This window comes from Azospirillum mesophilum (assembly GCF_053470405.2).
The window spans coordinates 1-55,369 of record NZ_JBPXMQ020000024.1; the positions used below are offsets into that span (position 1 = coordinate 1).

The following is a 55,369-nucleotide window of genomic DNA, read 5'->3' on the forward strand; positions in this document are numbered from 1 at the left end:
TTCCGGGCCATTGCCACACGCTACGACAAGCTTGCCAGCACCTTTCTGGCCGCCGTTTACCTCGTCTCGGCTGTCATCTGGCTCAACTGACGACACGCTCTAGTGATTTTGATCTTTCTGACCGTCGCCCAATATGCCCGTAAGGAGACGGTGCGCGGGTACCTGACGCCGACCGCCGGCACGGCAAAGATCTTCATTCCGCGGCAAGGGACCATCAGCGCCGTTCACGTCAAGGAGGGCGAGATCGTCCGGCAAGGACAATCCCTTCTCACGATTGCCACGGCACAGATCGCGGCTGATGGCGAGGATGTCGATGCCGTCATCCTGGACACGCTCACCCACCAGCGCGACCTGCTTCGGCAGCAGATCGCAGCTCAGGAGGAGCGGACCGCCTCAGAGCGCGAACGCCTTTCGGCCCTGATGCGTGGCATTGAGGACGAGCTTGCTCAACTGGAATCGCAGATCGCCCTGCAAGGCGAACGCATACAACTCTCCGAAGAGCTTGCCCGCTCCGCGGCAGCGCTCAGTGCCCGCGGTCATATGCCCGAGACCGAATACCGTCAGCGCCAGGAAGCCTTGATTCAGCAAAGGCAAAACTTGGCCTTCCTACGCCAGCGTGCGGCCGAACAGAAGAGCCGGCTGACGGAAACCCGCTACTCGCTGGAGCAACTCCCGGCCGTGATGGCGGAGCGCATCCAAGCGTTGCGCAACGATCTCGCCCAAGCCGAGCAGCGCATCGCCGAAATCAACGGTCGCCGCGCCTACGTCATCAAGGCGCCCAGCGCCGGCCGGGTGTCCACCTTGCAGGCCACGGTCGGACGCGCCGCCGATCCCCGATACCTCCAGCTTGAGATTGTCCCTGCGAACAATGTGCTGGAGGCGGAACTGTTCGTCCCGACCCGGGCGATTGGTTTTGTGCGACCCGGGCAGGATGTCCGCGTCCTCTACGACGCCTTCCCGTACCAGAGCTTCGGCGCCTACCACGGACAGATCGTCCGCGTCTCGCAGACCATTCTGAAGGAATCGGACATTTCAGCCCCGGTCACGCTCCAAGAGCCCGCCTACAAGGTAACCGTCGCGCTCGATCGACAAGACATCGACGCGGACGGACAGCGCGTTCCCCTGCAGGCGGACATGCTGCTGCGCGCCGACATCGTTCTGGGCAAGCGCACGCTGATGAGCTGGCTCATCGATCCGCTCATCAGCGCCCGGAGGTGATCGCGATGGCGAGCCCGCTCAACTTCAGCGGTCGCGGCCGCCTGCCGGTGATCCAGCAGACGGAGGCAGCCGAATGCGGGCTGGCCTGTCTGGCGATGATTGTCTCCTACCACGGGCACCGCATCGACCTGAACACGCTACGGCGGCGCTACCCCGTGTCGCTCAAGGGCGTGACGTTGCGCGGCCTGATCCAGGTAGCGAACCAGCTGAACCTTGCGGGCCGACCGCTGCGGTTCGAACTGGACCACCTGCGCCAGCTGCGCCTGCCGGCCATCGTGCACTGGGACCTGAACCACTTCGTCGTCCTGAAGGCGGTCACCGGCACGGGCATCGTGGTGCACGACCCCGCCTTGGGCGAGAAAGCCTACGCGCTCGCCGAGGCCTCGAAGCACCTGAGCGGCATCGCGCTCGAACTGTCGCCCACCCAGGCCTTTGCGCCCAAGGACGAACGCGCCCGGCTGCCGCTGGGAAGTTTCTGGAGCAACACCCGGGGCACCGGCCACACGCTTGCCCAGGTCTTCGCGCTGTCGGTGATCCTGGAAGTCCTGGTCATCGCCGGACCCTTCTACATGCAGCTCGTCATTGACGAGGTGATCACAAAAGGCGACGTGGACCTTCTGGTCGTACTCGCGCTCGGCTTCGGGCTGCTGACCGCGATCACGGTCGCCGCCACGGCGATCCGATCGCTGATCCTGCTGATCCTGCAAAACACGCTGCATTTCCAGTTGGCCGCGCGCCTGTTCCACCACCTGATCCGCCTGCCGCTGGCCTTTTTCGAAAAGCGCCACATCGGCGACATCCTCTCGCGCTTTTCCTCCATCGAGCCGATCCGCAACCTGTTGGCCGAGGGGCTGATCACCGCCGTCATCGATGGCCTGATGGCGGTCGCCACGCTGGTCATGATCTTCGTCTTCAGCCCGCTGCTCGGGGCCGTCGTGGTGGGCGCGGTTGTTCTGTACGCCGTTCTGCGGCTCGCGCTGTACCAGCAGTTCCGGCAACGCAGCGAAGCGGCCATCCAGGAAAAGGCGAAGGAGAACTCCACCTTCATCGAGACCATGCGGGCGATGCAGAGCGTGAAGCTCTTCAACCGGGAGGACGAGCGCGAGGGCCAGTGGCTGAACCGCTACGCCGACTACGTGAACGCCAACGTGCGCATGGGACGGAGCAGGATCACCTTCAAGACGCTGAACGACGCCATCATGGGCGTCGAGAACATCCTGACCATCTATCTCGCCGCCCGGCTAGCGCTCGATGGCGCGCTGACCGTCGGGATGATTTTCGCTTTCATGAGCTACAAGAAGAATTTCACCGACAAGGCGGTGCTGCTGATCGAGCGGGGCATCGAATTCCGCATCCTCGACCTGCATCTGGAGCGCCTCGGCGATATTGCGCTGAGCCCGCAGGAGCCGGGCCACGATCATCTGCCGGCCTACCCGCGCCCGGTCCAGGGCGGCATTGAGCTTCGCAATCTCTGCTTCCGGTACGCCGAGACCGAGCCCTTCATCCTGGAGAACGTCAGCCTGCGGATCGAGCCCGGCCAGTTCGTCACCATCATGGGCCCGTCGGGCGGCGGCAAGACCACGCTGATGAAGATCATGCTCGGGCTGCTGGAGCCGACCAGCGGTGAGGTCCTGATCGACGGCGTCCCGCTCGCCACCATCGGAGCGCGGGCTTATCGCGAGCACATCGGCGCCGTGATGCAGGAGGACCAGCTCCTGTCCGGCTCCATCGCCGACAACATCTGCTTCTTCGACACGACCTTCGACCAGGAGCGCATGATCCACTGCGCGCAGCTGGCCGGGGTTCACGACGAGATCATGGCCATGCCGATGACCTACAACAGCCTGATCGGCGACATGGGGAGTTCGTTGTCCGGCGGCCAGAAGCAACGCCTGTTGCTCGCCCGCGCGCTCTACCGGCAGCCGAAGATCCTGTTCATGGACGAGGGCACGGCCCATCTTGATGTTGAGAAGGAACGGCACATCAACCAGAGCCTGAAGCAGCTCAGCATGACCCGCATGAGCGTCGCGCACCGCCCCGAAATTATGAGCGGCGCCGACAAGGTGCTTCGGCTCGGTGCGGCCGCGTGACGCTGAACTCCGGCCAACTGGTCGACATTGCATCGCCGCGCCCACGCTGGTCCGAACAGGGCGCCCCCCTCGCTTTTCAGGTGGGGGTGGGGGTCAAAAACGGTGAGCCGCCGCCGGGAGGGGCGGGGGCTCACGCAAAAAACCGGCGAAAGGTTCGGTGTCCCGATTGAAGTTGTTGTGTTGATTGCGTGCAGAAACGCCGCTCAAGAATGCCTGTGCTTCGGGACGCGGCTCTTTGGGCGCAGGATGCGCTCGGCCCACGCTTTTGGGCCGCCGCACGCGTCGATCTGATCCACGATGCGGCGGTTGTTGATGATGGGCCACGCACAACCGCACTTCAGGCAGTCGAGGATGTAATTGGCCCACGCCCGTTCGTCGTCCTTAAGACCGGAGCTGTAAAGCGCGCCAGTGTCCTCCGAGCCAGCGCGGCCAAGTCCACCGTATCGGCTCGCGTGGACTATACTGTGCCCGCCGATGTAGGCCCCATTTGGTCGTTTCACGCAGATCATGGCTCCCTCCGCCTCAATGTGGGAGTGCGTTTATGGTATTCTCCGATCCGGGAATTGATGAAGGCGGCAAAGCATCACATTGAACGCAATGGCTAACTTGTTCGGATGGCGATTGCGTGGATGGATTGTGGTATAATCCTGGTTTTCGTCTGTGGTTGTCTGAATAAAGTCATTGGCCGAGATTGTGTGGGTAATGCCCATGGATTGGGGAAGCCTTTTGGGTGCGCCTTCGCTGAGAATGGACTCTTGATTTCCTGGAGGTGTTCGGTGGCTACGTCTTCACACGGGGCGGTGATGGACCAGACGGCGGCAGCGACGGCACGCCCCGGCCATTACCGGATTTCGCAGAAAGTGCACGCGGCCATCGATGCCTTGGTGCACGGCGCGCGTTCGATCACCGAGGCTGCCGAAACGGCGGGAATGCGCCGTGAAGCGCTTTCTCGGGCGCTCCAGAAAAATCACGTTCAAGAGGAACTCGATCGGCGCGTGCGTGACGCAATACGCCGCCGTGGGGTAAAGGCGCTGGCCACCATGGAGCACCTGAGCGACAACGCCCGCTCCGAGTATGTCCGCCTGGAGGCGAGCAAGGACCTCGCCAACCGTGCCGGTTACATCCCGCCTAAGGACCCGCCGGCAACCGACAACGTCCTGATCGTCAACATCCGGATCGACGACGACACCCCGCCCATGGTGATTCATGGAGAGCCGAACGACGGCGCGGGCCGCCGGGGGAGCATCGCGTGAGTGCGGGGGCGGCTCGCGCGTAACGCTGGACCGCCGTCACGAGTCGTCCGCCGCCCGTTCCGGGGCCGCCAGCCCAACCGCCGCCAGCGCCGCCGCCGCGCGGCGACGCCAGCGCCGGCCGTAGGCGTTCAGACAGCGCAACAACCGGCCGTCGTCGTGGACCAACGCCCCGTCCGGCAGCACGAACGCCTTCGCGCCGTCCAGATGTTCCCCGCATCCGGCGCAGCGGTGTGGGTCGGGCCGCGCGCCATGCAAACGGTGCCACAGGTCGAGGGCGATGCCCCAGACGCGCCGCTCGGCGGCGGCCCAGCCCATCACCGGGGCGCGGGCCATCACTTCCCGGTCGAACCACCGTCCCCAGTCCGCCGGTTCGGCCTGGAGCGGTGCCGGGTGACGGGCATCGACTTCCGCCTCGGCGCGCCACAACCCTGCGTCGAATTCGCCAAGCGCAGCCGGGTCCCGCCAGTCGGCGTCGCAGTCGGTTGCCGGGGAAGGATCGCCTTCGCTCTCCCCCGTGCCGAAATTGCCGTTATTGCCGAAATTCGCGGTCGGGCCATTTTCGGCAATTTCGGCAATATCGGCATAGGGGGAAGCCGTCGCGTGGTCGCGCCCGTGGAAGCGGTCCAGCCACCTACTCACCGCGCGCCTCCCACACGCGCGGGTTGACGGTGTAATCCGCCCTCAGGCGCCCTCGCTCGCCGTCGCGGGCCGGTGACGGACGGAGCCAGTCGGCGTCCACCAGCCGCTCCACGGCGGTTTTGACCGCGTCGGGCGTGGTGAGGCCGGGCAAGCGGACCTTGCGGTAGAGGGTCTTGACGTTCACCGACTCGGGTCGCGCGTGCGCGATCCACCGGGCCAGGGTGGCGGCCAGCCGGTCCGCCTCTGGCAGCATGGCGTCGCCGTAGGCCCGCTCCGCCATCGGCACGAAGTAGTCCGTGGCCAGGGCGGCGGCGGCGATGACGGCCCGCCGCGAGACGGCCCTTGGTGGCGGCGTGGTCGCGTCCCAGGACCACCACAGATGCTCCAGCACCAGGGCCAGCCGCAGGACCATCCCCGGCATCTTGCCCAGGTGCCGGGCCAGCCGGTTGCCGGCGGCCCGCGTGGCGGTGTGATTCTCCGCGCGCCACTCCGAAAACACCGGCACGGCATCCTTGGCCAGGGACACCACCAGGGGCACTGGGGCGCCGTTCTCCCCGAGCCCCATCTCCAACGTCTGGAGGCGGTGGAGCGCCGCCGCCGCCTCGCGGTCGTCGCTCGCCCGCTGCGGCTGGGCCGGCGGGATGGGTTCCGGCCACGTCAGCAGCAGCCGGGCGGCCAGCCCGTCGTCGTCGCCGCTGAACAGCAGCGAGGACAAGCGGTCGGGCTGGATGCCGCCGAGGACCGACACCGTCAGGTGCCCGATGACGAGCGGCTTGCCGGCGTACTTGGCGCGATCCACCGTGAAGGGACGCCCGCCCGTCGCCTCCAGCCACAGCGCGCGCTCGGCGCCGCCGCCGGTGTAGCGGTCGAGCCCGGCCAGCCAGCCGGCCAACTCGTCGCGGAGCATGAGCACGCCCTTGGGCTGCCCGGCGAGGATCGCGGCCAGCGCCTCCGGCGTCGTGTCGGACACGCTCAGGCGGGGGCGGACCGGCTCCACCGGCTCCATGGCCACCGTCGGCTTGACCGGCGGCGGGGTGCCGTTCCGGTGGGCCTGACGCACCTCCTCCCGCCACATGTCGCACGCCACCTTGGCGGCCTCCTGCTCGGTCTGGAACCGGCGGTAGGTCTCCTCAAAGCCGACGGCGAGCCGCGTCTCGAAGTCGCGGATCATCGTCACCAAGGGTGCCATGGCGGGGGACTTGCCGGAGGCGGGGTCGCCCACCAACCCGATCCACAGCGCGGGGGGCTCCGCCCAATCCTTCCAGGGCGAGACCCAGCGGGCGTTGCCGATCAACCCGGCGGCGACGGCCAGGAGGCCGCACGCCGTGTAGTCGGGGGGCGTCGAGGTGGCCTCCGCCTTGTCGGCAATCCAGGCGGCCCACGGCCCGAAGAGTTCCAGCGGCAGGTGGGGCGGCGGGCGGCGGCCGTCGGCCACGATCAGCATGTCGGGCTCGGGCCACACCTCCGGGCTGTCGTGGCGGGCGGGCTCGAAGGGGGAGGCGGCGGCCAGCATGGCCCTCAGGCCGTCCGCGCCCTTGGAGCGCAGCAGGTCGTTGCTGTCCTTCACGCCGGCCGGCGGACGGGTCAGCTTGACCCGGAAACCGCGCTCGATCAGCCGGCGGGCGGCCTTTTCCACCGCGAGATCGGCGGCCTTCGGCGCGGTGCACCGCGTGGCGGCATCGTCACCGACGACGTTGTCGGCCACGATGACGGCGCAGGCGCCATCGGGAAGCGGCGGCTCACTGAAGGCCGATCCGAACGGGCAGAGCACCGGCAGCCCGGTGGCCTGCCACAGGCTGAGGGCGTCTTCCGGCCCGTCGCACACCAGCACCTCCGGCCCCGTGCCGGGCAGCCCCATGGCGGCGCCGCGCAGCAGCCCGTTGGTGCGCTTGTCCTTCTTGCCGTCAGCCTTGAGCCTTGCGGTGCCATCCGCGTTGAGAAAGACGCGCTGCACCGCCGTGACCTGGGTTTCGTCGGCGCGCGCGACGTAGAGCACGGCCCCGCTGGGGGCGTGCCAGCCAACCACGCCGCGCGGCAGACGCCTCGGGTCGATGCCCCGCCCGGCGAGGTAAGCGGCGGCCGGCGTGCCGGTGATCGGTCGCGCCTCCTGGATCAGCTGGAGGGCGGCGGCGATGCGGCGGGCTTCGTCGTCGCCGTCACCGGCCTGGGGGGCGGCGCCGATTTCGGCATCCGACAAGGGCGTGAACATCGCCTTACCCACGGCCGACCTCCAGCATGGCGGCGAGCTCGCGCGCGGCCTCCGCTTGCGTGGTGTTGGCGAGGTAGGCGGCGAGCGCGATGGGATCGCCCCCGGCGTCGCCCGTGGCGAAGTCGGCCCAGCGGCCGGTGCGCAGGTTGACCTTGAAGGAGCCCGGCGAACGGTCGGTCCGGCGCGGGTTGCGCGCGACGTACTCGTGCCCGTCCCGCTGGCCGTCCGGCAGCCAGCGCCTCAGCAGCGCCGGCAGCACCGCCAACGCGGCGGCGTTGATGCGCTGGAAGTCGAGGCGGTCGTGGCGGCACCGGCGCGGCGGAAGCGCGCCGGTTTGGCGCCGCCGCCGGGGCTGGAGGGGGCTCGGGGCCGCCTTACGCATCGCTGAGCCCCCCACGCTGGATGATCCAGTCGCCCAACCACAGAGGGATCACACCTTGCATACCGAGCCACACCACCACCGCCTTCGCCCGGCTCCGGAGGGCGTCGATCCGGCGGCGCATCACTCGCCCTCTAGGCCGGCGGTCAGCGCCTGGATGCTTTCGATGGTGATGAGCGTCTTGGTGCCGATCTTGACGCGCTTCAGCTTGCCGCTGTTGATGAGCTTGTGCAGCGTGGTGTTGCCGATGTTGCCCAGCAGGCAGCGGGCGGTCCGGCGGTCCACGAGGAGAGGTTTGAAGTCGTTCATCACGCCTCCGCAGTCTTCCGAAATCACGGCGGTCTGGCGCGAATGTGGAGGAACGGTGCGCACGGCGGTATGCACGCCGGTCTCGCCCTGTTTAGAGCACGTCTAACCGATTGCGGGTGGCCGTGATGACGCTGACGCGGTTGGAGAGAGCCGGCCGTCGGAGCGGCGCCTTCCGACGCCGCACGGGGCGGCAGTGACAGGCGATGCCTTGCCCTCCGCCCGGCGCGCCCGAGCGTAAGCCCTTCAGGCCGTGGAACGAAGCCGGCGGCCCTGACCGCAGCCGGCGAACGACGCGTCGCTGCCGGAAGGACCGGGCGGCGCACCGCCCGGCTTGAAAAAGTGAAAGGGGGGCAATTGCAAAAGTGCAAACAGCCGGTGCGCCTTCCTCGGGACGGCCCCCATCAGGCGCGCCGGGAGCGGCGGGCCAGCGGGACCACTTGGCTGCCGGTGCCGGTGCAGAAGGTCGCCCACAGGTCCATCAGTTTGCGGCGCTTCTCCAGCAGGTCCGACCGCCGGTAAGCGGCCTCCACCTTGCTTTCGACGGCGTGGGCGAGCGCCGCCTCGGCCACTTCGCGCGGAAAGTTCGTCGCCTCGGCCGCCCAATCCCGGAACGAACTGCGGAAGCCGTGAACCGTCGCCGGCACCGCCATCCGGCGCAGGAGCATCGACAACGCCATGTCGGACAGCGGCTTGCCGGCTTTGGGGCCGGGAAAGACCAAGGCGTTGGGGTCGCTGCCGCTGCGCAGCTTGCCCAACGCTTCCAGCACCGTCAGCGCGCGGGGGGACAGGGGAACCACGTGGGCCTTCCCCGCCTTCATGCGGCCTTTCGGAATGGTCCACAGCTTGGCTTCGAGATCGAATTCGGACCAGCGCGCGCCGCGCGCCTCGCCCGAACGGACGCCCGTCAGGACAAGCAGCTCCAGCAACAGCTTCACGACCGGGCCGGCCTTGGTGGTGTTTCGGAGCTCGGCCAGGAACGCCGGAACGTCCCGCCAGGGCAGGGCCGCGAAATGCTCTTGCCCCTTGGGCTGCTTGGGCAAGCCCTTGGCGACGCTCCGCACGGGGTTCTCGCCGGTGCGGAAGCCCCGCGCCATTGCCCAGTCGAGGACGGTGCCGATGCGCTGGCGCACCCGGCGGGCCGTCTCCGGCTTGTCCAGCCAGATCGGCAGCAGCGCGTCGCGCACCTGGGGCGTGTCGATCTTGTCCACGGTCACCTTGCCGAAGGCGGGAAACGCGTATTCCTCCAGCGTCGCCAGCCATTGCGCCGCGTGCTTTTTGTTCTTCCACGCGTCCTTGTGCTCGGCGTGGCAGGCGCGGGCGGCGTCTGCGAAGGTCGGGACGACGCGCGTCGCCTTGCGCTTTTCGGCCACCGGATCGAGGCCCGCCCGGACCTGCCTGCGTATGCGGCCGGCCTCGTCGCGCGCGTCCGCCAGCGACACGTCGCGCTCCGAGCCCAGCCCGAAGTCGCGCCGGCGGCCGTCCTTCTGGATGCGCAGCACCCACTTGCGCGATCCGTCCGTGCCGATGACCAGCATGAGCCCGCGCCCGTCAACGTAGCGCCCAGGCTCCTTGAGGGTGCGCACGCGCGCGGCCGTCAGCTTTCCAGCCATGGGCATTCCTCCGCCGAACGAATACGCCCCACATCCCGTCCCACACTCTAACGCGGATGCGGGCGAATTGGAACGAACCGGAGAAAATTCCTATTGAGAAAAGCCGAGCTAAGACAATGGGGTTAGTGGCTGCGCGCGAACCGCTGGGAACCCATGTTAGGAAGACATCCCCTCCGCCACCCCCTCTGGCTTAGCTTCCCAAACTTAAATCTTAAAATCGTCAGGCACTGTCCAGCGATTGCAGTGAACCGTCGGGCGTCGGCTTTCGGCTCGTCAGTGGGTTGACGACAGGCGGCGGCGTGCAAGCGCGCGGTGAAGACGCATGCGGTCGGCGACCGTGCGAAGGCGGCCGTTGACCCCCGGGGCGAAGAGATGGTCCAGATTGCGGCCGAACAGCTCCCAGCTCCGCACCGGTCCCGTGTCGATGTGAAGGAAGAATGAGCGCGGGTACCAGCCCACGCCGCCGCGTTTCAGCTCCAAAGCCTTGCGGTGCGCGTCGGGCAGGCGCGACGGGAAGGTGACGTCGAGCGCCTTGCCGAGCAGGTGTTGGCTGTGTTCGGCCACGCCGAGGCGCTGGGCGGCCAGCTTGGCGTTCGTTTCGGGCGTTCGGAAGGCGGAAAGGATCGTTGCCTTGCTCTGTCCCACGGCCTCCATGATGTCGGCCAGGAGGTCGAGCGTCCCGACATCCACCGGACCCACCTTGTTGGCATGATGATCGCGCAGAACCTGCGCCAGATCGGCCATCGCGTCGGCCAGTGGGCCGTCGGCGTCGCGGTAAGGACCGTTGAAGGTCTCGCCCGTGTGCTGGTTGCGCAGGGAGAGGCGGCGCGCCGTCATCGGCTGCGCCAGGGCGACGGCGGGCATCAGCAGCAGCACGCCGCAGCCGGCCAATACGTTGCGGCGTTTGAGGGACATCAGGGGCATGACCCGGACAGTTCTTTCCGTGCGCGGGGATGAAGTCAAACGATTTGGCTGTGACGCTGGACGTCGTCCCGTCAATGCTTCGTCGAGGCGCCCTGCTCGGTCGGGAAAAGGGCGGAGGTGAGGTCGCCGATCAGGGCCTTGAAGGCCGGGTCGTCCGGTCCTTGCGGATGGTCGAGCCAACCCGTGGCCGACGTCATCGCGCCGCCTCCCAAAAGGCCCAGGATGCCCGTGCCGCCGATCAGCCCGAAGAGGCCCGTCCTTCGGCAGAAGGCCGCCTGAACCACGATGGGACCGCCCGGCGGCTTGGTCTCGATCGGCTGGCCGCTGCACAGGTAGGAACTCACCATCGTCTGCGCCGGGTTGAACGCCAGCACGACGTCGTAGTCGGGCCGGGCCGTCTGGTTCGGCACGGTGGTGAAATTGGTCTGCACGCCGGTGATCCGGTTCTGCATGCCGTCGGTCACGCGCTGGCCGAAGCCCTGCGGGCCGATGCCGAAGGGGTCGCCATAGACGATGACGCGAAGGTCGCGGTCGGCCGCCGCGTAGGCGACCTCTCCCGTCGTGTAGATCGAGGCGGGGACGTTCGCCGTAACGCGCTCGTTGGCGCAGGCCGCCACGGCGGCGCAGAGGATGAGGATCGCGGGACGAAGAATGCCGGCCATGGAACGCCGCAGGTTAGGGTGATCACCGAAGCATAGATCGTATGGAAGTGCTGGCAAGACAAGCACCCGCATCGGTCGTCCTTCGCCTCATTCGCTCCGGCACCGTTCGTGCGTGAGGCTTTCGTGCGCTTCGGGTTGTCGAGTCATGCGACCGCCGCACCGCCATAGTCTCTGGCGCACCCTTCGGACGACGCTGGCCGCCGGCCTGACGCTGATGCTGGCCGCCGGCTGCGAGACCTATGATCCGGGCAACCCGCTGATCGGGCGCTGGACGCTGACCGCGCCGATCGGCATGGGGATGGCGCTCGGCACCTACGAATTCCGCCGGTCCAGCATGAGGGCGCTGGGCATCGACATGCCGGTCAGCTACGCGGTGTCCGGCAACACCGTGACGGTCGTGCCGGAGAGCTTCGGGCCGACCCTGGAAATCGACCTGATCGACCAGGACACCGCGCGCCTGCGGGATCCCCTGACCGGGGGCCTGATGACGCTCCACCGCCTCCGTTCCTGACGGAGAGCACCGGCGGCCATTTTTGCTCCGCAACGCGAGTCCTGGCGGGCGAAATCGGGTTATCGTGCCTGGGCGTGCGGGGGCGTGCGTGGGGTGGGGGCGATTTCAGGCCAACCAAAGCAGAGGAGTCTCAATGGCCAGCCGTCTTTTCGAACCGATTCAGCTTGGACCGCTGCACCTGCAGAACCGAATCGCCATCGCCCCGATGTGCCAGTATTCGGCGCAGGACGGCAAGGCGGGAAGCTGGCACCTGATCCACCTCGGCCATCTCGCCCTGTCCGGCGCCGGGCTGATGTTCCTGGAGGCGACGGCGGTCGAGCCGCAGGGGCGAATCAGCCCGGGCGACCTCGGCCTCTGGTCGGACGAGACGGAGGCCGCGCTGGCCGCCGTGCTCGACGCGGTGCGCCGGGAATCGGCCATGCCCATCGGCATCCAGCTGGCGCACGCCGGTCGCAAGGCCTCGACCCAGGCGCCCTGGGAGGGTGGCCGGCAGCTGACCTACGAGGAGGGCGGTTGGGATTGCGTCGCGCCGTCGCCGATCCCGCACGACCCCAGCGAACGGGAACCGGTGCCGCTGGACGAGGCCGGGCTGAAGCGGGTGCGCGACGGCTTCGCCGCCGCCGCCGAGCGTGCGGGGCGGATCGGGCTGGACACGATCCAGGTGCACGCCGCCCACGGCTATCTGCTGCACCAGTTCCTGTCGCCGCTGTCCAACCGGCGCGAGGACGCCTATGGCGGGAGCTTGGAAAACCGCATGCGCTTCCCGCTGGAGGTGTTCGACGCGGTGCGCGCGGCCTTCCCGGCGGACCGGCCGGTTGGCGTGCGCGTGTCGGCCACCGACTGGGCCGAGGGCGGCTGGGACCTGGATCAGACGATCGCCTTCGCCCAGGCCCTGAAGCAGCGCGGCTGCGCCTACGTGGACGTGTCCACCGCCGGCCTGACGCTGGCGCAGAACATCCCCGTCAAGCCGGGCTTCCAGGTGCCCTTCGCGGAAGCCGTGAAGAAAGCGACCGGCCTGCCGACCATCGCCGTCGGGTTGATCACCGAGCCGTTGCAGGCCGAGGCCATCATCGCGAACGGGCAGGCCGATATGATCGCGCTGGCCCGCGGCATCCTGTACGACCCGCGCTGGCCGTGGCACGCGGCGGCGGCGCTGGGCGCGGAGGTGCGGGCGCCCAAGCAGTACTGGCGCTCCCAGCCACGGGAATACAAGCGGCTGTTCGGAACGACGTCGATCGAACAGCGCTGAGGGCGAACTCTGAGGGAGGACATGGAACGGCCCGCATCCGTCGCCGGTGGCGCGGCGAATGCGGGCCGGGGTGGTCAGCAGCAGCAGGGCTGGAGGCGCGCCGCGAACAGGATGGAAATCGCGGCGCTCACCGCCTCGGACAGGCTTGCGCCCAGATGGCGGGCGCGGAGCGCTTCGGCCGCAAGGTGCAGAGCGGCGTCTTCCGAGAAACGCTCGATGGCATAGCAGAAGACTTCCGAAACGATTCGGCAGTCACCGTCGTCGATAGTCATTTTTTGTCTCTAACCGTATAACCCTATTGCGCAAGCTAGCGCTGGGCTGCCTAATTTTCGGTTGACGGTTGGCTTCGGCGTTGCTTTCGCCGCAATGGTCTCATTCTTCTCATAATCTGTTGGCTTTCGCGACGATTGCATCAATGACGAAAGCCGCCGCGCACCGCACCATGGCATGCTCTTTTCCGTTTCGCGCTTAGTCCGCTGGCAAAACCTCGGGCAATCGCTATCATCGCGGGAAAAGCTCACCGGGAGGGCATGCCGCTGTGGCGATTCAGGACACCATCGACCCTCAATCCGCGAGTTTTCCGTCCGCGCCGCGCGCCGGCCGCCCCCGGATCGTCCCCCCGGTTCCCGAGACGCAGCCGGTGGACCTGCCGTCGCTGAAGCTCATAAGGGCCTTCCGCACGAACACGCTGGCCTCCTGGCCGCACCGGGCTTTCGAGGAAGGGGTGCTGGAGCGGCGCGTGCTCGGGCGGCCCAGCTACCTGCTGAATGATCCCGGCGCGATCCGGCGGATGCTGGTGGAGAACGACGCGAACTACACCAGCACGCCGGTGGTCAAGCGCATCCTGGGTCCCATCGTCGGCGACGGCCTGCTGCTGGCGCGCGGCGAGTCGTGGAAGCGGCAGCGGCGCACGCTCGCCCCTTCCTTCACCCCGCGCACCCTGCCGATCCTCGGCCGCCATGTGGTGCTGGCCGCCGAACCGGCGCTGGACAGGCTGGCCGCCATGGCGAAGGGCGGGGGTGGCTGCGACCTTCTGGAAGTGCTGCAGGCGCTGGCGCTCGACGTGGCGGGGCGGTCGATGTTCTCGCTGGAGACGGAGCGATTCGGGCCTCTCCTGCGCGGCATGATCCAGCACTACAACGAAGGGCTGGCCCGGCCGCGCCTCACCGACTTCCTGCCGCTGGGCGTGCCCACGCTGGCCGATCTGCAACGCCGGCGCTTCCGGCGGGAGTGGCGGGCGCTGATTGACGGCATCATCGCCGAGCGTCGGCAGGCCGGGCGTTCCGGCGAGGCGCGCGATCTGTTCGACCTGATGGACGAGGCGCGTGATCCGGAAACGGGGGAGGGCTTCACGCCCGAGCAACTGCGCGATCAGGTCGCCTCGATGATCACGGCCGGGCACGAGACGACGGCGCTCGCCATGTTCTGGGCCTGCTGGCTGTTGACCCTGGCGCCCGACGCGCAGGACCGCGTGGCGGAGGAGGCGCGGGACGTCGATTTGTCCCCCGACAAGGCGCACAGGGCGCTGGCGCAGCTTCCCTTCACACGGGCGGTGGTGGACGAGACGCTGCGGCTGTTCCCGCCGGTCTTCGCCATCGTGCGGATGTCGCTGGGGCCGGACCAGCTTGGCCCCTTCCGGGCGCCGGCCGGCTCGATCGTGATGGTGGCGCCCTGGGTGATCCACCGGCACCGCAAGCTGTGGTCCGATCCCGACGCCTTCGATCCGGACCGCTTCCTGCCGGGCGCGCCGCCCCCGCCGCCCTTCGCCTTCCTTCCCTTCGGCACGGGGCCGCACGTCTGCATCGGCGCGCAGTTCGCGACGATGGAGGCGGTGGTGGTGCTGGCCGCCCTGGTCCGCCGGTTCCGCCTGTCGATTCCGGATGGCGCGCGGCCGGTCCTGCCCGTCGGCATCGTGACGACCCAGCCGGACCACAGCCCCTCCTTCCGGGTGAGCCCGCGCTGACCCCTCCGGAAAGCCCGACTTGCCGCCGTGGAACTTGCCCACCATCCTAGCTGCAAAACGAGATTTGGCGGGAATGGAGAGGGCCGTGATGAAACGATGGACGGTGGGAGCCTTCGCTCTGGGCATGCTGCTGGCCGCCGGGGGCGCGCAGGCGGCCGACACGGTGCGGGTCGGGTCGAAGCTGGACGCGGAAAGCGGGCTTCTCGGCACCATGATCCTGCAGGTGCTGGAGGCCAACGGAATCCCGACCGAGAACAAGACCCGGCTCGGCCCGACCAAGATCGTGCGCAGCGCGCTGCTGGCGGGGGAGATCGACGTCTATCCCGAATACACCGGCAACGGCGCCTTCTTCTTCAACATCGACAGCGATCCGGCCTGGAAGAACGCCGGGGCCGGCTATGAGAAGGTGCGGCAGCTCGATCAGGAGAAGAACAACATCGTCTGGCTGAAGCCCGCGCCGGCCAACAACACCTGGGCCATCGCGCTGCGCCGCGACGTGGCGGCGCCGAACAAGCTTTCCACCATGGAGGATTTCGCCCGCTGGGTGGGCGCCGGCGGCAAGGCCAAGATCGCCGCCTCCGCCGAGTTCGTGGAGAGCCCGGCGGCGCTGCCCTCCTTCCAGGGCACCTACGGCTTCGCCCTGCGCCCGGAGCAGATCCTCGTGCTGGCCGGCGGCGACACGGCGGCGACCATCCGCGCGGCGGCGGAGGGCACGTCGGGCGTCAACACCGCCATGGTCTACGGCACCGATGGCGCCATCGCGGCGCTGGACCTCGTGGTCATGCAGGACACCAAGGGCGCCCAGATGGTCTACGAACCGGCGCCCACCGTCCGCGCCGCCGTGCTGGAGAAGAACCCGAAGATGCGGGAGGTGCTGGACCCCGTCTTCGCCAGCCTGGACACGGAGACGCTGCGCGGGCTGAACGCCAAGATCTCGGTGGAGGGGCAGGATCCCAAGCAGGTCGCCACCGCCTATCTGAAGTCCAAGGGCTTCCTGAAATAACGGGATGCCCACCGCGACGGGACGCCCCGCCATCCTGACCAACCGCGTCGCGCTGCTTCTGGCGGCCTCCCTGGCCTCGGCCGCGCTGATCCTGCCGTTCCTGAGCTTCGCGCCGAACCGGCTGCTGTCGGGGCGGGGGATCGCGCTGGCGGGGGCGGTCGATTCGGCCTGGGGCTGGGTGGCGCTGCTGCCGGGGCTGGTGCTGCTGGCGGTGCCGTTCCTGCGGCCCGCACGCTGGGTGGCCGGGGCCTATGTCGCGGCGGGGGTGCTGTTCGCGGCGGGGCTGGTCTGGCTGGCGGGGGAGCATGCGCGGCAACTCGCCGCCACGGCGTCCCCGGCGGCGCGGACCTCCTTCGGCGCGGGCTTCTGGGTGATGGAGGCGGCGGCGCTGCTGGCCGCCATGGACGGCGTGCGGCGGCTCGGGCTGGCGTCCATCGGACGCATCGCGGTGGGCGGCACGGCGGCGGCGCTGATCGGCCTCCAGATCGCCGGCGGGCATCTCGACCAACTGTCCATCATGAAGGAATACGCGAACCAGCGGGACGTCTTCGCCGCCGCCGTGCTGCGGCACGGGGTTCTGGTCGTGGCAGCGCTGGTGCCGACGCTGCTGATCGGCGTGCCGCTGGGCGTGCTGGCGCAGCGCGTCCGCCGCGTGCGGCAGGCGGTGTTCCCGGTGCTGAACGTCGTCCAGACGGTGCCGTCCATTGCGCTGTTCGGGCTGCTGCTGGCGCCCTTGTCGGCGCTGGCGGCGGCGCTGCCGGGGCTGGGAATCGCCGGGGTCGGGCCGGTGCCGGCGGTGATCGCGCTGACCTTCTATGGCCTGCTGCCCATGGTGCGCAACACCGTGGAGGGGCTGGACGGCGTGCCGCCCGCCGTGCGGGAGGCGGCGCGCGGCATGGGCATGACCCCGCGCCAGATCTTCCTGAAGGTCGAGGTGCCGCTGGCCCTGCCGGTCTTCCTGTCGGGGCTTCGGATCACGCTTGTCCAGGCGGTCGGGCTTGCGGCGGTGGCGGCGCTGATCGGGGCCGGCGGGCTGGGCGCGATCATGTTCCAGGGGCTGTTCGCGAACGCGCTGGACCTCGTGCTGCTGGGGGCGGTGCCGGTGATCCTGCTGGCGGTCGCGGTGGATGCGGCACTGACGCTGGCCATTTCCCTGGTGGCCGTGTCGCTGGTGGGGAGGCGTCCGGCATGATCGACTTCGACGGCGTGACCAAGCGGTACGAGCCCTGGGTGGCCGTGGACAACGTGTCCCTGACCGTGGAGGCGGGAGAGTTCTGCGTTCTCATCGGCCCGTCGGGGTCGGGCAAGTCCACGCTGATGAAGATGATCAACCGGCTGGTCGTGCCGGAGGAAGGCACCATCCGCGTGGAGGGGCAGGACATCGCCCGCCTGCGCCCGGAGGAGCTGCGCCGCCGCATGGGCTACGTGATCCAGAATGTCGGCCTGTTTCCGCACTGGACGGTGGAGCGCAACATCGCCACCGTGCCGGCGCTGCTCGGCTGGCCGAAGGCGCGGGTGCGCGACCGGGTGGCGGCGCTGCTGGACCTGCTGAAGCTCGACCCGCGCCGCTTCCTCGGCGCCTACCCGCACCAGCTCTCGGGCGGGCAGCAGCAGCGCGTCGGCGTTGCCCGCGCGCTGGCGGCGGAGCCGCACATCCTGTTGATGGACGAGCCCTTCAGCGCGCTCGACCCCATCACGCGCGCCGCCTTGCAGGCGGAGATGGCGACCATCCACAAGGCCACGGGGACGACCATCGTCTTCGTCACCCATGACATGGACGAGGCGCTGAAGCTCGCCAACCGGATCGCCGTGCTGGACCATGGCCGGCTGGTCCAGCATGGCACGCCGATGGAGATCCTGACCCGCCCGGCCAACGACACCGTGCGCGACCTGATCGGGCGCGAGGATTGGGGGCTGAAGCTGCTGGCCGTGGAGACGGTCGGCCAGCGCGCCCGCCCGGACAGCGCCGCTCCCGGCGTCCCGCTTCCCAGCAGCGCGCCGCTGCGCCAAGCCCTGGCGGAGATGGTCGCGCGCGGCACCGACCGGCTGCCGGTGGTGGACGAGCAGGGGCGGCCGGCCGGCGTCCTGCACCTGTCGGATCTCGTGCGGCCCGAGGGACTGCCATGAGGGGCGGGACCGCCACGGTGCGCTGGCGGATGCGCTTCCTGACCGACCGGCTGATGCTGGCGGCCGTGGTCCTGGTCGCGCTGGTGCTGGGCATGCCGGCGCTGAAGCCGCTGTTCGCGGCGCTGTTCCCCACGCTCGACCGGCCGCTTTACGAGGCGGACAGCTTCCTCGCCCTGACGCTCGACCATCTGGCGCTGGTCGGGCTGTCCAGCCTGACGGCGGTGCTTGTGGGGGTGGCTGCCGGAATCGTCGTGACGCGCCGCTGGGGGGCGGAGTTCCGCGGCATCCTGGAGGCCATCGCGACCATGGGCCAGACCTTCCCGCCCGTGGCGGTGCTGGCCGTGGCGGTGCCCGTGATGGGCTTCGGCCCGAAGCCGGCGCTGATCGCCCTGACGCTCTACGCCCTGCTGCCCATCGTGGAGAACACAGTGGCCGGGCTGGAGGCGGTGCCGGATTCGGTGCTGGAGACGGCGCGCGGCCTCGGCATGGCGCCGGCGGACATCCTGCTGCGCGTGGAACTGCCGCTCGCTGCCCCGGTGATTCTGGCCGGGGTGCGCACGGCGGTCATCATCAACGTCGGCACCGCCGCCATCGCCTCCACCGTCGGGGCGAAGACGCTGGGGCTCCCGATCATCGTCGGGCTGAACGGGTCGAACCAGGCCTACGTCATCCAGGGCGCGGTGATCGTCGCGGCCCTGGCGGTGGTGCTGGACTTCGGCTTCGACCGGTTGACGGCGCTCGCCTCGCGCTGGCGCAAGGCGTGAGCGTCAGCCCGGCTTGGCCACCAGCCACGCCTCCAGCACCAGCAGGTCGTTCACGGGATAGCTGCGGAAGCGCGAAGCGAGCGGGATGCGCGCCAGCTCATCCTCCTTCCCGCGAACGACGTCCGCCTTCACGATGGTGAAGCCCGCGTCCTGGAAGGCCCGGCGGTGGTCGGTGATGCGCAGCCGGCTGAGCGGGATGATCGGGTTGTTGATCAACCGCCACACCGGGTCCGAATAGCGCAGGAAGTTGAAGAAGGAGATCTTGCGGTCGAAATAGGCGTACTCGTCGCCATAGTCGACCCAATGGCTCATCACCGTGTTGGGACCGCTGATCCGCTTGAAGGTGGTGAGCAGGCCGACGAGCTGGTCGTAGGTGAAATACTCCAGCACCGCGTGGGAGAGGATGAAGTCCGGGGGCGCGCTGCGCGGCGCCGATTGCCCCAGATCCCCGATGTGGAAGGTGATGCCAAGCGTGCCGAGCTGGGCCATCAGGTCGGCCGGCGCGGTCTCGCGCAGGATGCCGGCCAGCCGTTCCAGACGCCCGGGGATCACCGGAAGGTGCTTCGCGAGCTGGCTCCGGTCCGCTTCCACGAACATCCGGATCGTCGCCTGAAGCCGTTCGGGTGTCGCGTGGGGGGCGAGGTCCCAGGTCTCCACCTCCCGCGCGCCGGCCAGCCAGAGGCCGACCGGGACGATGGGGTGCCAGCCGGTCCCGACCTCCAGCACGGAAAAGTCGCCGGGGTTCCCGCCGCGGCACTGGCGGAAATACTCGAAATGAACGCCGCAGGCCCGAAGCTGCCCGGCGAACCGCTCCGGTGACAGGCGGAGCGAATGGGCGACGTGGGTCTGCAGAAGCTCGTTCCAGCGGTGGGCGTTCGGCAAAGCCCCTACAATGCGCTGCGCTGCTGCCTTGATGAGCCAGGAGGGCATGGTCGTACCGCCGTTGCGTTGTATGCAAAGGCGATCCTACAGTCCCAACGCGCCGATTCCGGTCCGTTATCTTTGGCTAACGCAATCGCGTTCACGATTGCGTATTGGGCGTCCTTCGGACGGCTCCTCATGGACACCAGAGGATGCAGGCGTGGAACAGGCGGTGTACCGACCACTCCACCGCCAGCAGCACCAGAAGCGGCGGCACCGGGTACAGCGCGGCGCGCCCCGCCGGACGGCCGCGCCAGCGCACCGCGTTGACGGCGAGCAGCAGGCCGACCGCCGCCCCCCAGCAACCCAGGATGAAGGAGAAGGCGAGGGTGGTTCCCACCCCCCGCGCGCTCCACGGCGCGTCCAGGATCATGACGCTGGCGAAGGCCAGGGCGAAGGCCGGCACGCTGAGCAGCCCGTAGAGGATGCTGACCAGCGAGCCCGGCGCCGACAACGGAACGCCGGGACCGCCGGCCCCGCCCTGATTCGACATGACCGTCACCGGGGCGGGATGCGCAGGACCTGACCGGGGTAGATCTTGTTCGGGTCCTTCAGCATCGGCTTGTTCGCCTCGAAAATCTTCCCGTAAAGCTGGGCGTCGCCGTAGACCTTCTGCGCGATGGCCGACAGCGTGTCGCCCTTCTCCACGGTGTGGAATTGGCTCTGCATGTTCGGCTGTTCCGACGGGGCGACCGTCGGCTGGTCGGCGTTGGAGCGCACCACCGTGGTCTGGTCGTCCACGCGCGACACGCCCTTTACGTTGCCGAGCGCGACCGCAATCTTCTCCTTCTCCTCCTGCGAGGTGACGTTGCCGCGCACGGTCACCGTGTCGTCGGCCACCTGGATGTCCAGCCCGTTGGCCGGCAGGCCCAGCTGCGAGACGTGGCGCTTCAGCTCGTCCGGGGTCGGGGTGTCGGCGTCGCTCACCTTGTCGCCGGAGTCGCGGCGGAAGAAATCGAACAGGCCCATGGCGTCCTCCTCTCGTCGTGTCGAACCGAGAGAACACCGTGCGGCCTGGAGGGTTTCCGCCGATCCTTTCCGGCGGCACGCTGTTACACAGTGCATGACCCATAAGAGGGGCGGGTCCGTTCAGCCCTGGCGAAGGAGGCAGCGATGAATTCGTCCGACGACTGGCGGATCCCGCCGGAGTTCCAGCCCGATCCCGAGGCGCTGGCCTTCGATTTGGACCGCGCGCTGTCCGCCGTGGTGTCCCTGCGCGCGACCGTGCCCGAGGACGCCTACACGGCGGAGGTGCTGGGGACCGAGCGGGCCGGGCAGGGGGCCGTGATCCGCGAGGACGGCTTGGTCCTGACCATCGGCTATCTGATCGTGGAGGCGGAGGACATCTGGCTGACGACCAACGACGGCCGCGCCGTGCAGGGCCATGTGGTCGCCTACGACCACGGCAGCGGATTCGGGCTGGTGCAGGCACTGTCGCCGCTGGGCACGCCCGCGCTGGCGCTCGGCAGTTCCCGCCATGTGGAGGTCGGGGATTCGGTGGTGGTGGGTGGGGCCGGCGGGCGCGCCCGGTCGCTGACGGCGCGTGTGGTGGCCCGGCAGGAGTTCGCCGGCTATTGGGAATACATGATCGACGACGCGCTGTTCACCCTGCCGGCGCACCCGAACTGGGGCGGCACCGCGCTGCTGGGCGCCGGGGGCGAGCTGCTGGGCATCGGGTCGCTTCAGCTCCAGTACCGGGCGCAGGGCGAGCGGATGCTGCCGCTGAACATGAGCGTGCCGATCGACCTGCTGAAGCCGATCCTGGACGACCTGCTGACCCACGGCAAGGTCGGCGGGCCGTCGCGTCCGTGGCTCGGCCTCTACGCCACACAGGACGAGCAGGAGCGGGTGGTGCTGGTCGGGCTGGCCGGCGACGGTCCGGCGCAGCGGGCGGAGCTGCGCGCGGGGGACGTGGTGCGCGCCGTGGCGGGGAAGCCCGTGGGCTCGCTGGCGGACTTCTACCGGGCGCTGTGGGCGCTGGGACCGGCGGGCGTCGACGTGCCGATGACGCTGGAGCGCGAGGGCGACGTGTTCGACCTGCGCGTGGGCTCCAGCGACCGCGAGCGCTTCCTGAAGGGTCCGAAGCGTCACTGACACGCTGTTCGTTCCCCCTGGCGTCCGGCGCGGCGATGGCCGAAGATCGCGCTGAACGCGAACAAACGGGAGGAAGGAACACCATGACCGGGTTGGACGTGACGCGCCAGGGGCGGGTGATGCTGCTGACCATCGACGACCCGCCGACGCGCAACGCCCTGGGGCTGGCGCTGATGGCCGGATTGCGCGATGCGGTGGAAGGGGCCTCGACCGACGACGAGGTCGGCGCGCTGGTGCTGACCGGGGCGGCGGGGACCTTCTGCTCCGGCGGCGACCTGAAGTGGCTGGACGCCAGCCGCACCGTCCCGCGCGAACAGATGCGCGATGCGCTGGAGGGTTTCCACGGCCTGATCCGCGCCATGCGCGCCTGCCCGAAGCCGATCATCGCGGCGGTGGAAGGGGCTGCGGCCGGGGCGGGCTTCCCGGTGGCGCTCGCCTGCGACCTCGTCGTGGCGGCGGAGGATTCAATCTTTGCGCTGGCCTACATCAAGGTGGGGCTGACCTCCGACGGCGGCGGTTCCGCCTCGCTGGCGCGGTCCCTGCCGCCGCAGCTCGCCGCCGAGATCCTGTTCGAGGGTGGGCGGATCGGTGCGGAGCGTCTGGCGCAGCTTGGTCTGATCAACCGCGTGACCGCGCTGGGCGGCGCGCTGGCCGAGGCCACCGCCTGGGCGGCGCGCCTGGCCGACGGCCCGACGGCCGCGCTCGGCCGCGCCAAGTCGCTGCTGGAGGCGGCTTACGGCGGCATGGACGCGCAGCTCGACCGCGAAGCCGACGCCTTCGTGGAGTCGCTGTTCCATGCGGAGGCCGGGGAGGGCATCGCCGCCTTCTTCGACAAGCGCGCGCCGGCTTTCCCGAAGGGGTAGGCGCCCGATCCCCCCTTTCCCATCGACGATGGGAGAGGGGGTGAAAGGGTGCCTACACGGGCATCCATTGGGTGTGCACCATGCCCGGACGGTCGGTGCGTTCGTAGCCGTGGGCGCCGAAGAAGTCGCGCTGGGCCTGGATCATGTTCGCCCAGAGGCGGCCGCTGCGGTAGCCGTCCCAGTAGGACAGGGCCGAGGCCATGGCCGGAACCGGCACGGCGGCCAGCGCGGCCGTCGCCACGGTGCGGCGGAAGCCGGCGTCGCCCCGCGTCATCAGCGCGGCGATGTCCGGGTCCAGCATCAGGTTGGGCAGCTCCGGCGCGCGGGTCAGCGCGGTCAGGATGCGGTCCAGCAGGCGGGCGCGGATGATGCAGCCGCCCCGCCAGATGCGCGCCACCGCGGCGAGGTCGATGTTCCAGCCGAACTGCCGGCTGCCGGCGGCGATCACCGCGAAGCCCTGCGCGTAGACGGCGATGCGCCCGGCGAGCAGCGCGTCGCCGACCGCCGCGACGGGATCCTCGAAGGCCGGGACGTGCGGCGGGGGAAAGGCCTCGGCCGCGCGCAGGCGTTCGTCCTTCAGGGCGGACAGGCAGCGGGCGTGCACCGCCTCCGCGATGGTCGGGGCGGGCATGCCCAGCTCCAGCGCCGTGGTCGCGGCCCAGTGGCCGGTGCCCTTCTGCCCGGCGGCGTCGCGGATCACCTCCAGGATCGGGGACTGGGTCTCCGGGTCGCTGGTGCGCAGGATGGCAGTGGTGATCTCCATCAGGTAGGAGGCCTGCTCGCCCCGGTTCCACGCCGCGAAGGTCTCGGCCAGCGCCTCGTAGGAGAAGCCGGAGACGTTGCGGAGCAGGTGATACCCCTCCGCGATCAGCTGCATGTCGGCGTATTCGATGCCGTTGTGGATCATCTTCACGAAATGACCCGCACCCTCCGGCCCGACGCGGGCGAAGCAGGGCTCGCCGTCCGGCGCGCGCGCGGCAATGGCGGTCAGCAGGGGAGCGACCGGGGCCAGCGCCTCCGCATCGCCGCCGGCCATCAAGGCGGGGCCGTGGCGCGCCCCCTCCTCACCGCCCGACACGCCGAGCCCGACGAAGCGAACGCCGCTGCCGACGGCCAGCGCCGCGCGCCGGTTGGTGTCGCGGAAGTGGGAATTGCCGCCGTCGATCAGCACGTCGCCGGGCGACAGGCGCGGAAGAAGGGCGGCCGTCAGCTCGTCCACCGGCGCGCCGGCGGGCACCATCATCAGGATGACGCGCGGGGACCTCAGCGCGCCCAGCAACGCCTCCAGCGAGGTGCAGGGCACGGAGGCCGGAACCTGCGCGGCGAAGGAGGACCGGCGCCCCTCGTCGAGGTCGTAGCCGGCGACCGTCGCGCCGTGATCGGCCAGATTGGCTGCGAGGTTGCGCCCCATGACGCCCAAGCCGACGACCGCGATGTCGGCCTTATTCCCTTGCATCATCGCGAGGGTCTCCCGTGAGTTCCGTGTTCCGGCTTCAAATCATGAACACGCATCCGCCGGACATGGTTCGCCCGGCGGACGCGGTTGCTGTGAACGGTCAATCGACCGTCAGTTCGATCGTTCCCATCGTGCCGAAGGTGGCGACGGTGCGGCTGCCGGGCTTCACGAAGACCGTGCCGGTGGAGGAGCCGGTGGTCACCACATCGCCGGCCTTCAGCCCGCCCAGGCTGCGGGTGCCGACGTTCGCCATCCAGACCAGCAGGCGCACGGGCTCGCCCGCGCTGTTGCCGCCGACCGTCTCGACCTTGCGCGTGCCGTCCACGTCGAGCGCCACGCGCTCCCGGATCGGGTCGAGCGCCCGCCAGTCGGCGATGGCCGGGCCGACGATCAGGGCGCCGTGGTTGAACTGGTCGGCCATGTGGCTGAGCGGGTCCTGCGAGCCGAAGCCGGCGAAACGGGTGTCCACGATCTCGAAAACCGGATGGACGGACTCCACGGCGTCCAGCACCTCGTCCCGCGTGTAGGGCTCGGCGCGGGGCGGCAGGTCCTTGGCGAAGCGGTAGGCGATCTCCGCCTCCATGCCGATGACCTGGAACATGGAGGCCGGAAGGCGGCTGACCTCCCAGAACAGGGTGTCGGCGTGGATGGGGGCGCGGAACGGCTCCGACTCCGGGCTGCGGGCGCCGACCTTCCAGGCGGTGACGGGGCCAAGCCGGCGGGCCACCGCGTCCTGGATGGCGTAGGCCTCCGCCTCGCTGGCGGGCGGCTGGGGCAGGGCGGTCAGCCAGTCGCGGGAACGGCGCGCCTCGAGCAGCGCTTCGACGGAATGGTTCATCACGTTACCTCGGATTACCTTTGAGCCATGGCGCCGCAGGATTCGCGGACGACCAGACGGGCGGGCAGGATCACGCGCTCGGGCGCGCCCTGGGGATCGGCGATGCGGCGCAGCAGAAGCCGCGCCGCCTCCTGCCCGATCTGGCGGGCGGAGGTGGCGACGGTGGTCAGCGCCGGGCGGCTGAGCGCCGCTTCGGGCACGTCGTCGAAGCCGGTGACGGCGATGTCGCGCCCGGCCTTCAGCCCGCGCGCCTCCAGCCCCAGCATGACGCCGAAGGCGACCATGTCGTTGTAGCAGAGCGCCGCCGTGGGCGGGTCGGGCTGGTCGAGCAGCGGGCCGATGGCGTCGAACCCGGCGCGGCGGGTCGCCGGGCACCGAACGATCAGGTCCGGGGACAGGCCGTGCCGCTTCATGGCGGTGGTGAAGCCTGTGCGGCGCTCGCTGGACGCGGAGTGGGCGAGGTTGCCGCCGACGAAGGCGATGCGGCGGTGCCCCAGGCGCACCAGATGCTCCGTCATCATCTCCATGCCGAAGGCGTAGTCCACGCCGGCGTAGTCGCCCTCCCGCGCGGAGACGAAGCGCAGGGCCTGCACGCAGGGAAGCTGCCAGTGCCGCAGCCGGTCCAGCAGGTCGGGCGGCGTGCCGGCGGTCGGGCAGACGATCACGCCGTCGACGTTGTGCTCCCGCATGCGCTGAAGAAAGCGGTCCTGACGGTCCGGCGATTCGGCGGTGTTGCCCATGAAGGCGACGACGCCCTCCTCCCCCAGCACGTCGTCCACGCCGGCGGTCAGCTCGGCATAGAAGGGGTTGTTGATCTCGCAGACCAGCAGCCCGACCGTGTTGGTGCGGGCGGCGCGCAGGGTCGCGGCCCCCCGGTTGTAGACGTAGCCCAGCGCCTCGATGGCCGCCTGGACGCGGTCGCGCGTGTCCGCCGCGACCAGCGGGCTGCCGCGCAGAACGAGCGACACCGTGGACCGCGACACCCCGGCGTGGTTGGCGACCTCCGTCAGGGTGATGCGGGTCGGCGGCGTGCTGCGGTCGTCTAGGATCGTCATGAGGGCAGGATGGTCATCAGGGCTGGCCTTCGCGGTGGTCTAGACGACCGCCGTCGGCAGGGGCTGGCCGGCGAAGAAGGCCGTCAGGTTCGCCAGGACCAGGTCTCCCATCGCCTGGCGGGTCTCGACGGTCGCGCTGGCTTGATGGGGCTGGAGGACGACGTTGTCCAGCGCGAACAGCGCTTCCGGCGCGTGCGGCTCGTTGGCGAAGACGTCGAGGGCCGCACCGCCGAGGCGCCCGTCGGTCAGGGCGGCGACCAGTTCGGGCTCGTCCACCACGGCTCCGCGCGCGACGTTGACCAGGAGGCCGTCCGGGCCGAGCGCGTCGATCACCGCGCGGCCGACCATGTTGCGGGCGTCCGCCCCGGCCGAGGCGGCGACGACCAGGATGTCGCTCTCCCGCGCCAGTTCCACCGGCGAGGCGACGTAGCGGTAGGGCACGTCCGCGCGCGGCTTGCGGTTGGTGTAGGCGATGGTCATGCCGAAGGCGGCGGCGCGCTGGGCGATGGCCTGCCCGATGCGGCCGAGGCCCAGGATGCCAAGCCGCTTGCCGGTCACCTTGCGGGCCAGCGGCAGCTTGCCCTGCGGCCACTGGCCGGCGCGGACGAAGCGGTCGCCGACCATCATCCGGCGCGACGCCGCGATCATCAGGCCGATGGCGAGGTCGGCCACGTCGTCGGTCAGCACGTCCGGCGTGTTGGTGACGCGCACCCCCCGTTCGCGGGCGTGGTTCAGGTCCACCGCGTCGGTGCCGACGCCGTTGATGGCGACGATTCCCAGGTTCGGGCAGGCGTCCATGACCGCGTTGCTCACCCCGGTGCCGCCGCCGGTGACGACGGCGCGGACGCGCGGCCCCACCTCCGCCACCAGCCGGTCGCGCTCGGCGGGCGACCCGGTGAGCCGGTGGACGGTGTAGGCGGCGAACAGCGCCGCCTCGATGTCCGGCATCATGGATTCGACCAGGAAGATCTCAGGCTTCATCAGGAATGGGTCCTCAGTGGGAAAGGATCTGTCCCAGGAAATTGCGGGTCCGCTCGGACTTGGGGTTGGTGAAGAACTCGGCGGGGGAGGCCTGCTCGACGATCTCGCCGCGGTCCATGAAGATCACGCGGTCGGCCACGGACTTGGCGAAGCCCATCTCGTGCGTGACGCAGAGCATCGTCATGCCGTCCTCGGCCAGCCCGATCATGGTGTCCAGCACCTCCTTCACCATTTCGGGGTCGAGGGCGGAGGTCGGCTCGTCGAACAGCATCACCTTCGGGTTCATGCAGAGCGACCGGGCGATGGCGACGCGCTGCTGCTGGCCGCCGGACAGCTGGCCGGGGTATTTGTCCGCCTGCTCCGGGATGCGCACGCGCTCCAGGTATTTCAGCGCGATGGCCCGCGCCTCGTCCTTGGGCAGGCCGCGCACCTTCATCGGCGCCAGCATGCAGTTCTGGATCACCGTCAGGTGCGGGAACAGGTTGAACTGCTGGAACACCATGCCGACCTCCCGCCGCACCTGATCGAGGTGGCGGTGGTGGGAATCGAGCGAGATCCCGTTGACGGTGATCGTGCCCTTCTGGTGCTTTTCCAGCTGGTTGATGCAGCGGATCAGCGTCGATTTGCCGGAACCCGATGGCCCGCAGATGACGATGCGCTCGCCCTTGCGGACCTCCAGGTTGATGTCCTTCAGCACATGGAAGCTGTCGTACCATTTCTGGACGCCGTCCATGCGGATGACGACCTCGCCGCTCATGGACCGCGGCGCACCCTCGCCTGAGAGATCGTAAGCCAGCGCCATGGGGAACTCCTTGAAGCAATCTGCACCTTTTCACCGTCATCCCCGCGAAGGCGGGGATCCAGGGCCACTCGGACACGTATCGGAGTGCCCTGGATCCCCGCCTTCGCGGGAATGACGGAGTGAGGAGCGCGTGTGAGCGAGACAGGTGACTACGACTTGACCGCCGACGGCAGGTCGGTGCCCAGCCACTTCTGGTGGATGGCGTTCAGCTCGCCGTTGCCCTTCACCTGGGCGAGGAAGTCGTTCACCCACTTCAGCAGGGCGTCCTGGCCCTGGCGCATGGCGATGCCCTGGACCTGGCTCTTCAGCACGAACTTCATCTCGTAGTTCGCCTGCGGGGCCATGGTCTTGATCTGCTGGGCGACCACGTTGCTGATGCCCAGCGCGTCCACCTGCCCGGACAGCATGGCCTGCACGGCGCTGGCGTCGTCGTCGAAGCGCATGATGCGCGCGTCCTTCGGGGCGACGGCGGTCAGCGACTGGTCCTGGGTGCTGGCGCGGGCGACGCCGATGCGCTTGCCCGACAGGTCTTCCGGAGCCTTGATCGTCGCGGTCTTCGGGGCAAGCAGGCCGATCTCGATGGCGGCGTAGGGCTCGGAGAACTGGACCTGCTTGGCGCGCTCCGGCGTGATGCCAAGGGAGGCGACCAGCAGGTCGACCTTGTTGGTCAGCAGGTAGGGGATGCGGTTGGGGCCGGTCACCGGCACGATCTCCACCGGTACGCCCATGTGCTTGGCCAGCAGCTTCGCCACGTCGGCGTCGTAGCCGTCGGGCTTGCCGTCGGCGGTGGTGATGCCGAAGGGCGGGAAGTCCACCAGCATGCCGATGGTCACCTTGCCCTTGGACTTGATCTCGTCGACCGTCTGCGCGGCGGCGGGGGCGGCGGTGAAGCCGATGGCGGCGGCGAGCAGGGCGCCGGCAACGGCGAGGCGGCGGGTGATCGGGAATGTCATCGGGCGTTTCCTCACGGTTTTTGGTTTTTGAAAGGATTTAGCGGCCATAGTCAGCGGCTGGGCGCGGCGTAGCGCTGCTCCAGCCGCGCGCTCAGCAGCGACAGCGGCCAGCACAGCACGAAGTAGAGAGCCGCCACGATCCCGAACACCAGGAAGGGCTGGAAGGTCGCGTTGTTGACGATCTGCCCGGCGCGGGTCAGTTCGGTGAAGCCGATGATGGCGGCCAGCGACGTGCTCTTGATCAGCTGCACCAGGAAGCCGACGGTCGGCGGCACCGCGACCTTCACCGCCTGCGGCAGGATCACGTAGCGCATCAGCCCCGGATAGCGCAGGCCGAGCGCGGAGGCGGCCTCCCACTGGCCGCGCGGCACCGCCTGGATGCAGCCGCGCCAGATCTCGCCCAGGAAGGCGCTGGCGTTCAGCGTCAGGCCGAGCGCGGCGGCGGTCCAGGGGTTCAGCTCGATGCCGAGAACGGTGCCGCCGAAGAAGACCAGGAACAGCTGCATCAGCAGAGGCGTCCCCTGGAACAGCTGGATGTAGCCGGTGGCGAGCAGCCGCACGGGCTTGATCGCGGAGGTGCGGCCGAGCGCCACGAACAGCCCCACCGTCGCCCCGCCGACGAAGGCCAGCGCCGACAGCGCCAGCGTCCACTGCACGGCGGAGATGAGGAACAGGAACTCGTTGTACCCGAAGGAGCGGATCATGGCGTGCGGCTCCTCAACGGCGGTCGGTGTCGTAGGCGAAGGCCAGCCGGTAGATGCCGGCGAACAGCGCGGAGAACATCAGGGCCAGCACCAGATAGATGCCGGTCACGACGATGTAGATCTCGAAGCTGCGGAAGGTCTGCGACTGGATGTTGTTGGCGACCGAGGTCAGTTCGTCCGCCGAGATCGCCGACACCACGCTGGAGCTGAGCATCAGCAGGATGAACTGGCTGGTCAGCGCCGGGTACACCGTGCGCAGCGCCGGCTTGATCACCACATAGCGGAAGACCTGCAAGGGCTTGAGGCCCAGCGCGAGGCCGGCTTCGATCTGGCCCTTTTGGATCGATTCGATGCCGGCGCGGATGATCTCCGTCGCGTAGGCGCCGACGTTCACAACCATCGCGATTAGCGCGGCGAGGTCGGGGGACAGGCGGACGCCCATCGTCGGCAGGCCGAAGAAGATCAGGAAGATCTGCACCAGAAAGGGCGTGTTGCGGATGATCTCGATGTAGGTGTTGATCACCCAGCGCACCGGCTTCGGCCCGGACGTCTTGCCGAGTGCGCAGAGAATCGCGACCACGAGGCCGATGGCCATCGCCCCGAAGGAGAGCTGGATGGTCAGCCAGGCCCCCTCCAGCAGCGTGTCCCACGACGCGAGCACCGCGTCGAAGTCGAATTTGTAGTTCACGGGCTTTCCTCCACAACCATGCCGGGCGTTATGCTCGCCGGTCCCGGTGCTGTCCCGAAACTTATTTGGATCGGTCTAAAAGCGCAACGATGAAAAAGTGACGAGACGGAATAATTTGTGACGCGAACATCATCCGCCAAGCCAAACGGGCGCTTGCCCGCCAGCGCAACTTGATGATGATCAAGGTGTCGGGGCGGGCCGGAGCGGCATACCCGGACTGGACCCCTGTTGTGGCTGTGCCCCGTTGTGTTGCCCCGTCGTGTTCGCGTTAGCGCCCCGGAAAGGACCCCCATGGACTGCTGTTTCGCCCACGGCCCCGCCGCCCTGCCGCTCGACGAGGCGGTTGCCCGCGTCAACCAGACCTACGGCGCGGTGACGGAGCCGGAGAGCGTGCCCCTGCGCGCCGCACTCGGCCGGGTGCTGGCGGAGTCGGTGACGGCGCCGGTGAACGTGCCGCCGGTCGCGGTGTCGGCCATGGACGGCTGGGGCTTCCAGGCGCCCGAATCGGCCGGGCCCGAATCGGCTGGGGAAGAGTTTGCGCGCATGACGGTGGTGGGCCGCGTGCCGGCCGGGTCGGTCTTCGCGGGCACGGTCGGGCCGGGGCAGGCGGTGCGCATCTTCACCGGTGCGCCGGTCCCGGCCGGGGTGGACACCATCGCCATGCAGGAGGACTGCCGGGCGGAGGACGGCGCCGTGCTGGTCCCCGCCGCCCTGAAGCGCGGCTCCAACATCCGCGAGGCGGGGGAGGATATGAAGGCGGGAGCCATCGTGCTGACGCCCGGTCGCCGGCTGCGCCCGCAGGAGATCGGCCTCGCCGCCGCCGTGGGGCGCGCCAGCCTGTCGGTGCGCAAGCGGCTGCGGGTCGTGCTGTTCTCCACCGGTGACGAGCTGCGCGAGCCGGGGACCGAGAAGCCGGACGGCGCCATCTTCGACGCCAACCGCTACACGCTGGCCGCCCAGCTCGACGCGCTGGGGGCGGAGGTGCGCGACCTCGGCATCCTGCCGGACAAGCCCGACGCCACCCGCGCCGCCCTGGCCGAGGCCGCCGGAACGGCCGACCTGCTGATCACGTCCGGCGGCGTGTCGGTGGGGGAGGAGGACCATGTGAAGGCGGTGGTCAGCGCGCTCGGCTCCATCGATTTGTGGAAGCTCGCCATCAAGCCGGGCAAGCCGCTGGCGCTGGGGCGCATCGGCGACACGCCCTTCCTTGGCCTGCCAGGCAACCCGGTGTCGGCCATGGTCACCTTCATGCTGGTGGGCCGCCCGCTGGTGCTGCGCCTGTCGGGGGCGGAGGCGGCACCGGCGCCGCGCTGCCTCGTCGTCGCCGGGTTCGACTTCACGAAGAAGCCCGGCCGGCGGGAGTTCCTGCGTGCCCGTCTGGCCACCGGTCCGGACGGCCGCCCCGTCGCCCACAAGTTCCCCAGCGACAGCTCCGGCGTGCTGACCTCGATGGTGGAGGCGGACGGGCTGGTGGACATGCCCGCCGAATCCAGCGCCATCCGGCCCGGCGACATGGTGGAGTTCATGCCCTTCACCGGGCTGTTCGCGTGACCCCGTGCGCGGGGGACCTCGCCGGGCGGCTTGGGGCGCCGATCCGCAGCGCGGCCGACCTGACCGCCATAGCGTCCGTCTGTGAGGCCCTGCGCAAGGCGGGACCGGACCCGTCGCTGGAACCGGACCTGCGCCGCGCGGTCCCGGACGCGGACCCCGTGCTGGTGGACTCCGCGCTGGCGCTCGCCACGGGGGACCTCCGCCACTTCGTCCGCATCCTCAATCGGGCGGAGGCGGGCACGGACGCCCTGCCGCTGGAGGTGCTGAACCACTTGTTCTGGTCCATCAACCGCCAGCTTTTCATGCGGGCCATGGACCTGGGCACCGTTCCAGACTTCGTAACCGGCCACCTGCTGCCCTTCTACGAACGCTTGGTGAGCGTCCTGGTGCGGCGGCTGGACCTGCGCCCCACCCGGCGCGAAGCCGGCGCCCCGCCCACGGGTCGGGCGGTGCTGGTGACCAACCAGTTCCTGTCAGCCAACCACCAGCCCTCGCGCGACGTGCTGGACTATGCGGCGATGCTGGAGGACCGGATCGGCAAGGAGGTGGTGATCCTCAACACCAACATGATGCCGACCGAGCTTTACAGCCTGTTCGTGCCGCCCTTCGCCGCCAGCATCGAGCCGCAGTTCGACGGCAAGCAGATCATTGATGTCGACGGGCGCTCCTACCGCATGCTGTCCTCCACCGAGCGCGCGGTCAGCGCGGACAAGCTGGGCTGGTTCCTGGCGGCGGTGAACTGGTACGACCCGGACGTCGTGGTCTCCTTCGGGGGCGGGGTGGTCGTCGCGGATCTGCTGGCGGGCACCCGGCCGACCCTGTGCATCCCCTCCACGGCGGGGCCGACCCTGTCGCTGGCCGACATCGTGCTGGACTATGGCGGCTCCGCCCCGCCGACTGGCAGCGCGCGGCTTGCCAAGGCGTGGCGGCCGTTCCGGACCGGCTTTTCCCTGCGCGGCGAACCGGGCGGGATGACGCGCGATGACCTCGGGCTTTCGGAGGACGCCTTCGTCGGCGCCGTGGTCGGCAACCGCCTCGATGACGAGGTGGACGAGGCGTTCCTCGCCCTGCTGGAGGAGATCATCGACCGCGTGCCGCGAGCGGTGGTGCTGTTCGCGGGCGGAGTCGAGGCCCTGCCGGGGCGCGTCGCACGCTCCCGCCACGCCGGGGCGATACGCTGCCTGGGCTTCGTGGACGACATCCGGGGGCTGCTCGGCCTCAGCGACGTCTTCCTCAACCCGCCGCGCAGCGGAGGCGGTGGCAGCGCCGCCCACGCGCTGGCCGACGGCGTGCCGCCCGTTTCCCTGGGCGAGGGCGACGTGGCGAGCGTCGCCGGCCCGTCCTTCACCGTTCCCGACCGGGCGGCCTATGTGGAGCGGGCCGTGGCACTCGCCGAAAATCCCGCCCTGCTGGCCGAGGCCCGAGCCGAGGCGCGGGCCCGCCACGCGACGCTGACCGCCGAAGCCTCCGGCGCCGCGCAACTGGCCGCCTACATCGACGAGGCCATCGCGATGCATGGGGCGCTCCAAGCGACCGGGGCAATCCCGTGACCTTTGCCCCAGGGGTCATGGCGGTGGACCGGCGCGTCTGCCGTTCCGCACCGTCATCCCCGCGAAGGCGGGGATCCAGGAAACTCCGCATCCAAGTGCTTGAATCGGCTGGATCCCCGCCTTCGCGGGGATGACGACGGTATGGTGTCGCATTCTCGACGGCCGCAAAGAATGCCGCTACGGAAAATGCGCAAGCCCGCACTGGCGGACCCGGCCCGGCGGGGGTATAGCTACCATTGGTTAACCCATTTTGGGGTGTAGCTGGACGCGTGCGGAATCGGACGGCGGCGGGGATGGTCGGGCTTACGGGAAAGCGTGCGGGGCAGGGGGCGTGGCGCGGGATCGCGCTGGCCGTGCTGCTGCTTGCCCCCGCGGCCGGCACCGCTGCAGAGCCGAACCCCTTCCTTCCCCCGGCGGAGCGCGCCGACGACATGGAGGCGCGGCTGCAAAAGCGCGTGGACAAAGCCGTCGCGGACGCGGAGGAGCGGCTGGTCAAGGCCGTGGTGGACGCGCTGAACGGCAAGGACGGCGACGCCATGCCCAAGCCGGTGCAGGACGCCGTCGCCCGCAAGCGCGCGGCGGGGCCGGTCCCGGTGTCGACCGGCGGTTCGTCTACCAACACCAGCCTGCCGCCGGGCCTTCCGGGGCTGCCGCCCCTGCCCGCCGTCGCGTCGGCCGGCGGGGCGGCGGAGGTGGTGCCGGCGGGGGCCGTCTTCATCGGCTGCCTGGACGGCAAGGCCTTCTTCCAGGACCGCGCCGGATCGCCCTTCCTGGTCGATCCGCGCGCCTTCCCATCCTCGTCCGGAGGTCCAGGCGCTTGCGGCCGCTGATCCTCGCTCCACTTCTCGCCCTCTCCCTGGCCGCCTGCGGCCTGCCGCCCGCCGGCAAGCTGCCGCCGCGCGAGGACGTCGTCCGCAACTCGCAAACCCGGATGGAGGCGGAAGGCGCGCCGGCCGTCACCCATGTCCCGGTGGGGCGGGGCATGCTGGTCGTCCATTCGGTGCGGGAGGCGCTGCCCGCCTCCGTCGTGTCGCGCCGCATCTCCGTCAGCTATCCGGCGGGGGAGAACACGCTGGACCGGCTGGTCACCATGCTGACCTACACCGGCCTGCGCGTGGCGACCCGGTTCGAGCAGGCGAGCGACGCGGAGATGCTGGCCCGCGCGTTGCCCTTCCGCGCCTTCAACGGCACGCTGGGCGAACTGACCAGCGTGCTCCAGGGCGGCATGGGCATCGTGTCCTGGTGGCAGGACGGCACGCTGTTCCTGACCGACCGCGACCGCTACGCCTTCACCGTCCCGCAGATCGCGGACGTGATCCAGTCCGTCTCCAACGATCTGAAGAGCCTGGGCGTGGCCGACATCACGCCGTCCCTGCGCGGCGGGCAAATCGTCTTCTCCGCCCCGCCCAGCCTCTACAACGAGGTGGTCCGGCCCTACATCGACCGCATCCACCGCAACATGGCGATGGTCAAGGTGCAGATCGCCGTGGTGACGCTGTCGCTGACCGACCAGACGGCGACCGGATTCGACTGGAGCAAGCTGACGCTGCAGTTCAACAGCCGCAACGCCGGCACCGGCACGCCGACGAACTCGACCAGCATCGGGACGTCCACCAACGGCAACGGCACGTCGTCGGGCAGCGACGCGATCTCCTTCGCCCTGTCGCCGGCGGGGGAAATCCTGGGCGTCAACGGCGTCTTCAACGTGGCCGGGGCCATCGATTTCCTGTCCCGCTTCGGCAACGCCGACACCAAGCAGAACGTCGAGGTGCACACCCTGTCCGGCGCGCAGGTCACGCTGCGCAGCGGGCAGGAGATCCCCTACGTCAGCGGCGTCGGCGTCAACACCATCGGGGCGGCGGGCACGCTCAGCCCCGGCCTGCTCGGCTCGGCCCAGACCTCCACCGTCAAGACCGGCCTGACGATCAAGCTGACGCCCTTCTACGACGCCGACACGCGCATCGTGACGGCCGACCTGAACGTGCTGGTCAACAGCCTGATCCGCTTCGTGCAATTGTCCGCCGGCAACCAGGTGGGCACCATCACCCAGCCGCAGACGCAGGAACAGGCGCTGAACGACATCGTGCGCGTGCCGGCGGGCAACACGGTGGTGCTGGGCGGCCTGCAGGTGGACAGCAACACCTTCGACAACAACGAGCCCGTGGCGACCCGGCGCGAGGACGACCCGAACAGCACGTCGGTCATCGCCCACCGTTCGCAGCAGCTGTCGCGGGAGGCGCTGTTCATCATCATCCGCCCGACGGTCACCGTCTTCGTCGAACAGGACCGCTGACCGCAGGGCGGGAGCCGGAAGGAGGGAACAAGGGCCATGGCGCGCTTCGAGGTCCGCCTGATCGCCGCCGGCAAGGCCCGCAGCCTGACCGTGGACGCCCCGGACGCGGAGGCTGCCCGCGCGATGCTCAGCGGGCGCGGCCGCATCCTGGACGTCCGGCGCCGCCGAAGCTGGAATCTCGGCCGGGCGCTCGACCACAACGAGCGGCACATCCTCTTCATCCGCTTGGCGGCGATGCTGGAATCGCGCGTCGGTCTGGCGGAGGCGCTGCGGCGCATGGCGACCTCCTTCGAGGGGCGCATCCGCAGCGTGGCCCAGCGTCTGGCCGACGCGGTGGAGGTCGGCGACGACCTGCCGGGCGCCATGGAGCGCTTGCCCAACGACTTTCCCCGCACGGTGGTGGCGCTGGTGCGGGCCGGCGGCTACGGCACCGGCACGCCGGACGCGCTGCGCAACGCCGCCCGGTTCGAGACGGAGATGCTGTCCTCCTCCCGCGACTTCCAGATCAGCCTGTGGGTGTCGGTCGGCCACGCGGTGCTGGGGGCCGTGACGATGATCGCCACCGCCCATGTGCTGAGCCCCTGGATGATGAAGACGGAGCTGTTCCGGAACAGTCAGGTGCAGGTGGACGTGGGCTGGGTGGAACTGGCCTCCGACATCACCACGGCGTTGGTGCTCGCCTTCCTGTTCGGGCTGCTGCTGCTCAGCGCGCTGGGGGTGGTCGGGCGCCGGCTGGCGCCGGTAGCGGTGGACCGGCTGATGCTGGCGCTGCCCGTCTGCCGGCACCTCGCGCTGGGGCTCAGCCACTACATCACGCTGTACAAGCTGTCGCTGCTGATCGGCTCCGGCGTCGGGATGGACAAGGCGTTGACGCTGGCCGCCGACTCCGCGAACGGCGGCCAGCTGGCCGAGGAACTGCGGCGCGCGGCCCGCGCCGTGGCGCAGGGGCGGAGCTGGACCGGCCCCCTGCGTTCCATCCACGCGACCGACCGCGCCTCGCTCGCCGGGGCGGAAAGCCGGGCGGAGATGGCCCGCACGCTGCACGCGCTGGCGCTCCAGCACCGCGACCTGTATCTGTTGAACGTCCGCCTGTCGCAGCCGGTGCTGCGCGGGATCGGCATCGTCTTCCTGGGCGTGGCCGGCGTCGTGCTGTTCGGCCTGACGATCCTGCCCATCCTCCAGCTTGCCGACCAGCTTGCCAAGAAGGCGTTCTGACCGCATGGCCTTCTGGAACCGCCCGCCTTTCTCTATAAAGCCCCTCTCCCCTCAAGGGAGAGGGGCTAGATAACACATCCTCCTCCAACCCCACTGAAGCATGTTCGACGCCAAGACCACGCGGGTGCTGTCCATCCTCCTCATCGTTGCCGGCGCGGTGTTCGCCGGGATGGGGGTGGGGCTGTACGTGCGCGCGGCGCGCCTGTCCGCGGCGGGGGAGGAGCAGCGCCAGCGCGCCGACGCCCTGTGCCTGGAGCAGTTGCGCGGTCTGGGGCAGGTCGCGCGCACTCCGAACGGCGGGGCGCGGCTGACGGTGGCGACGGTGGACGACCCGCGCGGGCGGCTGTCCGACGCCTCGGCCTTGCTGGGCGTTTGTCCCGGCTGGTCGATGGCCTATTTCTGCATGGGGCAGCGTTGCGCGCCGGACGGCAAGGTCGCCATGGTCGTGGACCTCACGCCGCCCGACTGATGGGACAGCCGGCGCCGCCCCCTGTTGAGGTGGGTGCATGAGCTGGCTTCGCCTTTTCCTCATCCTCTGCCCGGTCCTGGTCGCCGTGGTGCTGATCGGCGCCTGGGCGGCCTATGGCTTCGACACCTTCGGGCTCAGCCTGCAAGGGTTGCTCGCCATGATTGCCGGCGCGGTGCTGACCAGCGCGATGGCCATCGGCCTGATGGCGCTGGTCTTCCTCAGCAACCGCAGCGGCCACGACGAGGAGGCCAACCGGCCCGATCCCCCGGACGGCCACGGCTGAGACCGGGCGGCTTCCGGCGACTCAAACGGCCATTCCCCCCTTCTTCCGTCTGATGTCCGCACGGGCAGCGGAACGCCCGCCATGCCCCGCCGTTGCAGTGCGGATGAACGGTCGAAAAAGGCAAAAGGGCCAAAACGCAATGGGGGAGAACGCGATGGACGAACACCGCATCCGCGAGCGGGCTTACGAAATCTGGGAACGGGAAGGGCGTCCCGAGGGCCGGCATGCGGAGCACTGGGATCAGGCCTGTCGCGAACTCCAGAACACCGCCTCCGGGGCGGAGGCCATGGACGCCAACGCTGCGATGCCGGGCGGCGCCGGAAATCTCGGCCGCGCCGCCGCCGACATCGGCGCCATCGAGACCCGACCTGGGCAACGGGGCGCAGAGGAACGCGCGCCCGGCGCCCGCGAGGAAGCCGGCGGCGGCGCCTGACGCCTCCCCCCTGTCGATGAATGCGATGTTTGCTTGTCAGGGAGGCCCCATGCCACCGCGTCGCGATCCCGGTTCCTGGATGTGGTCGGAGGCGGTCGAACTGCTCGACCGCGCCGAGCGTATCCACCGCCAGTTCTTCCGCCCGGCCCCGCCCGGCGCCCGCCGGGCCTGCTGGACCCCGCCCGTCGACGTCTACGAGACGGAGGATGCGGTGATCATCGTGGCGGCGCTGCCCGGCGTCACCGCGGACCAGCTGGAGGTCGCCGTGGAGGACGGCGTCCTCGTCGTGGCGGGTGAGCGCGCGCTGCCGCTGGGGCGCGACGGCATCATCCACCGGCTGGAGATCCCCCACGGCCGGTTCGAGCGGCGGATCGAGCTGCCGCCCGGCGCCTACCGCATGGGCCGGCGGGACCTGGTCGCCGGCTGCCTCGTGCTGTCGCTCGACAAGATGGCCTGAGTGTTTGTGGTCGCAGCGCACTGGCTGGATGTTGCTATCAAGCCCCTCTCCCTTGAGGGGAGAGGGGGTGGGGTGAGGGTGGCAGCCGGCGAAAGCCGGCCGCAAGCTTGGGTTTTCTTCCCGGCTGCCGGCTCTCAGCGAATGCCTTGGGCATTCGCCTGACGCCGTCAGCGCAAACTTGGTTTGCGCGAGAGGCGGTAACGACCTCTCATCCCAACCCTTCTCCCACAAGGGGGGAAGGGCTTTTGGGGAAGCAAGTACCGCTGATTTTTAGAAAGATCGGGTTGAAGGACAGGAGCATGACGGACGAGCAAGCCCACACCGAAAAGACCGGCCTTCCCGACGACGTGATCCCCATCATCCCCGTCAGGAACCTCGTGCAGTTTCCGGGGGTGGTGCTGCCGGTCACCGTCGGGCGCGCCCGGTCGGTCGCCGCCGCGCAGGAGGCGGCGCGCACTCAGCAGCCGGTGGGCATCGTGCTCCAGCGCGAGGAGGAGGTGGAGGAGCCGACCGGCGCCGACATGCACCGCGTCGGGACCACCGCGAACATCCTGCGCTACGTCACCACGCCGGACGGCTCGCACCATCTGGTTTGCCAGGGCTTGCAGCGTTTTCGCGTGGTCGAGTGGGTGCCCGGCCATCCCTTCATGGCCGCCCGCGTGGAGATGGTCGAGGAGTCCGACGCCAGCACGCCGGAGGTCAAGGCCCGCTTCCTGAACCTGCGCAACGAGGCGGTGGAGGCGCTGCAACTCCTGCCCCAGGCGCCGCAGGAGTTGCTGACCGCCGTGCAGGCCATCGAGAGCCCCGGCGAGCTGGCCGACATGACCGCCAGCTACATGGACCTGAAGCCCAACGAGAAGCAGGATGTGCTGGAGACGGTCGACTTGCTGGAACGGCTGGACAAAGTCGGGACTCTGCTGGCCCAGCGCATCGAGGTGCTGCGCATCTCCCGCGACATCCGCGAGCGCACGCGCGAGGCGATGGACGAGCGGCAGCGGGAATACCTGCTGCGTGAACAGCTCCGCGCCATCCAGAAGGAGCTGGGAGAGGCCGACGAGGGCCGGCAGGCCGAGATCGGGGAGCTTCAGGACGCCATCGCCAAGGCCGGCATGCCGCCCGACGTACGCGAACAGGCGGAGAAGGAACTGCGCCGGCTGGAGCGGATGCCGGAGGCGGCGGCCGAGTACTCGATGGTTCGCAGCTATCTGGACTGGCTGATCGAAATGCCCTGGGACCGCCTGTCGGAATCCAGCATCGACATCGCCGAGGCGCGCCGCATCCTGGACGAGGACCATTACGGGCTGGAAAAGGTCAAGCGCCGCATCCTGGAATTCCTCGCCGTGCGCAAGCTGAACCCGGAAGGGCGCAGTCCCATCCTGTGCTTCGTCGGACCGCCAGGGGTGGGCAAGACCTCGCTGGGGCAGAGCATCGCGCGGGCCACCGGCCGCGCCTTCGCCCGTGTCTCGCTGGGCGGCGTGCATGACGAGAGCGAGATCCGCGGCCATCGCCGCACCTACGTCGGCGCGCTGCCCGGCAACATCGTGCAGGCGATCCGCAAGGCTGGCACGCGCGACTGCGTGCTGATGCTGGACGAGATGGACAAGCTGGGCCAGGGCTTCCACGGCGACCCGTCGGCGGCGCTGCTGGAGGTGCTGGATCCGGAGCAGAACGCCACCTTCCGCGACCATTACCTTGGCGTGGCCTTCGACCTGTCCAAGGTGATGTTCATCGGCACGGCCAACGTGCTGGACACCATCCCCGGCCCCCTGCGCGACCGCATGGAGGTGATCGAACTCGGCGGCTACACCGAGGACGAGAAGCTGGAGATCGCCAAGCGCTATCTCGTGAAGCGGCAGCTCGCCGCCAACGGTCTGAAGCCGGAGCAGCTGGAAATCCCCGACGAGACCCTGCGCGCCATCGTCCGCGATTACACGCGGGAGGCCGGGAACCGCAATCTGGAGCGCCTGATCGGCGCCGTCGCCCGCCACGTCGCCGTCCGCATCGCCGAGGGGCAGGTGCAGCGGATGCGCGTCACGCCGGACAACCTGACGGAAATCCTGGGGCCGCCGCGATTCGAGAACGATGTGGCCATGCGCACCAGCGTCCCCGGCGTGGCGACGGGCCTCGCCTGGACCCCGGTCGGCGGCGACATCCTGTTCATCGAGGCGAGCCGCTTCCCGGGCTCCGGCCGGCTGATCCTGACCGGGCAGCTGGGCGACGTGATGAAGGAAAGCGCGCAGGCGGCGCTCAGCCTCATCAAGTCGCGGGTCCGGGAACTCGGCCTCGATCCGGAAGGGCTGGACAAGTTCGACATCCACATCCACGTACCGGCGGGCGCCATCCCGAAGGACGGGCCTTCGGCGGGTGTCGCCATGTTCACGGCGCTGGTGTCGCTTCTGTCCGGGCGCTGCATCCGCTCCGACACCGCCATGACGGGGGAGATCAGCCTGCGCGGACTCGTCCTGCCGGTCGGCGGCATCCGGGAGAAGGTGGTGGCCGCCCAGCGCGCCGGATTGAAGACGGTGATGCTGCCCGCTCGCAACCGCAAGGATTTCGACGACATCCCCCCGGCGGTGCGCGAGCAATTGTCCTTCGTTTGGCTGGAGCGGGTGGACGACGCCGTCCGCGCCGCGCTGGCGCCCGAGGGGGCGGACATCGAGTCGCAGCGGAAAGCGGGCTGATCGGCGCGTTTCGGTTCGGCACCACCCTTGTTGAGGTGGGGGCAGGCACGCCACATATGCGGCGCGCCCGATGAGAACGCGCACAGGAGAGACCCGCATGACGCCCGAGGAACGCAACCTTCTGACCGACCTCTTCAAGCACCTGCGCGAGGTCGAGAACCAGCCGCGCGATCAGGAGGCCGAACGCTACATCCAGCAGCTGGTGCAGGGCCAACCGGCGGCACCCTACTACATGGCGCAGTCCGTCCTGGTGCAGCAGCAGGCGCTCAGCGCCGCCCAGCAGCGCATTGAGGAGCTGGAGCGGGAGCTGAAGGACGCGCAGTCCCGCGCGCAGCAGCCGGCGTCCGGCGGGGGCAGCTTCCTGTCGAACGCGCTCGGCCTCGGCCGCAGCCCGTGGGGCAGCCGGCCGGCGGAGCCGCAGCGCGCGCCCGACCCGGCCTACAACCCTGTGCCGCCCTCCGGCGGTCGCGGCCCGTGGGGTGCGCCTCCGCCCCCCAGCGGCTACCCGCAGTCCGGCGGCTACGCTCAGCCGGGCTATCCGCCGCAGCCCGGCTACGCGCCGCAGGCCTACGCCCCGCGTGGCGGCGGCTTCCTGGCTGGCGCCGCGCAGACGGCAGCCGGCGTGGCCGGCGGCATGCTGGCGGCGAACGCCATCTCGTCGCTGCTCCACCACTCGCCCGGCCCGTTCGGCGAAGCCATGGCGGCTCCGATCGCCGGCCCCAGCGAGACGATCATCAACAACTACTACGGCGACGTCGCGGACCACGGGCAGCCAGCGGGCTTCCTGCCCGACAACGGCCCCGACAATGCCAACGTCCAAGACGCCGACTACCAGAGCGACGACGACAGCGGCTTCGACAGCGGTGACGGGGACGACTCAAGCTGGGTCTGAGATCGCCTGGCGGTTCGCCAGGAAGACGCTGAACAGCGCCACGCTCGCCGCAACGGTGGCGTTCAGCGACTCCACCGCGCCGGTGGTGGGGATGGACAGGCGCCGCACCGGCAGGTCGTCCGGGATGCCAAGCCCTTCCTCCCCCAGCACCAGCCGCACGTCGCGCGGCCAGCGGAAGGCGGCCATGTCCTCGCCTCCGGCGTCCAGCGCGACCATGGGGCCGGCGGCGCTCCGCAACGCGTCCCAGCGGCCACCGCGCATCAGCGTCAGCTCGAACTGCGCGTTGGAGGCGGCGCGCAGGCACTTCGGGTGGAAGGGGTGGGCCGCCCCTTCCAGCAGCACCACGCACCGCGCGCCGAAGGCGGCGGCGCTGCGCAGCAGGGCGCCGAGGTTGTTCGGGTCGCCCAGCGCGCAGACCAGCTCCAGCCCTTCCGGCGGGCGGGCGAGGTCCAGCAGCGGCATCTCCGGCACCACGCCGACCAGCAGCGGGAAGCCCGTGCCCGACGCGTCGAGGATGCGGAACAGGGCGGGGGCCAGCTGCACCGGTTCGACGTTCGGGGGCAGGGTCCAGCCGTCGATCTGCGCGGGGTCGGCGATCAGCAGCGTGGAGAAGCGTCGCGGATAGCGCGCCAAGGCCTCCGGCACCGTCTTCAGCCCGGCCAGCAGGAACTTGCCCTGTTTCTTCAGGCCGCGGCTTTCCAGCAGCGACTCCCACAGCTTGAACTGCGGGTTCTGCGGGCTTTCGATCAGACGCGGGGACCGGGTCATGGCGCTCGGTGGTGGCTGTGTCCTGGAAGCCGGACCTTAGTGCGCAAGCCTGGGGATTGGAAAGGGCTGTCCTTGGGTGCGCGACAAACCCCCTCTCCCATCCCCGATGGGAGAGGGAGGGGCCCGCGCCTTCGGCGCGGGAGGGTGAGGGCAAGGTTGGCCCGAGAATTCAGGTCACGGAATCCCAGGATTTTCGGCATGACCTTGCCCTCACCCTCCCATGCTGCGCATGGGCCCCTCCCTCTCCCAACGGGGTTGGGCGAGGGATTTTAGAAGCCCGTCCCGCTCAGGTCGGTCCTACGCCGGTGTTGGGGCGGCTGCCGGTGCCGATCAAGGTGCCGATGGCGCGCAGCACGGTGTCCGGCGGTACCGGTTTCGACAGCACGGGCGCCTTGCGCAGCCGTTCGTTGGCGGTGTCCAGCCCGCCGTAGCCGGTGCAAAAGATGAAGGGCACGCCCATGGCGTCCAGCGTCTCGGCCACGGGGAAGGACGACTGGCCGAACAGGTTCACGTCCAGCACGGCCGCGTCCGGCGGTTCCCGGCGGGCAAGGTCGATGGCCTCCTGCACGCGCCCCACGGGGCCGAGCACCGCATAGCCGGCGCCCTCAAGCACCTGCTGCAAGCCCATGGCGGTCAGGGCTTCGTCCTCCACCACCAGCACCCGGCTGCCGGGCACCACGGACCGGTGGTCGTTGGCGGCCTTGCGGGGCGACTCCGCGGCCGGGCGCACGCCGCTGACCACGTAGCAGTCGCGCGGCAGGGTGATGCGGCAGCGCAGGCCGGCGGGATCCCAGTCCATCTCCAGATCGCCGCTCATCTGGTCGAGGATGGTCTGTTCCATCAGCGTCGTGCCGAAGCCGTGCCGGGTCGGCGTCGCGACCGGCGGACCACCCGTCTCGGTCCAGCACAGGGCCAGCCGGCCGCTCCCCGGCTCCGGCTTCCAGGTCACCGCGACGTTCCCCTCGGGCACGGACAGGGCGCCGTATTTGGCGGCGTTGGTGACCAGTTCGTGCAGGACCATGGAGACGGACTGGGTTACCTCCGGCACGATGGCGACGGGCGGGCCGGAAATGGCGACCCGGCCGTTCTGGGCGAAGGCGCCCAGCTCCTCCCCGGCCAGCGTGGCGAGGTCGGCTCCCGACCAGCGGCTGGCGGCGAGCAGGGCGTGCGCCCGCGCCATGGCCGTGACGCGCCCTTCGACCGCGCTGGCGAACTCGGCCGGGTCGTCGGCCCGGCTCAGCAGGACGATGGACTGTACGACCGCCAGTGCGTTCTTCGCCCGGTGGTCCACCTCCCGCATCAGCAGGCGCAGCCGGTCCTCGGCGTCCTTCCGGTCGGTGATGTCGGCGGCCATGCTGACCACCAGCCGCCGGCCCTTCGCGTCGCGGCCGATGGGGGAGGAGCGGAAGGCCCAGGTGCGTTCGCGGCCGTCCGCCGTCCGGATGACATACTCGCCCTCGTCGATGGGCCGGTCCAGCCTGTGCAGCCTTTCGATGTCCATGCGGATGGCCGTGCGCCGTTCGCCGTAGGCGCGCTCCGTCCAGTCGTCGATGGTGGCGATCTCGTCGCGGCGGTAGCCGGTGGCCTCCAGCCAGCTTCGGCTGACGTGCACGATCGTCCCGTCCTCCGCGTGCACCATGACAGGGAAGGGGGCGTCGTCGATGGCCCGGCGCACCCGCTCCTCGCTCTCGGCCACGGCCTGTTCCGCTTCCTTCAGATTGTGGATGTCGGTGCAGGTGCCGACCCACAGCTTGGCCCGGGTCTCCCGCAAGCCGCGGCACAGGTGCCAGCGGTAGACGCCGTCGTGGCGCTGGAAGCGGTATTCGGCCTCGTAGCGGGTCCCGGACTCGACCGCCATGGCCCAGTTCCCGGCGGCGCGCTTCCGGTCGTCGGGATGCATGATCCGCAGCCATCCATCCCCCAGCAGGGCTTCGGGGGACAGGCCGGTGTAATCCTGGAAGCTCTGGTTGGTGTAGATGTTCTTGCCGTCGGCGTCCGTCACGAACAGCAGGGCGGGCAGCGCGTCCGTCGTGGTGCGCAGCAGATCCCGGCTCTCGTCCAGTTCGCGCTTGGTCGCCTTGCGGTCGGTGGTGTCGGCGATGACCGTCACCGCCGCCGCGATCCGGCCGTCGTCGTCGCACACGGGAACGCTGCTGACCTCCAGCTCCACCGTCCGGCCGTCCGGACGGCGGTAGGTCATCGGCTCCCGGTCGATCGTCTCGCCATAGCGCAGGGCGCGGGTGGTCGGGTACTCGTCCACTCCGTAGGCGCGACCGTCGGGATGCACCGCGCCGTAGGACGCATAACGGGCAATTCCGTCGCCGCTCGGCGCGATCTGCGTGATCTCCCGCGCGCGGTCGTTGAGGATCAGCGCCTTCCCGTCCGGCGCGCCGGCGATGGAGATGCCGACCGGGGCTTGGCGCAGCACCGCCTCCAGAAGGCCGCGCTCCCGATGCAGGCGGGATTCCTGGTCGCGCAGGCTGTGTTCCACCGCCTGCCGGCGGCGCGACTCACGGTGCAGCACCAGGAACAGGAGCGTCGCCGTGATCAGAATGAACAGCCACCCCTTGTAAGTCTGGACGGTGGCGAGATTCTCGGCGAACAGGGTTGCGGCAATGCGGTCCGACGCGGCGATCCACACGGCTGAGACCGCGGCGTAGCCGACAGACACCATCACGGGGAATCGCGACCGGTGCCGTTCCTGGCTCGTCGGCTTGCCGCGCGGCGTGTCGGGAAACGGACCTAAGCCGTCGTCGGGCGACGTCGTCATAGCGCCACCCGCCCAGCCGTTGCCGTCCAAAGCTCATCCCCGCGCGAATTCTTTGGTATTCTCGACAGCATGCCCCGATTTCCGAAAAACGCTGTGTGACAAGAATATTGCCGGCCCTTCGGCCACCCGGCCCGAGCAGCAAGGCACGACCGTGCGTCGTTCCTAGGCCCCAAGGTGCTAAAACGGCGCGCGGCGTCCTGCCGGTTCCGTGCACTGCAACCGTTTTTATCTGAAATCGTCTTGGTCGCCCGTACGGGAGCTACAGAAGCCGTCGCCCGAGGAACAGCAGGGGACCGCGCTGTATGGCGTCGGTGAAGCCGGCGCGCTGGTAGAAGGCGACGTTGCGGGCGAAGACCGCGGTGACGAGATGCACGCCGGGAAGCCCGTCGGCCCGGCAGTCCTCGGCGTAATGGTCCACCAGCATCCGCCCGATGCCGCGATCCCGGTAACCGGGCCGGACGTTGACGTGCAGGTGGGCGGGAAAGTCCCGGAAGCGGTCGGCGAAGACCTCGTATTTCGGAATACTGCGGGCAAGCTCCACGGCCCCCGCGCTGTCCTTGCAGCCGGTCAGGTAGCCGAGGATCGTGCCGTCCTCCTCCACCGCGAACCAGACGTCGGCTGGGGCCTGCTCCAGGTACCAGCCGGTCCAGGTCTGCCGGAAGGCCGCCCGCTCCTCCGGCGAGGCGAAGCGTGTCCGCGTGGTGGAGAGAAAGAAAATCTCCTCCAGCGCGGCGAGGGCCGCCGCCGGGTCGGGCATTTCGGTCAGGCGGACCAGCATGGTTCCTCCTGCGGCCCCGCTAGCGGCGTTGCGCCAGCAGGAAGGAGGTGTTGCGCGGGGCCAGCATGGTGTAGCGCCCCTTGGCCTTCATGACGCCGGCCCCTTCCTCGGCGTCGGGGCCGTGGCCCCAGAACAGGTCGCCGCGCACCGCCCCCTTGATGGCGCCGCCGGTGTCCTGCGCGACGACGAGCCGCTTGATCTCGCCGTTCGGCACGGGTGCGTCGCGCAACTCCAGCCAAAGCGGCACGCCCAGCGGGATGTAGCCGGCGTCCACGGCGAGGCTGCGGCCGCCGGTCAGCTCCATGTTGCGGGCGCCGCGCGCGCCGATGTTGGGGCGCAACTGGAAGAAGACGTAGGAGGGGTTCAGGTTCATCACGCGCTTGGCGTCGGCCGGATGCTCGTTCAGCCAGCGGCGGATCAGCGGCATCGTCACCTGTTCCGGCGTGGCGTAGCCGATGTCGATCAGGTGGCGGCCGATGGGATAGTAGCTGTGGCCGTTCTGCCCGGCGTAGCCCAGCGCGACCACCGACCCGTCCGTCATCTCCACGCGGCCGGAGCCCTGGATTTCCAGGAAGAAGGCGTCGATGGCGTCGTCCACCCACAGGATCTCCAGCCCCTTGCCCTTGAGCGCGCCGTCGACGATGCGCGAGCGGGTGGGGATGCCGCGCTTGGTGCGCTTCGGCGTGCGGTAGATCGGCACGTTGTAGCGGTCGGTGCGGGTCCAGCTTCCGTGCAGCGCGACCTCGTAATAGCCGGTGAACAGGCCCTCCTGCCCCTCGGACAGGGACACGGGCGTGAAGTTGTCCTCGAAGAAGCGGCGCGCCGCCTCCGGGTCGTTGGCGGGCAGGGCGCGGGCGGCGGCGCAGATCGGGCGCCAGTCGGCGGTGGTGCCGGCGGCGGGGTGGGCGCCGAGCGGCTTGTCGGAGGGCTGCGCGTCCACCCAACGGCAGGTGCGCTGCACGGCCGGAAGGGCCTGGGAATGGTCGTCGTCGATCCAGCCGGACAGGCTGCGGAAGTCGGCCGAGACCTTCTCCAGGCCGGGGCGCTGCGGCTGCGCCGCACGGATTCCCCCTGGACCGCCGGCGGTGGGCGTGTTGCCCGCGCAGGCGGCCACCAGTCCGAGCGCGAGGAGAGAGGGTACGCGCGTCAACACGCGCGCCATGACACCGCCGACCGCAGCCGCCATCGCGTACTCCGCACCGAGTTCTTTGATTTCACCAAAAAGGAAGGGAGGCTCGACTTGCCGCGACCAAGACGGCAAAGGCAAGTACCTCTACCTCTTTTTTGCCTTTTTGCGCGATGACGGTCAACAGTTCTTCGCGTCCACGATAGCGCGCCGGGGACCTTGTCACAGGCCCGGCGGGGCGCGCGGGAGGCTGAGGCGCGCGCGTGGAGGATGACAAGCGGCGGCGAAACGGGTTATCGACCGTGGACAGCATCGCGCACACCGCCCGTACCCGCCTGTATTTTAGTGCAAGGACCGACCATGACTCCCGCCGCCCGCCTTCAGGCGGTCATCGACCTGCTGACCGAGATCGACGAAACCCCGCGCCCCGCCGACGCGGTGATGAGCGCCTATTTCCGCGCCCGCCGCTACATCGGGTCCAAGGACCGCACCGCGGTGGCGCAGACGGCCTACGCGATCCTGCGCCGGCACGCGCGCCTGACCTGGTGGCTGGAGCGGCTGGGCCACCCGCCGACCCCGCGCGCCCGCGCCATCGCCAACGAAATCCTGGCGGAAGGCAAGCCGGCCGCCGATGTGAAGGCGCTGTTCGGCTCCTCCAAGTTCGCCCCGGAGCCGCTGAAGCCGGAAGAGGCGAAGCTCGCCAACGAGCTGGACACCCACACGCTGGAGCATCCGCAGATGCCGGAAAGCGTGCGCGTCGAATGCCCGCCCTGGGCGGAGGAGCCGATGCGCGCGGCCCTTGGCGACCGCTTCGCCGTGGAGATGCAGACCCTGCTGGAGCCGGCGCCGCTCGACCTGCGCATCAACCCGGTCAAGGCGAGCCGCGAAAGCGCGAAGAAGGCGCTGGAGCGCGCCCGCATCACGGCGGAGCCGACGCGCTGGTCGCCGCTGGGCCTGCGCGTGCACGGCCGTCCGCCGCTCGGCACCGTGGACGCCTTTAAGGAAGGGCTGGTGGAGATCCAGGACGAGGGCTCCCAGCTCGTGGCGCTGGCGGTGGCCCCGAAGCCGGGGCAGCAGGTGGTGGACTTCTGTGCCGGGGCCGGCGGCAAGACGCTGGCCATCGCCGCGCTGATGAAGAACAAGGGCCGCGTCGTCGCCTGCGACGTGCTGGCCGGCCGCCTGAAGCGCGCCGCCGAGCGGTTCCGCCGCGCCGGCCTCCACAACATCGAGGCGCACCCGCTCTCCAGCGAGCGCGACCCCTGGGTGAAGCGCCACAAGCGCAAGTTCGACCGCGTGCTGGTGGACGCGCCGTGCAGCGGCACCGGCACCTGGCGCCGCAACCCCGACAGCCGCTGGCGCCAGCTCGGCCCCGGTCTCGACCAGCTTCTGCCGCTCCAGGCGAGCATCCTGGACAGCGCCGCGCGTCTGGTGAAGCCCGGCGGGCGGCTGGTCTACGCCACCTGCTCCATGCTCCCGGAGGAGAACGAGAAGCAGGTCGCCGCCTTCCTGGAGACCCATCCGGAGTTCACCGTGAAGCCGGTCGCCGAGGTGTGGGCGGAGGAAGAGGCCGGTCCCCCGCCCGCCGAGGGACCGTACCTGCGCCTGACCCCCGCCCGCCACGACACGGACGGCTTCTTCGCCGCCGTGCTGGAGCGCAAGGCCGAGGAGGAGAAGGCGGAGGAGGAAAAGAGCGACGGAATCGGGGCGGAAGAGGCGCAGGCCTAGGCTCTCCCAACGTCCTCTCCCAACGGTCCTATCCGTTCCGTCATCTGGACACACCCGGCGCCCGCGTCCAGCTTCTATGTTGGCAAAACGGCGGCGGGAGTGCCCGATGGGCGATGCTGTGGTGATTCGGGACGCGCGTCCGTCGGACGCCACGGGCATTGCCAAGGTCCACATCGCCAGCTGGCGCTCCACCTATCCGGGGCTGGTGCCGGACGTCTATCTGGTGAACCTGTCGGAAGCGGCGGCGGCCATGCGCTGGTACAACGCCGTCCAGTCCCACGGGAAAGGACAGGGCGCGCTGGTGGTGGAGGAGGGCGGCACGGTCGTCGGCTTCGCCACCTACGGTCGGCGCCGCCTGCCGGTGGAGGGGTATGAGGGCGAGTTCTACGCCCTCTACCTGCTCGACGAGGCGAAGGGGCTGGGGCTCGGGCGGCGGCTGATGGCGGTGATGGCGGAGCGGCTGCTGGACGCCGGGCTGAAGACCGCCGTGGTCTGGTGCCTGCGCGACAACCCGTCGCGCTGGTTCTACGAACGGCTGGGCGGCGTTCGGGTCGCGGACCGCCCGATCCGCTTCGCCGGGGCCGAATTGGTGGAAATCGCCTACGGTTGGCAGGATTTGACGCCTCTTGCACGCTTGTCCGCGGGGCCTGAAATGCGGTAGTCAGGGGCTTGATCCCCCGCATCAGGTTGTTTCCATGTCCGCCGAGCGCGTTCTCATCCTCGATTTCGGGTCTCAGGTGACCCAGCTCATCGCCCGCCGCGTCCGCGAGGCCGGCGTGTACTGCGAGATCCATCCCTTCAGCATGAGCGAGGACCGGATCCGCGATTACGCTCCGAAGGCCGTGATCCTGTCGGGCAGCCCGGCCTCGGTCACCGAGGAGAACGGGCCGCGCGCGCCGGAGGTGGTCTTCACCCTGGGCGTCCCGGTGCTGGGCATCTGCTACGGCCAGCAGACCATGTGCCACCAGCTGGGCGGCACCGTCTCCGGTTCCGACCACCGCGAATTCGGCCGCGCCTTCATCGAGGTGAAGCAGACCTGCGCCCTGTTCGACGGGCTGTGGGAGGTCGGCGCCCGCGAGCAGGTGTGGATGAGCCACGGCGACCGCGTCACCGCCCTGCCGGACGGCTTCCAGGCCGTGGCGGTCAGCGAGGGCGCGCCGTTCGCCGCCATCGCCGACGACGCCCGCCAGTTCTACGGCGTGCAGTTCCACCCGGAGGTCGTGCACACCCCGCACGGCGCGCAGCTGCTGGCGAACTTCGTCCACCGTGTCGCCGGCCTGAAGGGCGACTGGACCATGGCCGCCTTCAAGAGCCAAGCCATCGAGCGAATCCGCGCCCAGGTCGGCAAGGGCAAGGTGATCTGCGGCCTGTCGGGCGGCGTGGACTCCTCGGTCGCCGCCGTGCTGATCCATGAGGCCATCGGCGACCAGCTGACCTGCATCTTCGTGGACACCGGCCTGATGCGCGCCGGCGAGGCGGACGAGGTCGTCACCCTGTTCCGCGACCATTACAACATCCCGCTGGTCCACCGGAACGCGTCGGAGCTGTTCCTGGGCAAGCTGGCCGGCGTCACCGACCCGGAGCGCAAGCGCAAGATCATCGGTGGCCTGTTCATCGACGTGTTCGACGAAGAGAGCGCCAAGATCGGCGGGGCGGAGTTCCTGGCCCAGGGCACGCTGTACCCCGACGTGATCGAGAGCGTGTCCTTCACCGGCGGCCCGTCGGTCACCATCAAGTCGCACCACAACGTCGGCGGTCTGCCGGAGCGCATGAAGCTGAAGCTGGTGGAGCCGCTGCGCGAGCTGTTCAAGGACGAGGTCCGCGCGCTTGGCCGCGAGCTTGGGCTGCCGCCGGCCTTCATCGGCCGCCACCCGTTCCCCGGGCCTGGCCTGGCCATCCGCGTGCCGGGCGAGATCACGCCGGAGAAGCTGGACATCCTGCGCAAGGCCGACACGGTCTATCTGGAGGAGATCCGCAACGCCGGCCTCTACGACGCGATCTGGCAGGCCTTCGCCGTGCTGCTGCCGGTCCGCACGGTGGGCGTGATGGGTGACGGGCGTACGTATGACCATGTGCTGGCCCTGCGCGCGGTGACCTCCACCGACGGCATGACCGCCGACTGGTACCCGTTCCCGCACGACTTCCTGGCGCGGGTGTCGAACCGCATCGTCAACGAGGTCCGCGGCGTCAACCGCGTCGTCTACGACATCACATCGAAGCCGCCCGGCACGATCGAGTGGGAATAAGGGGCGCGTCCGGTCTGGGGCGGGAAACCGCTCCGGCCGGGCTTGGCCGGTGTTTCGTCACCCGCCGAGGTTCGGGAGCCAATCCTCGTCTGACGTGACTTCCTGGCCGTCCAGATCGACCTGGGCCTCGGCGGGGAAACACAGCAGGTTCACGCTGACCACGGTGGGGAACACGTTCTCCACGCGGCCGAAGGCATTGTTCGGGTCAAAGAGCGGCGGCGTGTGCCACCACATCCGGTATCCCATGGACCGGATCAGCGCGATGAGCGCCGGCGACTGGTGCCGGTCGTCGTTCTCCACATACAGCGCCGGCCTGTGTTCGGCGATGGTGCGCGCGGCCCCCTTCAGGACGGCCGGTTCCATGCCTTCGACATCCGCCTTGATGAGGCGGCACCGTGACAGGTGGAGGGAATCGATGGTCACCGCCGGGACATCGACCCCCGTCTCCTCCGTCTGGCCTTCGAGAGTCACGCCGCCGAAGTTGTAGGGCAGCGTCGGGTCGATGGCGGGGACGTGGAGCGTTCCGGCGGCGTCGCTCACCGCGGCTTGGCGGGTGATCACGTTGGTCAGCCCGTTCAGCGCGACGTTGGCGCACAGCATCTGGAACGCGATCCGCTGCGGTTCGAACGCCAGGACGAAGCCGTCGTTCCCGACCCGGTGGGCCAGCGGAACGGTCAGGGATCCGATGTTCGCCCCCACCTCGATCACGACGTCACCCGGGCCGACCAGCGTGGTCAGCACCCGCGCCTCGCCCTCGGAATATTCGCCGTAGAGGTCGAGCGAACGCCCGATGTACGCGTCGTTGACGTTGTACAGGAACAGCCCGTGCCGGCAGGGCCGCAGCCTTCCCCAACCGCCGGGAAGGTCGATGGCGTCGCTCATGGTCGCAATACCCGTGGTGGAGACCTGCGGGAGCCTACCACAACCCGCGCCGCCGGTGCAGGCCGGGATGGCGGCCCCTTACGACGCCCGCGCTTCCCAATCGTCCCGCATCGGCGGGGCGACCAGCCGCGCGGCGGGCAGGCGGATGGTCACGGTCGTGCCCTTGCCGGGGGCGCTGTCCAACTCCACGCCGCCACCGTGCAGTTCGGCGAAGCGGCGCACGATGGGCAGGCCGAGGCCGATCCCGTCGTGCCGGCGGACCAGCGAGCGTTCGGCCTGGGTGAAGGGGCTGAAGATGCGGCCGGCGATGTCCGGCGCGATGCCGGGACCGTCGTCGGTAACGGCGATGGCGATGGTGCCGGCCTGAAGCTCGATGCGGGCCGTGACGCTGCCGCCGGGGTGGCTGAACTTTGCGGCGTTGTCCAGCACGCTCATCAGCATCTCGCGCAGGCGGCGGTGATCGGCGCGGACGCTGATCGGCGGGGAGGGCATCAGCGCCAGCGTCAGCCCCTTCGCCTCCGCCTTGGGGGCGAGCAGGGCGAAGCAGCCGGTCAGCAGCCGCGGCAGATCGACGTCCGACTCCGCCAACTCGATCCCGCCGGTGGAACCCCGCGTGAAATCCAGGATGTTGTTGACCATGGTGAGCAGCGCCTTGCCGCTCTCCTCGATCAGCTTGATGTACTCCACGCTGTCGGAATGGCCGATCCGGCCCGCGGACTCGTTCGCCAGAACCTCGGCGAAGCCGATGATGGAGTTCAGCGGGGTGCGCAGTTCGTGGCTCATCACCGACAGGAAGTCCAGCTTGGCCTGGTCCGCGCGCCGGGCGGCGTCGAGCGCCTCGCGCAGCTCCGCCGTGCGCTCCGACACGCGCCGTTCCAGGTCGCGGTTCTGCTCCGCCGCCCGGCGGTAGAGCATGCGGATTTCAAGCATGTTCCGCACGCGGTGCAGAAGTTCCCACGCGATGAAGGGCTTGGTCAGGAAGTCGTTGGCGCCCAGTTCCAGCGACTTGCGCCGCGTCTCCTGGTCGGTGTGGGCGGTCAGCACCAGCACCGGCACGTAGTCGTCGCCATGGATCGCGCGCAGCCGCTCCATCAGCTCGAACCCGCTCATGTGCGGCATGCGGATGTCGATCAGCAGCAGGTCGTAGCGCTCGGCCTCGCACAGGGCCGGAACCCGGCGCGGGTCGGTCTCGCCGCGCACGCGGGCGTAGCCGTCGTGGGTCAGGATCTCACGCAGCAGGTCGACGTTGGCGAGGTTGTCATCGACGATCAGGATGGCGGCGTTCCTGACGTCCCGCGCGATGCTTTCGTCGATGCTGCGTGTCATGGATGCGCCGTCGTCTCCGGGAAGTCCGGTGCCATGGTCTCCCCACCGCCGGTCCGCGGCACCTTCCCTATACGGCGGGTGCCTGCCCCTTCGGAAGAGATTGGCTTAAAGTCGTCGCAAGTGCCGTGAATTGCAATGAGAATATCGGACCATGCCGGTCCGTTCCGACTCGGCAACGGTTGACGGCAACGGTTGACGGCCGGTTGGTGCGGCTCCGCTCAGGCGCGCTTGTCCCAGCCGCCCCGGTCGTTCTGCTGCCAGTATGTGAGCGCGTGGCCGGCGGCCTTGCAGGCCTTCCAGCGGTCGCGGGCGGCCATCACGGCCTCCTCGTCGTTGCCGTCGAAAAGGTCGCAGACGAGGTCGTAGGTGGACAGGCTGTCGCTGGTGACGCCGTCCACCTGCACCAGCACAGTGGCGCCGTTGGGGTTTTCGTCGTCGGCCGTCAGCCAGACCGGCTGCTGGTCGGCGAACCCGTCGCGGGCGCTGCCGTGCGGCAGGAAGCCGGCAGGGTCGTAGGTCCAGAGATGCTGGTTGAGCGCGTCCACCCGCTCCGGCGAACCGGCGAGCACGACGGCCCGCCAGTTGCGCTCCAGCACTTTCTCCAGAATCTTCGGCAGCGCCTGTTCGAGCGTGCGCCGCTGGAGGTGATAGAACCGGACCTCGGTCATGACCCCTGATCAGCCTTCTCGCTCAGCCTTCCCGATCAGCCTTCGTGGAATTGCGCCACGAACCGGTCGAGCAGGCGCACGCCGAAGGCGGTGCCGCCCTTCGGCACGGTGGCGCTGTCCTTTTTCGACCAGGCGACGCCGGCGATGTCGATGTGCGCCCAGGGCAGGTCGTTGACGAAGCGCTTCAGGAACTGCGCGCCGATGATGCTGCCGGCGCCGCGGCCCGACCCGACGTTCTTCATGTCGGCGATGTCGGAGTTGATGTCCTTGTCGTAGGCCTCGCCCATCGGCAGGCGCCACAGCGGCTCGCCCACCGCCTTGCCGGCGGTCAGCAGATGGTCGGCCAGAGCGTCGTCGTTGGCGAACAGGCCCGCATGCTCGTGGCCCAGCGCGATGATGACGGCGCCGGTCAGGGTGGCGAGGTCGATCATCAGGCGCGGCTTGAAGGTCTCCTGCGCGTACCACAGGCAGTCGGCCAGCACGAGGCGGCCTTCGGCGTCGGTGTTGATGACCTCGATCGTCTGGCCGGACATGGAAGTGACCACGTCGCCCGGACGCTGCGCCGTGCCGGACGGCATGTTCTCCACCAGCCCGACGATGCCGACGGCGTTCACCTTCGCCTTGCGGGCGGCCAGCGCGCGCATGGTGCCGATGACCACGGCCGCGCCGCCCATGTCCCACTTCATGTCCTCCATGCCCGCCGCGGGCTTGATGGAGATACCGCCGGTGTCGAAGGTGACGCCCTTGCCGATGAAGGCGACGGGGCGGTGATCCTCCGCACCGGGGTTGCCGTCCCAGCGCAGCACGACGACCCGCGGCTCGAAGGCGCTGCCCTGGGCGACGCCGATCAGCGCGCCCATGCCCAGCGTCTTCAGCGCCTTCAGGTCCAGCACCTCGACCTTCAGTCCGACGCCGGCCAGTTCCTTGCAGCGCTCCGCCAGGCTTTCCGGGTTGACGACGTTGGCGGGCTCCGACACCAGATCGCGGGTCA

At 69.5% G+C, this 55,369-nt stretch carries 54 protein-coding genes and 1 pseudogene (1 of these 55 cut by a window edge); 27 read left to right on the forward strand and 28 right to left on the reverse strand.

From position 1 onward, the window contains the following. The 3 genes and pseudogenes from ACSVC7_RS21200 to ACSVC7_RS21210 form a co-directional block, all read left to right on the forward strand. A pseudogene (locus ACSVC7_RS21200) lies at positions 1-90 on the forward strand (IS5/IS1182 family transposase); the annotation flags it as partial. A 12-nt stretch (positions 91-102) separates the two neighbouring features. Next, positions 103-1,218, forward strand: a complete 1,116-nt coding sequence (locus tag ACSVC7_RS21205; RefSeq protein WP_448206662.1) for a beta-barrel domain-containing protein — start codon at positions 103-105, stop codon at positions 1,216-1,218. 5 nt (positions 1,219-1,223) lie between these two features. Next, entirely contained in the window at positions 1,224-3,308 is a 2,085-nt protein-coding gene (locus ACSVC7_RS21210; RefSeq protein WP_448206661.1) for a peptidase domain-containing ABC transporter, read from the forward strand. Positions 3,309-3,511: 203 nt separating this feature from the next. On the opposite strand, the gene ACSVC7_RS21215 is transcribed toward ACSVC7_RS21210, so the two are convergent. Further along, a complete protein-coding gene (locus ACSVC7_RS21215) occupies positions 3,512-3,817 on the reverse strand; it encodes a hypothetical protein (RefSeq protein ID WP_448206660.1) in 306 nt (101 codons plus the stop codon). A 294-nt stretch (positions 3,818-4,111) separates the two neighbouring features. Here ACSVC7_RS21215 and ACSVC7_RS21220 point away from each other — a divergent pair, with 294 nt between their 5' ends. Continuing rightward, the gene (locus ACSVC7_RS21220) at positions 4,112-4,561 is read left to right on the forward strand and encodes a hypothetical protein (RefSeq protein ID WP_448206659.1); all 450 of its coding nucleotides are present in this window, start codon (positions 4,112-4,114) and stop codon (positions 4,559-4,561) included. Positions 4,562-4,597: 36 nt separating this feature from the next. Here the strand turns inward: ACSVC7_RS21220 and ACSVC7_RS21225 are convergent, their stop codons facing one another. The 7 genes from ACSVC7_RS21225 to ACSVC7_RS21255 all read right to left on the reverse strand — a co-directional run bounded on the left by ACSVC7_RS21225 (position 4,598) and on the right by ACSVC7_RS21255 (position 11,293). After that, positions 4,598-5,200 (reverse strand): hypothetical protein, encoded by a 603-nt coding sequence (locus tag ACSVC7_RS21225; RefSeq protein ID WP_448206658.1) that lies wholly within the window; start codon positions 5,198-5,200, stop codon positions 4,598-4,600. Beyond that, positions 5,193-7,421 (reverse strand): DUF3987 domain-containing protein, encoded by a 2,229-nt coding sequence (locus ACSVC7_RS21230; RefSeq protein ID WP_483508601.1) that lies wholly within the window; start codon positions 7,419-7,421, stop codon positions 5,193-5,195. The genes ACSVC7_RS21225 and ACSVC7_RS21230 overlap by 8 nt, the downstream gene beginning before the upstream one ends. Then, the gene (locus ACSVC7_RS21235) at positions 7,414-7,791 is read right to left on the reverse strand and encodes a hypothetical protein (protein ID WP_448206657.1); all 378 of its coding nucleotides are present in this window, start codon (positions 7,789-7,791) and stop codon (positions 7,414-7,416) included. The genes ACSVC7_RS21230 and ACSVC7_RS21235 overlap by 8 nt, the downstream gene beginning before the upstream one ends. Positions 7,792-7,911: 120 nt before the next feature. Next, on the reverse strand, positions 7,912-8,097 hold the full coding sequence (locus ACSVC7_RS21240; RefSeq protein ID WP_448206656.1) for a helix-turn-helix domain-containing protein: 186 nt from the start codon (positions 8,095-8,097) through the stop codon (positions 7,912-7,914). A gap of 401 nt (positions 8,098-8,498) precedes the next feature. Continuing rightward, positions 8,499-9,707 carry a tyrosine-type recombinase/integrase gene (locus tag ACSVC7_RS21245; RefSeq protein ID WP_448206655.1) on the reverse strand — a complete coding sequence of 403 codons (1,209 nt, stop codon included), beginning with the start codon at positions 9,705-9,707 and terminating at the stop codon, positions 8,499-8,501. A 273-nt stretch (positions 9,708-9,980) separates the two neighbouring features. Further along, the gene (locus ACSVC7_RS21250; protein WP_448206654.1) at positions 9,981-10,622 is read right to left on the reverse strand and encodes a YcbK family protein; all 642 of its coding nucleotides are present in this window, start codon (positions 10,620-10,622) and stop codon (positions 9,981-9,983) included. Positions 10,623-10,702: 80 nt separating this feature from the next. Further along, positions 10,703-11,293 (reverse strand): hypothetical protein, encoded by a 591-nt coding sequence (locus tag ACSVC7_RS21255; RefSeq protein WP_448206653.1) that lies wholly within the window; start codon positions 11,291-11,293, stop codon positions 10,703-10,705. A gap of 145 nt (positions 11,294-11,438) precedes the next feature. Between ACSVC7_RS21255 and ACSVC7_RS21260 the strand changes: the two genes are divergently transcribed. Together ACSVC7_RS21260 and ACSVC7_RS21265 are read left to right on the forward strand one after the other, a co-directional pair. Continuing rightward, a complete protein-coding gene (locus ACSVC7_RS21260; RefSeq protein WP_448206652.1) occupies positions 11,439-11,804 on the forward strand; it encodes a hypothetical protein in 366 nt (121 codons plus the stop codon). 133 nt (positions 11,805-11,937) lie between these two features. Next, positions 11,938-13,053 carry an NADH:flavin oxidoreductase/NADH oxidase gene (locus ACSVC7_RS21265; RefSeq protein WP_448206651.1) on the forward strand — a complete coding sequence of 372 codons (1,116 nt, stop codon included), beginning with the start codon at positions 11,938-11,940 and terminating at the stop codon, positions 13,051-13,053. A 74-nt stretch (positions 13,054-13,127) separates the two neighbouring features. Here ACSVC7_RS21265 and ACSVC7_RS21270 read toward each other — a convergent pair whose 3' ends face one another. Further along, positions 13,128-13,325, reverse strand: a complete 198-nt coding sequence (locus ACSVC7_RS21270; RefSeq protein WP_448206650.1) for a hypothetical protein — start codon at positions 13,323-13,325, stop codon at positions 13,128-13,130. A gap of 266 nt (positions 13,326-13,591) precedes the next feature. On the opposite strand from ACSVC7_RS21270, the gene ACSVC7_RS21275 reads away from it, so the two are divergent. The 5 genes from ACSVC7_RS21275 to ACSVC7_RS21295 all read left to right on the forward strand — a co-directional run bounded on the left by ACSVC7_RS21275 (position 13,592) and on the right by ACSVC7_RS21295 (position 18,910). Then, positions 13,592-15,016, forward strand: a complete 1,425-nt coding sequence (locus tag ACSVC7_RS21275) for a cytochrome P450 (protein ID WP_448206649.1) — start codon at positions 13,592-13,594, stop codon at positions 15,014-15,016. 88 nt (positions 15,017-15,104) lie between these two features. Further along, positions 15,105-16,019, forward strand: a complete 915-nt coding sequence (gene osmF / locus ACSVC7_RS21280; protein ID WP_448206648.1) for a glycine betaine ABC transporter substrate-binding protein OsmF — start codon at positions 15,105-15,107, stop codon at positions 16,017-16,019. A 4-nt stretch (positions 16,020-16,023) separates the two neighbouring features. Next, a complete protein-coding gene (locus tag ACSVC7_RS21285) occupies positions 16,024-17,211 on the forward strand; it encodes an ABC transporter permease (RefSeq protein ID WP_448206647.1) in 1,188 nt (395 codons plus the stop codon). Then, positions 17,208-18,146 (forward strand): ABC transporter ATP-binding protein, encoded by a 939-nt coding sequence (locus ACSVC7_RS21290; protein WP_448206646.1) that lies wholly within the window; start codon positions 17,208-17,210, stop codon positions 18,144-18,146. The genes ACSVC7_RS21285 and ACSVC7_RS21290 overlap by 4 nt, the downstream gene beginning before the upstream one ends. Beyond that, entirely contained in the window at positions 18,143-18,910 is a 768-nt protein-coding gene (locus ACSVC7_RS21295) for an ABC transporter permease (protein WP_448206645.1), read from the forward strand. Before ACSVC7_RS21290 ends, ACSVC7_RS21295 begins: the two co-directional genes overlap by 4 nt. Positions 18,911-18,913: 3 nt before the next feature. Here ACSVC7_RS21295 and ACSVC7_RS21300 read toward each other — a convergent pair whose 3' ends face one another. From ACSVC7_RS21300 to lysM, 3 genes are all read right to left on the reverse strand, one after another. Next, positions 18,914-19,840, reverse strand: a complete 927-nt coding sequence (locus tag ACSVC7_RS21300; RefSeq protein WP_448206644.1) for a hypothetical protein — start codon at positions 19,838-19,840, stop codon at positions 18,914-18,916. Positions 19,841-19,967: 127 nt separating this feature from the next. After that, the gene (locus ACSVC7_RS21305) at positions 19,968-20,324 is read right to left on the reverse strand and encodes a hypothetical protein (protein WP_448206643.1); all 357 of its coding nucleotides are present in this window, start codon (positions 20,322-20,324) and stop codon (positions 19,968-19,970) included. Between the two features lie 5 nt (positions 20,325-20,329). Then, entirely contained in the window at positions 20,330-20,800 is a 471-nt protein-coding gene (gene lysM / locus ACSVC7_RS21310; protein ID WP_448206642.1) for a peptidoglycan-binding protein LysM, read from the reverse strand. 144 nt (positions 20,801-20,944) lie between these two features. Between lysM and ACSVC7_RS21315 the strand changes: the two genes are divergently transcribed. Together ACSVC7_RS21315 and ACSVC7_RS21320 are read left to right on the forward strand one after the other, a co-directional pair. Further along, positions 20,945-21,925 carry a S1C family serine protease gene (locus tag ACSVC7_RS21315; RefSeq protein ID WP_448206641.1) on the forward strand — a complete coding sequence of 327 codons (981 nt, stop codon included), beginning with the start codon at positions 20,945-20,947 and terminating at the stop codon, positions 21,923-21,925. Positions 21,926-22,008: 83 nt separating this feature from the next. Then, positions 22,009-22,788, forward strand: a complete 780-nt coding sequence (locus ACSVC7_RS21320) for an oxepin-CoA hydrolase, alternative type (RefSeq protein WP_448206640.1) — start codon at positions 22,009-22,011, stop codon at positions 22,786-22,788. 52 nt (positions 22,789-22,840) lie between these two features. Here the strand turns inward: ACSVC7_RS21320 and gnd are convergent, their stop codons facing one another. The 8 genes from gnd to ACSVC7_RS21360 all read right to left on the reverse strand — a co-directional run bounded on the left by gnd (position 22,841) and on the right by ACSVC7_RS21360 (position 30,265). Beyond that, positions 22,841-24,247 (reverse strand): NADP-dependent phosphogluconate dehydrogenase, encoded by a 1,407-nt coding sequence (gnd, locus tag ACSVC7_RS21325; RefSeq protein WP_448206639.1) that lies wholly within the window; start codon positions 24,245-24,247, stop codon positions 22,841-22,843. Between the two features lie 97 nt (positions 24,248-24,344). Then, positions 24,345-25,082, reverse strand: a complete 738-nt coding sequence (locus tag ACSVC7_RS21330) for a 2-keto-4-pentenoate hydratase (RefSeq protein WP_448206638.1) — start codon at positions 25,080-25,082, stop codon at positions 24,345-24,347. A gap of 14 nt (positions 25,083-25,096) precedes the next feature. Next, positions 25,097-26,137, reverse strand: coding sequence for a LacI family DNA-binding transcriptional regulator (locus ACSVC7_RS21335; RefSeq protein ID WP_448206637.1), 1,041 nt, complete (start codon positions 26,135-26,137; stop codon positions 25,097-25,099). Between the two features lie 39 nt (positions 26,138-26,176). Next, a complete protein-coding gene (locus ACSVC7_RS21340) occupies positions 26,177-27,118 on the reverse strand; it encodes a 2-hydroxyacid dehydrogenase (RefSeq protein WP_448206636.1) in 942 nt (313 codons plus the stop codon). A gap of 13 nt (positions 27,119-27,131) precedes the next feature. After that, positions 27,132-27,920: an amino acid ABC transporter ATP-binding protein gene (locus ACSVC7_RS21345; protein ID WP_448206635.1), complete on the reverse strand. Its 789-nt coding sequence runs from the start codon at positions 27,918-27,920 to the stop codon at positions 27,132-27,134. 149 nt (positions 27,921-28,069) lie between these two features. Further along, on the reverse strand, positions 28,070-28,873 hold the full coding sequence (locus tag ACSVC7_RS21350; RefSeq protein WP_448206634.1) for a transporter substrate-binding domain-containing protein: 804 nt from the start codon (positions 28,871-28,873) through the stop codon (positions 28,070-28,072). Positions 28,874-28,923: 50 nt separating this feature from the next. Further along, positions 28,924-29,577: an amino acid ABC transporter permease gene (locus tag ACSVC7_RS21355; RefSeq protein ID WP_448206633.1), complete on the reverse strand. Its 654-nt coding sequence runs from the start codon at positions 29,575-29,577 to the stop codon at positions 28,924-28,926. Positions 29,578-29,590: 13 nt separating this feature from the next. After that, positions 29,591-30,265, reverse strand: a complete 675-nt coding sequence (locus tag ACSVC7_RS21360; RefSeq protein ID WP_448206632.1) for an amino acid ABC transporter permease — start codon at positions 30,263-30,265, stop codon at positions 29,591-29,593. Positions 30,266-30,556: 291 nt separating this feature from the next. On the opposite strand from ACSVC7_RS21360, the gene ACSVC7_RS21365 reads away from it, so the two are divergent. The 11 genes from ACSVC7_RS21365 (at position 30,557) to ACSVC7_RS21415 (ending at position 42,089) form a co-directional block, all read left to right on the forward strand. Further along, positions 30,557-31,816: a molybdopterin molybdotransferase MoeA gene (locus tag ACSVC7_RS21365; RefSeq protein ID WP_448206631.1), complete on the forward strand. Its 1,260-nt coding sequence runs from the start codon at positions 30,557-30,559 to the stop codon at positions 31,814-31,816. After that, positions 31,813-33,366, forward strand: a complete 1,554-nt coding sequence (locus ACSVC7_RS21370) for a glycosyltransferase (RefSeq protein WP_448206630.1) — start codon at positions 31,813-31,815, stop codon at positions 33,364-33,366. The genes ACSVC7_RS21365 and ACSVC7_RS21370 overlap by 4 nt, the downstream gene beginning before the upstream one ends. A 293-nt stretch (positions 33,367-33,659) precedes the next feature. After that, positions 33,660-34,196 (forward strand): hypothetical protein, encoded by a 537-nt coding sequence (locus ACSVC7_RS21375; protein ID WP_448206629.1) that lies wholly within the window; start codon positions 33,660-33,662, stop codon positions 34,194-34,196. Next, on the forward strand, positions 34,184-35,659 hold the full coding sequence (locus ACSVC7_RS21380; RefSeq protein ID WP_448206628.1) for a type II secretion system protein GspD: 1,476 nt from the start codon (positions 34,184-34,186) through the stop codon (positions 35,657-35,659). The genes ACSVC7_RS21375 and ACSVC7_RS21380 overlap by 13 nt, the downstream gene beginning before the upstream one ends. 36 nt (positions 35,660-35,695) lie before the next feature. Beyond that, on the forward strand, positions 35,696-36,874 hold the full coding sequence (locus tag ACSVC7_RS21385) for a type II secretion system F family protein (RefSeq protein WP_448206627.1): 1,179 nt from the start codon (positions 35,696-35,698) through the stop codon (positions 36,872-36,874). A 100-nt stretch (positions 36,875-36,974) separates the two neighbouring features. Beyond that, positions 36,975-37,343, forward strand: a complete 369-nt coding sequence (locus tag ACSVC7_RS21390) for a hypothetical protein (RefSeq protein ID WP_448206626.1) — start codon at positions 36,975-36,977, stop codon at positions 37,341-37,343. A gap of 37 nt (positions 37,344-37,380) precedes the next feature. Next, positions 37,381-37,626 (forward strand): hypothetical protein, encoded by a 246-nt coding sequence (locus tag ACSVC7_RS21395; protein ID WP_448206625.1) that lies wholly within the window; start codon positions 37,381-37,383, stop codon positions 37,624-37,626. A 154-nt stretch (positions 37,627-37,780) separates the two neighbouring features. Next, entirely contained in the window at positions 37,781-38,059 is a 279-nt protein-coding gene (locus ACSVC7_RS21400) for a DUF2934 domain-containing protein (RefSeq protein WP_448206624.1), read from the forward strand. A 49-nt stretch (positions 38,060-38,108) separates the two neighbouring features. Next, positions 38,109-38,516 (forward strand): Hsp20/alpha crystallin family protein, encoded by a 408-nt coding sequence (locus tag ACSVC7_RS21405; RefSeq protein ID WP_448206623.1) that lies wholly within the window; start codon positions 38,109-38,111, stop codon positions 38,514-38,516. Between the two features lie 299 nt (positions 38,517-38,815). Beyond that, positions 38,816-41,197, forward strand: a complete 2,382-nt coding sequence (gene lon, locus ACSVC7_RS21410) for an endopeptidase La (RefSeq protein WP_448206622.1) — start codon at positions 38,816-38,818, stop codon at positions 41,195-41,197. 97 nt (positions 41,198-41,294) lie between these two features. Next, positions 41,295-42,089, forward strand: a complete 795-nt coding sequence (locus ACSVC7_RS21415; RefSeq protein WP_448206621.1) for a DUF2076 domain-containing protein — start codon at positions 41,295-41,297, stop codon at positions 42,087-42,089. Here the strand turns inward: ACSVC7_RS21415 and ACSVC7_RS21420 are convergent. The 4 genes from ACSVC7_RS21420 to mltA form a co-directional block, all read right to left on the reverse strand. After that, complete coding sequence (locus ACSVC7_RS21420; protein WP_448206620.1) at positions 42,075-42,857, reverse strand: TrmH family RNA methyltransferase; 783 nt, start codon at positions 42,855-42,857, stop codon at positions 42,075-42,077. The genes ACSVC7_RS21415 and ACSVC7_RS21420 overlap by 15 nt on opposite strands. 286 nt (positions 42,858-43,143) lie before the next feature. Beyond that, the gene (locus ACSVC7_RS21425; protein ID WP_448206619.1) at positions 43,144-45,627 is read right to left on the reverse strand and encodes a PAS domain S-box protein; all 2,484 of its coding nucleotides are present in this window, start codon (positions 45,625-45,627) and stop codon (positions 43,144-43,146) included. A gap of 259 nt (positions 45,628-45,886) precedes the next feature. Continuing rightward, positions 45,887-46,405, reverse strand: coding sequence for a GNAT family N-acetyltransferase (locus ACSVC7_RS21430; protein ID WP_448206618.1), 519 nt, complete (start codon positions 46,403-46,405; stop codon positions 45,887-45,889). A 19-nt stretch (positions 46,406-46,424) separates the two neighbouring features. Beyond that, complete coding sequence (gene mltA, locus ACSVC7_RS21435; protein WP_448206617.1) at positions 46,425-47,591, reverse strand: murein transglycosylase A; 1,167 nt, start codon at positions 47,589-47,591, stop codon at positions 46,425-46,427. A gap of 300 nt (positions 47,592-47,891) precedes the next feature. Here mltA and ACSVC7_RS21440 point away from each other — a divergent pair, with 300 nt between their 5' ends. From ACSVC7_RS21440 to guaA, 3 genes are all read left to right on the forward strand, one after another. After that, the gene (locus ACSVC7_RS21440; RefSeq protein ID WP_448206616.1) at positions 47,892-49,256 is read left to right on the forward strand and encodes an RsmB/NOP family class I SAM-dependent RNA methyltransferase; all 1,365 of its coding nucleotides are present in this window, start codon (positions 47,892-47,894) and stop codon (positions 49,254-49,256) included. Positions 49,257-49,362: 106 nt separating this feature from the next. Beyond that, positions 49,363-49,917, forward strand: a complete 555-nt coding sequence (locus tag ACSVC7_RS21445) for a GNAT family N-acetyltransferase (RefSeq protein WP_448206615.1) — start codon at positions 49,363-49,365, stop codon at positions 49,915-49,917. 34 nt (positions 49,918-49,951) lie between these two features. Next, the gene (guaA, locus tag ACSVC7_RS21450; protein ID WP_448206614.1) at positions 49,952-51,502 is read left to right on the forward strand and encodes a glutamine-hydrolyzing GMP synthase; all 1,551 of its coding nucleotides are present in this window, start codon (positions 49,952-49,954) and stop codon (positions 51,500-51,502) included. Positions 51,503-51,559: 57 nt separating this feature from the next. On the opposite strand, the gene ACSVC7_RS21455 is transcribed toward guaA, so the two are convergent. The 4 genes from ACSVC7_RS21455 to ACSVC7_RS21470 form a co-directional block, all read right to left on the reverse strand. Further along, complete coding sequence (locus ACSVC7_RS21455) at positions 51,560-52,384, reverse strand: FkbM family methyltransferase (protein WP_448206613.1); 825 nt, start codon at positions 52,382-52,384, stop codon at positions 51,560-51,562. 78 nt (positions 52,385-52,462) lie between these two features. Next, entirely contained in the window at positions 52,463-53,710 is a 1,248-nt protein-coding gene (locus tag ACSVC7_RS21460) for an ATP-binding response regulator (protein ID WP_448206612.1), read from the reverse strand. Between the two features lie 218 nt (positions 53,711-53,928). Continuing rightward, the gene (locus ACSVC7_RS21465; RefSeq protein WP_448206611.1) at positions 53,929-54,378 is read right to left on the reverse strand and encodes a DNA polymerase III subunit chi; all 450 of its coding nucleotides are present in this window, start codon (positions 54,376-54,378) and stop codon (positions 53,929-53,931) included. 35 nt (positions 54,379-54,413) lie between these two features. Continuing rightward, a protein-coding gene (locus tag ACSVC7_RS21470; protein ID WP_448206610.1) for a leucyl aminopeptidase crosses the window boundary here: on the reverse strand, positions 54,414-55,369 show its 3' portion. The gene runs 544 nt beyond the window's last position; the window shows 956 of its 1,500 coding nt (coding positions 545-1,500); its start codon lies beyond the right edge, outside the window — the gene reads right to left on this strand; its stop codon occupies positions 54,414-54,416.

Coding starts and splice junctions, on each gene's coding strand:
- ACSVC7_RS21210 (WP_448206661.1), top strand. CDS start 1,224: ATGGCGAGCCCGCTCAACTTCAGCGGTCGCGGCCGCCTGCCGGTGATC.
- ACSVC7_RS21215 (WP_448206660.1), bottom strand. CDS start 3,817: ATGATCTGCGTGAAACGACCAAATGGGGCCTACATCGGCGGGCACAGT.
- ACSVC7_RS21220 (WP_448206659.1), top strand. CDS start 4,112: ATGGACCAGACGGCGGCAGCGACGGCACGCCCCGGCCATTACCGGATT.
- ACSVC7_RS21235 (WP_448206657.1), bottom strand. CDS start 7,791: ATGCGTAAGGCGGCCCCGAGCCCCCTCCAGCCCCGGCGGCGGCGCCAA.
- ACSVC7_RS21240 (WP_448206656.1), bottom strand. CDS start 8,097: ATGAACGACTTCAAACCTCTCCTCGTGGACCGCCGGACCGCCCGCTGC.
- ACSVC7_RS21245 (WP_448206655.1), bottom strand. CDS start 9,707: ATGGCTGGAAAGCTGACGGCCGCGCGCGTGCGCACCCTCAAGGAGCCT.
- ACSVC7_RS21250 (WP_448206654.1), bottom strand. CDS start 10,622: ATGTCCCTCAAACGCCGCAACGTATTGGCCGGCTGCGGCGTGCTGCTG.
- ACSVC7_RS21255 (WP_448206653.1), bottom strand. CDS start 11,293: ATGGCCGGCATTCTTCGTCCCGCGATCCTCATCCTCTGCGCCGCCGTG.
- ACSVC7_RS21260 (WP_448206652.1), top strand. CDS start 11,439: ATGCGACCGCCGCACCGCCATAGTCTCTGGCGCACCCTTCGGACGACG.
- ACSVC7_RS21265 (WP_448206651.1), top strand. CDS start 11,938: ATGGCCAGCCGTCTTTTCGAACCGATTCAGCTTGGACCGCTGCACCTG.
- ACSVC7_RS21270 (WP_448206650.1), bottom strand. CDS start 13,325: ATGACTATCGACGACGGTGACTGCCGAATCGTTTCGGAAGTCTTCTGC.
- osmF (WP_448206648.1), top strand. CDS start 15,105: ATGAAACGATGGACGGTGGGAGCCTTCGCTCTGGGCATGCTGCTGGCC.
- ACSVC7_RS21285 (WP_448206647.1), top strand. CDS start 16,024: ATGCCCACCGCGACGGGACGCCCCGCCATCCTGACCAACCGCGTCGCG.
- ACSVC7_RS21290 (WP_448206646.1), top strand. CDS start 17,208: ATGATCGACTTCGACGGCGTGACCAAGCGGTACGAGCCCTGGGTGGCC.
- ACSVC7_RS21295 (WP_448206645.1), top strand. CDS start 18,143: ATGAGGGGCGGGACCGCCACGGTGCGCTGGCGGATGCGCTTCCTGACC.
- ACSVC7_RS21300 (WP_448206644.1), bottom strand. CDS start 19,840: ATGCCCTCCTGGCTCATCAAGGCAGCAGCGCAGCGCATTGTAGGGGCT.
- ACSVC7_RS21305 (WP_448206643.1), bottom strand. CDS start 20,324: ATGTCGAATCAGGGCGGGGCCGGCGGTCCCGGCGTTCCGTTGTCGGCG.
- lysM (WP_448206642.1), bottom strand. CDS start 20,800: ATGGGCCTGTTCGATTTCTTCCGCCGCGACTCCGGCGACAAGGTGAGC.
- ACSVC7_RS21315 (WP_448206641.1), top strand. CDS start 20,945: ATGAATTCGTCCGACGACTGGCGGATCCCGCCGGAGTTCCAGCCCGAT.
- ACSVC7_RS21320 (WP_448206640.1), top strand. CDS start 22,009: ATGACCGGGTTGGACGTGACGCGCCAGGGGCGGGTGATGCTGCTGACC.
- gnd (WP_448206639.1), bottom strand. CDS start 24,247: ATGATGCAAGGGAATAAGGCCGACATCGCGGTCGTCGGCTTGGGCGTC.
- ACSVC7_RS21330 (WP_448206638.1), bottom strand. CDS start 25,082: ATGAACCATTCCGTCGAAGCGCTGCTCGAGGCGCGCCGTTCCCGCGAC.
- ACSVC7_RS21335 (WP_448206637.1), bottom strand. CDS start 26,137: ATGACGATCCTAGACGACCGCAGCACGCCGCCGACCCGCATCACCCTG.
- ACSVC7_RS21340 (WP_448206636.1), bottom strand. CDS start 27,118: ATGAAGCCTGAGATCTTCCTGGTCGAATCCATGATGCCGGACATCGAG.
- ACSVC7_RS21345 (WP_448206635.1), bottom strand. CDS start 27,920: ATGGCGCTGGCTTACGATCTCTCAGGCGAGGGTGCGCCGCGGTCCATG.
- ACSVC7_RS21350 (WP_448206634.1), bottom strand. CDS start 28,873: ATGACATTCCCGATCACCCGCCGCCTCGCCGTTGCCGGCGCCCTGCTC.
- ACSVC7_RS21355 (WP_448206633.1), bottom strand. CDS start 29,577: ATGATCCGCTCCTTCGGGTACAACGAGTTCCTGTTCCTCATCTCCGCC.
- ACSVC7_RS21365 (WP_448206631.1), top strand. CDS start 30,557: ATGGACTGCTGTTTCGCCCACGGCCCCGCCGCCCTGCCGCTCGACGAG.
- ACSVC7_RS21375 (WP_448206629.1), top strand. CDS start 33,660: ATGGTCGGGCTTACGGGAAAGCGTGCGGGGCAGGGGGCGTGGCGCGGG.
- ACSVC7_RS21385 (WP_448206627.1), top strand. CDS start 35,696: ATGGCGCGCTTCGAGGTCCGCCTGATCGCCGCCGGCAAGGCCCGCAGC.
- ACSVC7_RS21390 (WP_448206626.1), top strand. CDS start 36,975: ATGTTCGACGCCAAGACCACGCGGGTGCTGTCCATCCTCCTCATCGTT.
- ACSVC7_RS21395 (WP_448206625.1), top strand. CDS start 37,381: ATGAGCTGGCTTCGCCTTTTCCTCATCCTCTGCCCGGTCCTGGTCGCC.
- ACSVC7_RS21400 (WP_448206624.1), top strand. CDS start 37,781: ATGGACGAACACCGCATCCGCGAGCGGGCTTACGAAATCTGGGAACGG.
- ACSVC7_RS21405 (WP_448206623.1), top strand. CDS start 38,109: ATGCCACCGCGTCGCGATCCCGGTTCCTGGATGTGGTCGGAGGCGGTC.
- lon (WP_448206622.1), top strand. CDS start 38,816: ATGACGGACGAGCAAGCCCACACCGAAAAGACCGGCCTTCCCGACGAC.
- ACSVC7_RS21415 (WP_448206621.1), top strand. CDS start 41,295: ATGACGCCCGAGGAACGCAACCTTCTGACCGACCTCTTCAAGCACCTG.
- ACSVC7_RS21420 (WP_448206620.1), bottom strand. CDS start 42,857: ATGACCCGGTCCCCGCGTCTGATCGAAAGCCCGCAGAACCCGCAGTTC.
- ACSVC7_RS21425 (WP_448206619.1), bottom strand. CDS start 45,627: ATGACGACGTCGCCCGACGACGGCTTAGGTCCGTTTCCCGACACGCCG.
- ACSVC7_RS21430 (WP_448206618.1), bottom strand. CDS start 46,405: ATGCTGGTCCGCCTGACCGAAATGCCCGACCCGGCGGCGGCCCTCGCC.
- mltA (WP_448206617.1), bottom strand. CDS start 47,591: ATGGCGGCTGCGGTCGGCGGTGTCATGGCGCGCGTGTTGACGCGCGTA.
- ACSVC7_RS21440 (WP_448206616.1), top strand. CDS start 47,892: ATGACTCCCGCCGCCCGCCTTCAGGCGGTCATCGACCTGCTGACCGAG.
- ACSVC7_RS21445 (WP_448206615.1), top strand. CDS start 49,363: ATGGGCGATGCTGTGGTGATTCGGGACGCGCGTCCGTCGGACGCCACG.
- guaA (WP_448206614.1), top strand. CDS start 49,952: ATGTCCGCCGAGCGCGTTCTCATCCTCGATTTCGGGTCTCAGGTGACC.
- ACSVC7_RS21455 (WP_448206613.1), bottom strand. CDS start 52,384: ATGAGCGACGCCATCGACCTTCCCGGCGGTTGGGGAAGGCTGCGGCCC.
- ACSVC7_RS21460 (WP_448206612.1), bottom strand. CDS start 53,710: ATGACACGCAGCATCGACGAAAGCATCGCGCGGGACGTCAGGAACGCC.
- ACSVC7_RS21465 (WP_448206611.1), bottom strand. CDS start 54,378: ATGACCGAGGTCCGGTTCTATCACCTCCAGCGGCGCACGCTCGAACAG.